Raw genomic sequence first — 47,895 nt, 5'->3', positions numbered from 1 at the left:
TTAACCCGGGGGGCGCGCCCCAACCCCAAACCATTCTGCGCCACAACCCGGGGGGGGGGCCCCCCCCGCGCGGGTTGGTCAAAATATAAAAAAACACGGGCCCCCCCCGGGGGGGGGCCCCCTTTCTGTTCGAATAGAAGGATTCTAGAACAGGCCTTCGATCTGGCCCATCTCGTTGAGGAAGATCTTTTCCGAGGACGGCGCCCTCGGTAGGCCGGGCATGGTCATGACCTCGCCGCAGATGATGACGACGAAGCCCGCACCTGCCGAAAGCCTGACCTCGCGCACCGGCACCGTGTGGCCGGTCGGCGCGCCGCGCAGGTTCGGGTCGGTCGAGAACGAGTACTGCGTCTTGGCCATGCACACCGGCAGGTGGCCGTAGCCGGCGTCTTCCCAGGCCTTGAGCTGGTCGCGCACCGACTTGTCGGCGATCGCTTCCGAGCCGCGATAGATACGCTGGACGATGGTGTTGATCTTCTCGAACAGCGGCATCGCATCGGGATAGAGCGGCGCGAACTGCGAAGCACCGGATTCGGCCAGTGCCACCACCTTGTTGGCGAGATCCTCGATGCCGGCCGAGCCGTGCGCCCAGTGCTTGCACAGGATCGCCTCTTCGCCCATCGAGGCGACATAGTCCTTCATCGCCTGGATCTCGGCGTCGGTGTCGGAGTAGAAGTGGTTGATCGCGACCACCGCCGGCACGCCGAACTGGCGGATATTCTCGATGTGCCGGCCGAGGTTGGCGCAGCCCTTCTTCACCGCCTCGACGTTTTCCTTGCCGAGGTCTTCCTTCTTGACGCCGCCATTCATTTTCATGGCGCGCACGGTGGCGACAATGACGGCCGCCGCCGGCTTGAGGCCTGCCTTGCGGCACTTGATGTCGAAGAACTTTTCAGCACCGAGGTCGGCGCCGAAGCCGGCTTCGGTGACGACGTAGTCGGCGAGCTTGAGCGCCGTCGTGGTGGCGACGACCGAGTTGCAGCCATGCGCGATGTTGGCGAACGGGCCGCCATGCACGAAGGCCGGGTTGTTCTCCAGCGTCTGCACCAGGTTAGGCTGCATGGCGTCCTTGAGCAACACGGCCATGGCGCCGTCGGCCTTGAGGTCGCGGGCATAGACGGCCGACTTGTCGCGGCGATAGGCGACGATGATGTCGCCGAGGCGCTTTTCCAGGTCCTTCAGGTCGGTCGACAGGCACAGGATAGCCATCACTTCCGAAGCAACGGTGATGTCGAAGCCGCCCTCGCGCGGGAAACCGTTGGCGACGCCGCCGAGCGAGCAGATGATCTCGCGCAGCGCCCGATCGTTCATGTCCATGACGCGGCGCCAGACGACGCGGCGGGTGTCGATGCCGAGCTCATTGCCCCAGTAGATGTGGTTGTCGATCAGTGCGGAAAGCAGATTGTGCGCCGTGGTGATGGCATGGAAGTCGCCGGTGAAGTGAAGGTTCATGTCCTCCATCGGCACGACCTGCGCGTAGCCGCCGCCGGCAGCGCCGCCCTTGACGCCGAAATTCGGGCCTAGCGAGGCCTCGCGGATGCAGACGATCGCCTTCTTGCCGATGCGGTTCAGGCCGTCGCCAAGGCCAACCGTAGTCGTGGTCTTGCCTTCGCCGGCCGGCGTCGGGTTGATGGCGGTTACGAGGATCAGCTTGCCGTCCTTGTTGCCCTTCACCGACTTGATGAATTCGGCTGATATCTTGGCCTTGTCGTGGCCGTAGGGCAGCAGGTGTTCGGTCGGAATGCCGATCTTCTGGCCGATCTCCTGGATCTGCTTTTTCCTGGCGCCGCGCGCGATCTCGATGTCGGACTTCACTTCGGCCATGACGGCTTTCCTCTGGATTGAACGGTGGAGGGGACGGGTTTGATCTTACTGGCAAGCAGGTTGGAACCGGGCGCGGGCATGTTCTAACCCTGTCGCTGCCGCGGCGTCAACTTGTATGCAACTATGTTTCCTCTAGAGAAAATCCTCTGCGGGCCGGCCGACCTGGCGTCGGTTTTTCCTGGCTCCGTTTCCGCGCCGTATAGAAGCCAGAGGATGCGTCGTTCCGCCGTCTCAAAACAGCCGCACAATGCACGGAATGCGACAGAGGCGACGGCGCAAATTCGCCATCGCCTGGTCCCTAATGGAACAGCGTTACTGCGTCAGCACGTTGCTGATTTCGACCATGTTGGAGCGCACCCTGAGCACATAGAAGCCCATCGTCGTCAGGTGCGTCGGCAGCAGCCATCCATCCTCGCGGCCATTGGCGATGATGAAGGGCTGGATGCGCAGCGCCGAGACGAACTGCGCGTCCATCGTGTCCCACAGGCTCTGCAGATGCTTTTCCTTGATGACGTCCTCGAAGTCGGCCTGGGCGCCCTTCATCAGGCCGTAATAGGCGTAGAGTTGGCCGTAGGCGAACCAGTAACGATCGTCAGCGCGGAAATCGAACCAGCCATTGTTGTGGTTTTCCGCGCGTTCCTTGAGGATGGCCGAGGTCGAGCCGATGTCGGATGCGATGCGGTCGATATATTGCTTCAGATTGTCGGCGCGAGCATCGAAGGTCGCCTGGCAGGTGGCAAGTCGTGCGTTGAAGGAGCGCAGCTTGCGCACCGCGTCGCGGTAGTAGCTCGGCGTCGGCGTCTTCGGGCCGAACGGGCTCACCCCGAAATACCAGGTGTATTCGTCGAATTGCAGATTGCCGCGAGCATCCTGCAGATCAGCATCAATCTGCGATGTGGTACGGACCCGGCCGAGATTGTCGGCGAGTTCGGTCGCCGTGCGCCGCACCGCCTGATTGATGCCGCGCTGGAAGGAGGCCTTGTTGTCCATCCACGGCGTGTGGTCCCAGTCGATACCGAACAGGCCCAGCTTGTAGAGGATCATCGACGAGATCCAGGCATTCTGGTTCACGTTGAAGTCGGTCAGGTCAGCGGCGATCTGGGCAATGCCGGAGTTGCCGCAGGTCTTGGCGGTGTCGGTTCCGGCACCGGCGGCGACCTGTTCACCGGCGGAGACGTTGCGCTTCTCGAATGTGTAGGTGCTGGGATAATTGGGGTTGAAGTTGGTCCACCACTGGGTGGCGTAGAAGAAGTTTGCATAGAGGCCGATCAGCACCAGCAGAGCGAGGCCGACCACGGCCTTGAGGATCCAGCCGCGCTGCGTGTACCAGCGTCCGGCCCACAGGAACGGCCACAGGACGACACCGATCAGGAGGCCGATGCCGCGGCCGATCCACTGGAAAATACGGGTGAAGAAATTCACGATCGGATCGAGCATGGCTGTGTCACCCCCTCAAAGCATGATGCCAAAAAGTTGCAGACTTTTTGGATAACATCATACGCCAAAACAAGAAGTTAGAACGAAATAACGGTTCATTTCGTTCTAGTCAGTCAGGCCGTAGAGGCGTGTGCGAAACGCCACCTTGTCCTTCAAATATGTGGTTTTGAGAACGTCCACAACATGCGATCGCCAGGCGTCGCTGAAGCCGTCATAGTCCTTGTAGAAGCCGTCCTTGTTGAAGATGTAGCGCGAGACGAAGTCCGACGGCACGAAATCCGAGATCAGCCGGTTGGTCAGCCAGGCGTCGGGGTGGTCTGGCTTGGCGCGGATCACCAGGAAACGCTGCTGCGGGAAGACATCCTCGATCTTCAGGTGGCCGAGCTGGGCGATCTCGCGCTTGGCGGCGTTGAGGAAGGGAAAATTGCCGTCCCTGGTGATCAGGTCGGCATGGCTCTGGATCCAGGTCTGCAGCCAGACCTTGTCGACATTGGTCAAATTGCGGTTCGGCTCGGCGTCGCGGATCAGCGCGCGCACCACCATCTCGGCCCGGTGCTCGAGATAGCCCGAGGCCTCGACCCAGGAGGCACGCGGCAGCTCGATGCGGCCGGTGGTGGCGAGGAACTTGAACACCTTGTCGGCGTCGTTGATCGAGAGATAGCTGACCTGCCACGGCCGCGAGCGGCGAAAACCGGGGGCGGCCGGATCGCTGATCACCGTCGTCACATCCGGATCGACGAACACGTAGAGCCCGCCGAAATGCCTGGTCCAGTAGGCGTTATGTCGGAAGATCACCTGGTCGGGTACCAGCGCGTTCTCGCGGATGTCGCCGCAGATCTTGGCGAGCTCGACCATGCGGGTCAGCATGGCGTTGTCGCGCCAGGCATCTGGCTCCTGCTTCAGCCGGTCCACGAGCTTGCCGAGTTCGGCTGCCTTGCCCAGCACATCCTCAGCCGACAGCACCTTGAATTCGACCTGGCTGATCGACAGCAAATCCTCGATGTCGTTGACCTTGGGAATGGAATCCTCGATCTCGCCGTAGATGACGTCTTTGATCGTCAGCGCATCGATGGCGCGCCGGTTCCTGGACATGAACTCGAACATGAGTTGCGAGGTGTTGGAGAAGGCGGTGTGCACCACCGGCAGGTCGATCTGCGACGGCGTCAGGATGATGAAACGGCGGTTGACCTCGTTGGGATCGAGATAGTCATAATCGTCACATTCCTCGGCCACTTCGGGCGAGAAGCCGGTGCGGTCGATCTGGAAGCTCTTCAGTTTCGTCGGCTTCAAGCCGAATGCGGCCAGCGCCTTGTTGTAGCGCTGGATCAGGTGCGGCTCGTCGACCGTCAGCAGCCGGCCATAGATTAGCTCGTTGTCGCGCAAGAGATCGGGTTTCTTGGCGGGGCTCATCTTCCCTTCTCCCCGTTTACGGGGAGAAGGTGCCCGAAGGGCGGATGAGGGGCGGCGCAGACGCTCATCATCTTTCCTCCGACGTTGAAGCTGGCAAAAACTTCACATCGACAGCAATCATTTTCCGATCGAGTCGACCATCCAGCGCAGCAACAATCGTATCCAGCACGCTCTTACGGCTCGTCAAAACATCAGCGTGCCAAACCCTCAACACCGACCAGCCGTTCCTGTTCATCGTCTCATCCCTGTATCGATCGTGGGGCCGATTTGCATGCTGACTTCCATCGACTTCCACTACCAGATTAGCCTCACGGCAGGCGAAGTCTGCGAAATATGGGCCGACCGGGAGCTGACGGATAAACTTGTGGCCATTCAGCCGCCTTCCACGCATTTCGTGCCACAGCCATTCCTCGGCATCATTCTCGACTTTCCGAAGCTGCCGGGCGGGCTTGCTACCTTTGGCTCATTACTGCCTCGCACAGCGCTGCCCCTCATCCGCCCTTCGGGCACCTTCTCCCCGTGAACGGGGAGAAGGAAGAGGTGCCAGGCTCACGCATTCCATAGCCCCTTTTTCTTCATCTCCTCCATCTCGCGCGCGGCTCGCTCGCGCAAGCGGGCGTCGCGCAGCAGTTTTTGCACGGCGGAGTCGTCGGACTTGTCGGAATAGCGGAACTCCGAGTCGGCATAGCGGTTGATCTCCTGCATGACCATGTCCATCGAGAACGGCCCGCGCAGTTCCTCGATCATCGCTTTCTTCTCGTCGTAGCCCTTGTGCATGAAGACCTCCGGCTTCTCGAACCAGTCGTCGGGAAGCTCGATGTCCATGGCGCGCATCTTGATAGCGTCGGTGACGTTCTTGATGGCGCGGCCGGTGAAGCGGGGCTCGGCATCCTTGATCAGGTGCAGATAGGTGCCGATGTCGGCCATCGATTTCGGTGCGCCGTTCTCCTTCATGTAGCGCTCGTAGACCTTCATCAGCCCGTCTTCTTGCGGCCTCTCGTGCTCCTCATAGGCTTCGGTCACGGCGCGCTGGATTTCCTGCGCGGCGTAGAGATCGTGGTCGCCGAGCGGGATCTTGTGGTTTTTTCCCGCCAGCAGGACAAAAATGTCGATGTAGTCGTTGCGGCTCTGCGGCCCGTCGACCAGCCAGCGGGCGCCGGCGCGCTGGCGCAGCGCGTCGTCGACATTTTCGGGATAGTTGGAGAACATGCCGAACGAGCAGTTGCCGCGCACCACGGTCGCGGCACCGGCGAAGGCATCCATCAAGACGCCGGTGATTTCCTGCTGGCCGGCCGAGGCGCGGTCGTCTGAGCGGCGCGCCGCCACCTGGTCGATGTCGTCGATGGTCCCGAATCCGATGACGCGCGGGTTCAGCACATTGTTGATGAACTGGCGGCAGTTCTGGCCTGATTTGCCCTGATAGGACGAGATCTGGTCGACGCCGAAATTCTCGTAGGCGAAGGGATAGCCGGCGACCTGGCAATAGCCGTTGACGAGGCCGGCGATCATCTGGATCAGCGTCGTCTTGCCGGTGCCGGGGGCGCCGTCGCCAATGAAGGTGAACAGGAAGCCGCCGAGTTCGACGAACGGATTGAGTTCGCGCTCGAAGTCGTAGGCCATCAGCATCTTGGCGAGCTTGACCGACTGGTATTTGGCGATGTGGTTGCCGACGACCTCTTCCGGCTTCTTGAATGTCATCACCAGCGGTTTTGAACGCTTGCCCGGCGCGACGTCGAAACCATCGAGGGTGAAATCGTCGGCATCGATACGGATATGCGCGTTCTCGAACGGGCCGATGCCGTCGAAGCGGCCCTTGCGGGCCAGAAGCCCGTCGATGGCGACGCGGGCGAAGGCGCGCGCCCTTGTCATCAGGTCGGCGTCGTCGGACGATCCCGAGATCGCCTTGTCGAGGCCTGCCAGGATCGACTTCACCGCATCCTGCGGCGTATCGAACAGGAAGTCCGGTTCGGGACTGTCGTTGGGCGCCTCGCCGTCGCTGTCGATCAGCTGGAATAGGTAGGAGGCGAGGCTGAAGGCCGAAATGTAAGCCGAGGCCGACAGAAGCTTCTTGAAGGTGGACGCCTCGTCGCCCTCGAGCGGCGCGCGGGTGTTCTTGGCCTGCAGACTTTCAAGGTCCGAGCCCTCGGCAAAGACGTCCGATATTGCCAGCGCGATCGCCGTGCCGCGCCGGGCGCGAAACAGGAGCGTGTGCTGCGGGATGGTCAGCAGCTGGTCGTCGGGATGAACGGCGCCGACGGTCTTGGCCAGCTCGACCTCGCGCGTGCGGCGCACCGAACCGACCGAGACGGTCGAAACGAAGCGGCGATTGGTGCCGGCAAGTGCTGTGCCGGAGGAGCTAGACGGGTCCTCCAGCACGACGACACGGGTGATGAAGCTCTGCGCGGTAGCGCGGTGCTTCTCGATGGCGGCTTCCGGGATGGTGGTCAGGCCGGTATCCATGAAGGGTGCTCCGTGGTGTGACGGTCAGACGTCTGAGATGACCTGTCCGTTCGACAGAATGTGAACCTTGTAGCCGGCAAAGATCTTCTGCGCCTCGCCGGCGGCGTAGAGCGCCTGATAGGCCTCGTGCGGGATCAGCGCATGGTTTTCGTAGCTCGACACGCCCTGGCGCGCGGCTTCCAGATCGTCGGTATTGATGAAGAATTCCTGCGTCGTCTTCTCGCTGGAAAACAGCCCCTTGCGGCCGGGTTTCTCGGCCTTGGAATAGACTTCCTGGATGGTCCAGGTCAAAAGCCAGGCATTTTCCGGCTTGCGCACCTTGGCCAGGACTTCGGTCACCGTCGAATTGTTGTCGGTGATGCCAGCCGAATAGAACGGGCCGAGCACGACGCGGCGCAGCTGCTTGGGATGCAGCTGCTCGAAATCCTTGTCGAGATTGACCGCGATGGTCGCCGGCGACAGCGTGTAGGCGGAGTTCTTCTCGGTGAAATCGTCGAAACGGTGGGCAAGCTCGGGATTGAGCAGGCCATCGACCGGCAGAGGAATGTCGATCGTCTCGTTCAGCTTGCCGTTTCTGTCGACGAGCTGGCGGATCATCGTTTCGGACGAATCCTCCACCGTCACCATGTAGACCAGAGGCAGGTTGGCGCTGCCGTCGAACGTCGCCCAGTGGACGAGATAATAGGGCCGCCCCGTCTTCGGATTGACCGAGACCTTGGCCGTTTGCGCCAGGGTGAACGGGCCGAACGTGTTCTCGCTTTTCACGTCCTCGAGATAAAGCCGCTCGGCTATCGACTTCTGCAGCGCCGCGGGGAATTCCTTGTGGCGCAGGATGAAGTCGGCCATTTCCTCGCGCAACTCGCCGGCGAGCGGAATGTTGGCAAGCCGCGCGTCGGCCTGGCGTCGGTCGTTTTCCAGTTCGAGCAGGTTCTGGAACACCGGAAATCCGCTTTCGGCGCGCGAAATGCGGAATGTGTCCATGAAGCCCAGCCGGTTGCGCCAGCAGGAAAACGACTTGTCGAGCCTGGCGATGTGTTCGGCGACGATCTTGGCGACGATGCCGTGCCGGTAGAGCGGCGAGCGATCGTCGCGCATGAACACTTCAAGGCCGCTGAGCGCGGCCGTGATGGCGGAAAAATACCGTGCCGCCGCTTCGTTTTCGGGGGTCATGCCTGGTCGCTCGCGGGCAGTGCTGTCACCCTTAAGACTGCACGTAGTTAGCCGAATTGTGCTTCTTCAGCACCTCGTCGAAGCGGCGGGCGAAGGCATCGTCGGCCAGCTTCTTGCGGCGCTGGATATCGGCGGTGGCGACCATGTTCTTCTCGTGCATCTCAAGCAGGTCACCGATGTGCTTTTGCGAAGCAGCACCGATACCGGCCATGGTTTCCTCGGCGGTGTTGTCGACCTGGCTGCCCAGCGTGTTGATCTTGTGGGCGACGTCCTGCTGGGCGGCGGTCTTCAGCGAATCTTCCAGCGCCTTGTAGAGCACGATGCGCTGCTCGGTATCGATGGTCAGCTTGTTGATCAGCGTCGATTGCGCGGCGATCTGGTTGTTGAGCGAATCGACGAAGGTCTGGAACATCGAGGTGTAACGCTCGAGCGTCTGGCTCTCGGCCAGCAGTTCCTGCTCCTTGGCCTGCTTTTCGTTGTATTCCGTCGCCAGCTTGGAGCGTTCGCCTTCGAGCTGCGTGCGGTCCTTCTGGCTGGTCGAAGCGGCGATCTTGTTTTCGATGTCGAGCAGCATCGGGTTGAGCTCCTCGATGCGCTTCTGCACGGCTTCGAGGTTGGTCATGGTGGTCTTGCGGCGCTCGATCACCTGCGACAGGCTGGTTTCCGAGGTCTTGTAGCGTTGGTCGAGAACCTCTTTCTGCGCCTTCAATATGCCGACGATGGTGTCGGATTTGACCAGCAGTTCCTGCAGATTGCCGGCCAGCGACATGTTGCGGACGCGGTCGGTGCGCATGCGCTGCTTGCTCTGGCTGGAGAAGATGCCAATGAATTTTTCCCAGCCGGTGTAGTTCTTCATGCTCTCGAACTCGGCGCCGAAGACGTTGGTGGCGTCCTCCAGCCCGATGATCAGGTCGGCAATGTTGCCTTCCATCACCTTCTGCTGCTTCAGCACATCCTCGATGCGGGCGTTCTCGAGGTCGAAATTGGCGTCGCCGATCTTCTTGTCTGATGTGGCAAGCGTATCAAGCATGGTGCCGGATTGCTCGATCTTGGAGCGCATGTCCTGCACGACCTGCTTGGTCTTGGCAATTTCGGCGTCGAAATTCTGCAATGTCGCCATTGGGGCCTCCCGCTTCGGCATGACGTCGCTGGTCGCGAACAGCGGCGAATATATGTGGGGCATCAGGGGATTGAAAGACGTGAAGACAAGGGCGGCGTGAAAACAAAAAAATTCGTCAGGGTCTTGAAAGCCAGTGAAGGCTTGGGCTTAGCGTGATTAGCTTGCCGACCAGCCATAGTTCAGCTGTCATTGAACTTTCATGCGGCAAGGCGAAGGCGCACGGATGCCTTTGTATTGGGCAAACCACCGAAGCAATCGCGGCCGCGATATGCGACGAGAAAGCCGGTTTTACAGAGCTGGCGAACAGCGGATCAGGGCTTGGGATCGGCCTTCAGATAGGCGATGACATTGGCGATGTCGTCGTCCTTGGTCAGGCCGGCAAACGCCATCTTGTTGCCGGGCACTTTCAGCTTGGGTGCCCTGAGATACTCGGCGATATTGGCTTCATCCCAGACCAGGCCGGCGGCGCCGGCACTCTTCATCGCCTCGGAATAGCGGCCAAGATAACTCTCGGCGCTACCGGCGGTGCGGCCAACGACGCCCAACAGATGCGGACCGACCTTGTCGCGGTCGGTGGCTGCTTCATGGCAGGCCATGCACCGGTTAAAGGCCTTCTTGCCCAGGGTCGGGTCGCCGCCGGCATGGGCCACAAGCGAGCTGGCGAGGAGAAGGATGCTGGCGGACGAAGCGGCTCTTAACATGCTGCCCCCGGAGAGTTCTGGCTGGCGGCCTTATAGTACCGAGGCTTTAACAAACGCTGCATCGCGGCGGGATTGCGGAAGACAGGCCCGCGGGTCAGGCCTGTTGTGCCAGATCGCGGCGCAGGAAATCATTCAGCCGCTCGACCGCCTGGGTCGTCGACAGCGGGTTACGCAGGATTCCGATTTCGAGGTCCGGCAGCACCGGAAGCCCTTCATTACCGCCAACGATGCGCAGCGATGGCGGAACGCTGCGCATCGCAAGGCCAGCCACCGCGAGCCCGGCCTGGACGACGGCGATCAGGCCAAGCAGAGAGGCGCTTGAATAGGTACAGCGATAGAAGCGGTCGGCATCGCCAAGCGCCTGCAGGACATTCATCCTGGCGGCGCAGCCCGGTTCGAACAAGGCGACCGGAAGCGGGTCGGCCTCCCAGGCGACATGGTTGGGCGAGGCGACCCAGACGAAGCGTTCCAGCCGGATCACCTCAAGCGGCTGCTCCGGCAAGCGGGTGATGATCGCCAGATCCAGCCGCCCCTCCGCCAGCGTCTTCACCAGCGCGGTCGACTGTTCGCAGATCAACTCCACCGTCACCAGGGGATGCTCCGCCGCGAAGCGTGAGAGCACGGGCGGTAGGAGGAAGGCGGCATAGTCGTCGGGCACCCCCAAGCGGACGCTGCCTGTCTCCTTGGGCCGGGTGACGCTTGCCCAGGCTTCATCCGACAGTTTCAGCAACCGGCGCGCATAGATCAGGAAATCCTCGCCGATCGCATTGGGAGTGACGGTTCTGGGACCACGCACCAGAAGCTGGTTGCCGACCATCTCCTCCAGCCGCTGCATCTGCATGCTGACCGCCGACTGGCTGCGGCCGACCCGAGGTGCTGCATTGGAAAGGCTGCCGCTCTCGACGACGGCGACAAAGGTTTTCAGCAGGTTGAGATCGAGTGGCGCGGCCATGGTGCTATCAGCATATCGAATAGATCATTCCAAATCTATTCGCTTGTTTGAAGGCCGTGCCGGTGACCAGATGGTTGGGAGTACCGGCTGGACGAAACACCCATGGCAGACGCATCGACAGCCCGCTTTCCGGCCGCCAGCCTCGCTCTGGCAATGGTGATTGCCGGCACGGTCGGCGCCTTCGCCACGGAATCGGGGCTGCATCCCGTCACCGTCGTCTTCTGGCGATGTGTGTTCGGCGCGATCTTCCTTCTCATATGGTGCCTGTTGCGCGGCTACCTGCCGGATCGGACGCTGTTGCCGTCCCGGCTTGCCCTTGCAGCACTTGCCGGCGTGTGCATGGTGCTGAGCTGGACGGCCTTCTTCGCAGGCTTCGCCATGACGTCGATCGCCACGACGACGATTATCTACCATATCCAACCGTTCTTCGTGGTCCTGATCGGCGTGGTTTTCCTAAGGGAACGCATCTCGCCCGACCAACTGCTGTGGATGCTCGCTGCCTTTCTCGGCGTCGTGCTGGCCAGCGGCCTCGTTTTCGCGCACGGTCATGCCGATGCCAACTGGGTGCCGGGCATTGCGCTGACGCTGGGCGGCGCACTGCTCTATGCCGTTACAACGATCCTAGCCAAAGGCCTGGGCCAGCAGCGCGCCGAAATCACGGTACTCTGCCAAACACTGGTGGGGGTCGTCATGCTCGCCCCGTTCGCCGGCATCGGCCAACATATTGCGCCTGCATCATGGGGCTGGCTGCTCGGCATCGGCGTGCTGCACACTGGCATCGCCTATTTGTTGATGAATTCGGCCTTCCCACGGCTGACGACACCGGTGATCGGCGTCATCACCTTCATCTACCCGGTCGTCGCCATTATCGTCGACTGGGCTATCTACGGGCATCCGCTCGGACCGGCGCAGGCAGCCGGCATGGCACTGATTGCGCTGGCAACGCTTGGTGTGCGGCTTGGCTGGCGGTTTCCAAGACGGCGTGTCTCGACCGTGTGAGCCCGAAGCAATTCCCGGGAAAGCACATAGCGCTTCCCCTGGAATTGCTCCAATAACCAAGAGACAGAGTCAGCCTTTGATAAAGCCGATGAAATCGTCTGGCGTGGCGCGGCCCATCTCTTCCTCCCAGTGGCGGCGGCAGAGCGAGACATAGACATCCTTGCCGATTGCCACCTGCTCGCCCTGGCGCGCCACCTTGCCATCGGGGCCGAGGCGCACGACCATCGTCGCCTTGCGGCCGCATCGGCAGATGGTGCGCACTTCGCGCAAATCGTCGGCGATGGCCAGCAGCGCGCGCGAGCCGGAAAACAGCTTGCCCTGGAAATCGGTACGCAGGCCGTAGCACATGACCGGGATGTTCAACCGGTCGGCGATGCGGGCGAGCTGCCAGACCTGCTCCTCCTCGAGGAACTGCGCCTCGTCGACGAAGACGCAATGCACTGACGTATGCGCGTGATGCTCGGTGACGCGGGCGAACAGATCGTCGCCATCGCGGAACATCTCGGCTTCCGTCTCCAGGCCGATGCGCGACGAGATCAGGCCGGTGTCGCCCTTGCGGTAGTGGCCGGCGACGAACAGCATCGTGCCCATGCCGCGCTCGCGATAATTGTAAGAGGCCTGCAAGAGCATCGTCGTCTTGCCGGCGTTCATCGTCGCATAGTGGAAGTACAGCTTGGCCATGCCGCTCTTTTAAGCCGACTTGGCCTGACACGGGGAGGGGTGGTCGCCCGCATTCCCCTGAAAAAGCCGGCCCGTCTTCGAAAAAACCGTCCGGCATGACAAAAGCGCCTGATGTGTCGCTGATTGGCCAGCCCGCGCCGTTGATCGTGATTGTCTTAATGCTTGAAACCACACCAAAATGGTGTTTGGCTGACGAAACAAGGCGGGCATAGAAACCGTAGCTACGCTTCGCCAAGAATAACAATGGGAGACTGTCTATGTCGCGTATGAACTCTTTCGTCGCCGGCCTCGGCCTGGCGGCTTTTTTGTCCACCAGCGCTGCCTTTGCCGGCGATCCGGCGAGCTGCAAGGCGGTGCGCCTTTCCGATGTCGGCTGGACCGACATCCAGGCGACGACCGGCATCGCCTCCGTGCTGCTGACCGCGCTCGGCTATGAGCCGCAGACGATCCAGCTGTCGGTGCCCGTGACCATGGCGTCGCTGAAGAACAAGGATCTCGACGTGTTCCTCGGCAACTGGATGCCGTCGATGACCAACGACATCAAGGACTATACCGCCGATGGCTCGGTCGAGACGATCAGCACCAACCTGACCGGCGCCGGCTACGGCATCGTCGTGCCGACCTATGTCGCTGACGCCGGCGTGAAATCGCTGACCGATATCGGCAAGTTCAAGGACAAGTTCAACGGCAAGATCTATGGCATCGAGGCCGGCAATGACGGCAACCGCATCATCCTCGACATGATCAAGAACCCGAAAGACAACCTCGAAGGCTTCGAGCTGGTCGAATCCTCGGAGGCCGGGATGCTGACGCAGGCCGAGCAGTCGATGAAGAGCAATGAATGGATCGCCTTCCTCGGCTGGACGCCGCATCCGGTGATGGGTGCCATGAAGATCACCTATCTCGATGGCATGGGCGACAGCGGCTTCGGCGCCGCCACTGTCCATACCAATGTGCGCAAGGGTTACACCACCGAGTGCCCGAATGCCGGCAAGTTCATCGCCAACCTGAAGTTCAATCTCGATATGGAAGGCGAGATAATGGACGCGATCCTCAAGGGCGCTGACGCCAATACGGCTGCGACCGACTGGCTCAAGAAGCATCCGGACGCGGTTGCTCCGTGGATTGCCGGCGTGACCACTTTCGATGGCGGCGACGCCGCTGCAGCCGTGAAGACTGCGCTCGGAAGCTGAGCAGGTCTTGCGTTCGGCGTGACCGATCAAGAAGGGCAGTCACTGTAGAAAGGGCTGCCCTTTTTCATATCCTGTGACAAGATGACCGTCCGGCAAGGACGGCGACTGCCAAAGAGGGGCAAGATGGATCCGATTTCAAAATTCTTTGTCAGTTATAAAATCCCCATAGGCGAGTGGGGCAAAGCGTTCTTCACCTTCCTTACCGACAATTTCAACACCTTCTTCCGCGGCCTCTCCGGCGGCTTGAATTTCCTGCTCGATGGAGTGGTCGACACGCTGCTGTTGGTACCGCCGGTCCTTCTCATCGCGCTGATTGCACTGCTTGCCTATTATCTGCAGCGATCGAGAGGCTTGGCGGTGGCTGTCTTTCTCGGGTTGCTGTTCATCCTCAACCAGAACCTCTGGAAGCAGACGGTAGAGACACTGGTGCTGGTGGTTGCCGCCGCCGCCGCCTCGATGGCCATCGGTGTGCCACTCGGTATCTGGGCGGCGCACAAGCCGAAGGTCTATCGCGTCATGCTGCCGGTGCTCGATTTGATGCAGACGCTGCCGACCTTCGTCTACCTGATCCCGGTGCTGACGCTGTTCGGCCTCGGCAATGCGCCCGGCCTCATCGTCACCATCATCTTCGTCATCCCGACCGCGGTTCGTCTCACGCATCTCGGCGTCGTCTCGGTGCCGAAGTCGATCGTCGAGGCCGGCGAGGCGTTCGGCGCCACCAAGAGCCAGTTGCTGTGGAAGGTGGAGCTGCCCTCGGCGCTGCCCACCATCATGGCCGGTCTGACGCAATCGATCATGCTGTCGCTGTCGATGGTGGTGTTTGCCGCACTGATCGGCGCCGGCGGCCTCGGCACCGAAATCAACCGGGCACTGGGTTCGCGCAAGATCGACCTCGGGCTTGAGGCGGGCCTCGCCATCGTCGTTTTGGCCATCGTGCTCGACCGGATGACCCGCATCGCCGTTGGAGGCAATAAATGACCGTCGCCGTCGATTTCCGGAACGTCGATATCGTCTTCGGCGCCGACCAGGCCGGATCGCTGAAGATGATCGACGCCGGAGCCAGCCGCGCCGAGATCCTCGAAAAGACCGGCAATGTACTGGGTTGCGCCGGCGCCAGCCTGACGGTGAACGAGGGCGAGATCTCCGTCCTGATGGGCCTCTCCGGTTCGGGCAAGTCGACATTGCTTCGGGCGGTCAACCGGCTCAACGTGGTGTCGCGCGGCCAAGTGCTGGTCAAGGATGGCGACAAAACCGTCGACGTCGTCACCTGCGACGAGGCGACCCTGCGGCGCCTGCGCCAGAAACAGGTGGCGATGGTGTTCCAGCAGTTCGGCCTTTTGCCCTGGCGCACGGTGGAGGAGAATGTCGGTCTCGGCCTCGAACTCGCCGGCGTACCGGAAGCCGAGCGCAAGGAGCGCGTGCAACGCCAGCTCAAGCTGGTCAATCTCGACCAGTGGTCGAAGAAATACGCGCATGAGCTGTCGGGCGGCATGCAGCAGCGCGTCGGCCTGGCGCGGGCCTTCGCCACCGAGGCGCCGATCCTGCTGATGGACGAGCCGTTCTCGGCGCTCGACCCGCTGATCCGCACCAAGCTGCAGGACGAATTGCTGCAGCTGCAGGCCGAATTGAAGAAGACCATCATCTTCGTCAGCCACGACCTCGAGGAGGCGCTGAAGATTGGCTCCCACATCACCATCATGGAGGGTGGTCGCATCGTGCAAACCGGCGCGCCGGAGGACATCGTGCTGCGGCCTGCCAACGACTATGTCCGCGACTTCATCGCCAATGTGAACCCGCTGTCGGTGCTGACCGCCTGGAACGTGATGCGCGACCGTCGCGATCTGGAGCACGGCAAGGACGGCTGGGTGTGGCTCGACCGCCGCAAGACGACGCGCTTCAAGATCGATGATCACGGGCTTGTGGCGGCGGCCGAACGCGATGGCAAGCCGGCGGTCTGGGTGTCGTGCGCCGACGTCGAAGGCCAATCCGAGGAAGCCGCGCAAGTGTTCTGGGCCAATCCGGGCACCTCGCTAAAAACCGTGATGCTGGCCATGCACCGTTCACAGACCGCTCCCGTGGCGCTGTTCGACGACCAGTCGCGCTTCGTCGGCGCCATCGGTATCCGCGATGTCCTGAGCGCGGTGCTGAGAAGGTAGGTTCTTCCGAACTCAATATTGACGAGGCGGCGACCAATCGCGCCTCTTTTTTAAGCCGCCAGCGGCAGGCGCAGTTGGGTCAGCAGGCCACCGCCCGGGTTGTTGGACAGGCGGATCTCGCCGCCGGCGGCACGCGCGATGTTGCGGGCAATGGTCAGGCCGAGGCCCAGACCGCCGGTCTGGCGGTTGCGCGATTGTTCAAGGCGCACGAACGAGCCGAACACGGCGTCGATCTGCGCCTGCGGTATGCCCGGCCCTTCGTCGCGGATGGTGAGCAGGATCATGTCTTCCGACCGGCGCAGCGAAAGATGCGCCTTCTTGCCGTAGGTGACCGCGTTCTGCACCAGATTGGTGACACAGCGCTTGAGCGCGACCGGCCGCGCCATGCAGATCAGTCCGCGCGAACGGGTCTCGTCGTCGAACGACACGTCGTCATAGCCGTCGGCGATCGATTCCACGAGCGACCAGAAATCGATGCGTTCGTTCTTTTCCTCGGTCACTTCGAAGGTGGCGAAGTCGATCACCGAGCTGGCGATGCCCTCGACGTCGGCGAGGTCGTGCGCCAGCGCCTCGCGGACCGCCGATTTGCGCAACAGCTCCAGGCGCAGGCGCATCCTGGTCATCGGCGTGCGCAGATCATGCGCCAGTGCCGCCGCCAGATGTTCGCGGTCTTCGACATATTCGCGCAACCTTGCCTGCATGGCGTTGATCGCCTTGGCGGCGGCTCGCACTTCGCGGCTGCCGCTCTCAGCGATCGGTGGGCTCTTCAGATCCTTGCCGATCCGGTTCACGGCGGTCTCCATCATCCGGTAGGGCGCCGTCAGCCGACGCAGCGACCAGATCGACATGATCACCACCAGCCCTGCGATCAGCGAATAGAGCGGCAGGCTGTCGAAGCTCAGGATCGGGCCGACGGGCGTGATCGGCTCGGTGAAATTCAGCCATTGGCCGTCGGCGAAGCGCAGCGAGGCCGTCAGCTTGTCGCTCTGGGCGAAGTCGGCGGCCAATACCAGAAGGTCGCGTTCGACCTGGCCGATGTCGGGTCCCGGCGCCGTGCCGTCCGCGTCATCGGCCTCGCGCGTCGCCGGATCGCGGCGTACGCGTGCATCGGTGATGCCGAATTTCGACAGCCTGCCGACGAGGATATCTTCGAGTTCGGCCAGTTCGTCGTCACCGGCGATCGACGAAGTGACCGCCGGCGTGTCCGAAACGGTGAGCGCGTAGGTGGAATTGAACAGGCCGGTCGCCGTCGCCTTGCGCTCGTCCGGACTGGCGTCATGCATGAGCTGCACCAGCGAGAAGGCACGGTCGTTGAGCCGGTAGAGGTCGACGACGTCGTTGGCCGCCGCGCGGTCGCGCGATACGATGTAAAGGGTCGCGACTTGGCTGATCAGCAGGCCGGCAATGACGATCAGCAGCACCCAGACAGGCAAGGTCTGCGGCAGGAAACGCCTCATTCGGAGGTCGTCTCGGGCAGGAACTGGTAGCCGCCGCTGCGTACGGTCAGGATCAGCTTGGGCGTCTTCGGGTCGTCCTCCATCTTGCGTCGCAACCGGCTGACCAGGATGTCGATGCTGCGGTCGAAGGAATAGTCGCTGTCGCCGCCTGACAGCTCGATGAGCTGGTCGCGGGTCAGCACGCGCTGCGCGCTCTTGACGAAGGTCTGCAGCAGGTTGAATTCGGCCATGGTCAGCTCGACCCTGACATCGTCGGGTGCGATCAGCCGGCGCCGAGCACAGTCCATCGTCCAGCCGGCGAAGCGGTAGATCTGCTTGGTAGAAGCGCGCTTGGGCTCGGCGGCGCCATTGCGCCTGAGCACGGCGCGGATGCGCGCCAAAAGCTCGCGCGGGTCGAAGGGTTTGGGCACATAATCGTCGGCGCCCATTTCCAGGCCGACGACGCGGTCGGTCGTCTCGGTGACGGCGGTCAGCATGATGATCGGCGTCGAATACTGGGCCCGCAGGTCGCGGCACAGCTCCAGCCCGCTCTTGCCGGGCAGCATCACGTCAAGGACGATGAGGTCCACCTGGACGCGCCGCAGGATGGTCTCCATCTCGACGCCGTCGGCGGCAACCGAGGTGTGCAGGCCCCGCTTCTGGAAGAATTCCTGCAGCAGATCGCGGATACCCTTGTCGTCGTCGACGATCAGTATGTGTGCGTCGGATTTCACAGCAGCCCTGTCATTGTTGCCAAGCCCTTCTGTCTTTGATTGCCAAGCCCTTCTGTCGCAACCCACACGATAGAATTCAGGCCATATGTTGGCCAGTGGCTATGATGGGTTCACACCGGCTTTCTCAGACACAATCCAGAAACAAAATTCTACAGTTCAGAAAAACTCCTGAAAAATTTCAAGGGCATAACTGGTCTCGTGGCGGTCAGGTCATCGGCTGCGACGCTAGTCTCCGGGTTTACGGATAAACCGATGCCAAGGTTGTCGATCAGTTTGTTGGGTGCGTTGCTGGGCTTCTGCCTGGTCACTGCCGCTGTCGGACAATCGGACGCAAAGGTGACGCTCACAACCCGGAGCGAACGGTGCGCCAATCTCAGCCACCAATTTGATGAAGCCCTCGAAACCCACGCCACGGCAACGCAGGTCACCGCGGCAAAGGCACTTCAGAGAAAGGGCAACCGGTACTGCGCCGCCAAGAAACAGGCGCAGGGCATCCGGATGCTCGCCAATGCTTTGAAGCTGCTTGGAGTGACGCCGAACGACCCGGTTCAGTAACACTCAGAAACTTGACCCGCATAAAAAGGAAACGAAGCCATGAAAAAGTCCATCCTCTCCGCCACCGGTCTCGCCGTCGCTCTGGCTTTCGCGATGCCGGCTCTCGGCAACGCCGCCGCCACCACGACCGCTGCTCCGGCTGCTTCGACGACCACCGCTCCGGCGACTGCCGCTCCGGCCAAGGCTGCTCCGAAGAAGGTCGTCAAGAAGACCGTCAAGAAGCACAAGAAGGCTGCCGAGAAGGCCGTCAAGAAGGACGCCCCGAAGACGTAATCAGGTCCGGCATAAAATGCCGGCTGTTGGCCAAGGACGCTCCAGCTGGTTTCGGCTGGAGCGGCCTTCTTCCTGTCCGAGCCACCGAAGCCCTGACGAAGTCTGGCACCGGCAGCTTCCGCCTCGACTGACACTTAACCCGTTTGCAACGCCGGCCGTGTAGGACAATCCGCATGAAGAAGCGGCTTTCGTCCATTTTGCGCTCGATGGTGATCGGCGGCCTGGTTGCCACCGGCGTCGCCAGGGTGCTGATCCTGTTCACCGCCAGCCCGGTGCCCGATCCGGCCACCGGACGCACCGAGCCTTCGCTGTTCGCGCCGGCGATTTCCACCAACTGGGACTACATCACGCCGGCACAGACCTGGCTGCTGATCGTGCTGACAGGCGCGACGTTGATCTGCGTCGCCGCGTGGCCGATCACGGTCTGGCTGGAACGCCGGGCGGATGCGGGTGGAAACCGCTTTCACCCCGATATCCGGCCCGCCACGACCGCGCGGCAGATTCCCAGCCGTCGCATGTTCGGCCGCCAGGGCCGTTGAACGGCAACCGACACTTTCCCACATGATTGTGAATGGCCGCGTCGGCGGACACTGGTTTTCGCGCGTCGACCAAAATGGACGACCGCTTTCGCTGGTGCCAGAATGGCGGCAGGGTTGCTACGCCAGAGCAATTCACCGTTTCGTGGAAACGGCGAACCGTTCTGATCCCGGGCGGAAAACCGTTTTACACTTTTCCTGGAATTGCTCTAACTGTCGGTTCCAATGCCTGAAATCACCACAAAACCGCGCGTCCAGGTCAAGCCGCAGGTCGAACGGCCAAAGCTCTACAAGGTCATCCTCATCAATGACGATTTCACGCCGCGCGAATTCGTCGTGACGGTGCTGAAGGCTGAGTTCAAACTCAGCGAAGACCAGGCGCATCGGGTGATGATCACCGCGCATCGTCGCGGCGTCTGCGTCGTCGCCGTGTTCACCAGGGATGTCGCCGAGACCAAGGCGACGCGCGCCACCGATGCCGGCAAGGCCAAGGGCTATCCGCTGATGTTCACGACGGAGCCGGAGGAGTAGCTCTACCGTCCTTCGCGGTACCACATCGAACCCATTGCCAGAAGCAGCAGGCCGAGGCCGAGGAAGCCGCCGAACAGCGGCACGCGCGAGACGGCCTTGAGCACGCTGTCGTCCGTGGTGCGCAGTCCGATCCAGTCGTTGCCGGATGCAGCACCAGCCGAGCGCACAGGCACGATGGAAGGCAGCGTCACGTCGCTGCCAAGGGCTGTGGACGACGCCAGCCGGCGCACGCTGCCGCCGGTGGCTTCAGCCGGCGCCTTCAGCCGGCTTTCGGTGGAAATGACGTCGGCGAATTCCGGGGCGTTGACCGGCCCGACATGGGCGAGCGCGGTGAGGTCGCCATTGGCGACCTGATAGAGGCCGATCTCGCTGGTCTCGACGCTGCCTAGGAAAACGCCGGGCTCGGATTTCTCGAGCTTGACGGTCAAGGTCTTGCCGGACGGGGTGATGATCTGCGCGGGGCCGGGATCGTCGGCCATCGTCTGGCGGCGGATTTCCAGCACCATGCCGCGGCCGTCGGCGGTCAGCCGCTCTTCCTCGAGCTCAGGCTCCTTCATCAGCCAGTGGGCGATGCGCCGGTAGAGCTGGACATGCGGGCCGCCGCCCTCGAAGCCGCGCGCCCACAGCCAGCCCTGATCGGACAGCAGCATGCCGACGCGGCCTTCGCCCTTGCGGTCGAGCAACAGCAGCGGCCGGTTGTCGGCGCCCTTCATCACCACTGCGCCTTCGGGATTCTGCACGCCGATGGTGCGGAACCAGCGGCTCCAGTGCGGCGGCTCGGTGGCAGAGCCATCCAGCCCACGCGTCACCGGGTGGCGCTGGCCGAGTTCGGTGAGGCGCGGATAGAAGGCCTTGTCGACCACCTCGCCGGTCGGCATCGCCGGCAGGGCGGACATCAGCGGCGTGCGCGCGATCGAGCTTTCGCCGGCATATTCGGGGCCGGCCGCGATCAGCAGCGCGCCGCCCTTTTCGACATATTCGGAGATGTAGTCGTAATAGAGGATCGGCAGCACGTCGCGGTGCTGGTAGCGGTCGAAAATGATGAGGTCGAAATCCTTGATCTTCTCGACGAACAGCTCGCGGGTCGGGAAGGCGATCAGCGACAATTCGTTGATCGGCGTGCCGTCCTGCTTTTCCGGCGGCCGCAGGATGGTGAAATGGACGAGATCGACCGAGGCGTCGGATTTCAGCAGGTTGCGCCAGGTGCGTTCGCCGGCATGCGGCTCGCCGGAGACGAGCAGCACGCGCAAGTTCTCGCGAATGCCGTCGATGAGCGCGATGGCGCGGTTGTTGGTGTCGGTCAGTTCGCCCGGTTCGCGATCGATGGCGAGTTCGACGATGTTGCGCCCGGCACCCGGAATGGTCACCTGCAGCGGCATCGCCTGGCCAACGGTGGCGTGCTCGACCGCGACCTGTTCGCCATTGACCGAGACGCGCACATCGACCGGGCCGGTCTCGTTTTCGGTCGAGATGACGCGGTAGGTCATGTCGAGCGGCTTGCCGACAAGACCGAAGCGCGGCGCGTTCTCGAAACGTATGCGGCGATCCTTCTCGTGATCGTTGCCGGTTATCAGCGCATGCAGCGGAGCGTTGAAATCGGGCGCTCCCGGGGGGGCGTCATGGACCTCGCCATCTGTGATCATGATGGCGCCGCCGATGCGTGACGGCGGCACGTCGCGGAAGGCGCCTTCAAGCGCGCCGAACAGCCGTGTCTCGGTGCGCTCCTCGGCGGCTTCGGATTTGCCGGCCTCGACGACGCGCACGTCGAACTGCTTGAAGCGGCCAAGCCGCTGCTGCAGCCCGGCCAACGCCTCGTCGGTCTGCTTGGTGCGGTCGCCGATATCCTGGCTCTGGCTGCGGTCGACGACGAGGGCGACAACACTTTTCAGCGGCTCGCGCTCCTCGTTGAGGAACACCGGGTTGAACAAAGCGGCGGCGAGCGCCAGAAGGGCGATGAAGCGGAAGACCGAACCGCGCTGGCGAAACCACAGGCCGACCAGCGCAAGCAGCGCCAGCGGCACCAGCGCCAAGGCCAGCAGTGGCCAGGAGATCAGCGGTTCGAAGGAGATCGACCAATTCATTCCTTACCCTCCCGTTTGTGGGGAGGGTTTATCCGCGACCGGAGGGCACCAAACAAACTCATTCTACTGCCCCAGCCGTTCGAGCAGTATGGGCACGTGCACCTGGTCGGATTTGTAGTTGCCGGTCAGCATGTACATCATGATGTTGACGCCGGCGCGCAGCGCGTAGATGCGCTGCATCGGGTCTGCCGGCACGGTTGGCAGCATCGCATCGCCGTTCTGGTCGACCGCCCAGGCGCCAGCGAAATCATTGGCGGTGATCATGATCGGCGAGACGCCATCGCCGGTACGCACCGGCCGGTTCTCGGCGTTGCTGGCGTCGAGCGAGGCCTCGACCCAGAGCGGGCTGCCGGCGAAGAGGCCGGGGAATTCGGGCAGGATGAAGAAGGATTTGGTCAGCACGTGGTCGGACGGTACCGGTTCCAGCGGCGGCACGTTGAGATTGCCGAGGATGTCGCGCAGCCGCTCCGTCGCCGGGCTGGTTGAATCGGCGCCGATGCCGTTGGCGAACTGGTCGCGGGTGTCGAACAGCACCGTGCCGCCTTGCTGCATATAGGCGTCGACGCGGGCGATCGCTGCCTGGCTGGGCATCGGTGCGGCCGGATCGATCGGCCAGTAGATCAGCGGATAGAACGACAACTCGTCCCTCGAAATGTCGACGCCGGCCGGCTCGCCCGGTTCCAGTGCCGTCTTCTCGACCAGAAAGCGCGTCAGGCCCTCGAGCCCGGCGCGGCTGATCGAATCGTCGCCCGGCACGCCGGTCAGTACATAGGCGATGCGGGTCTTCGAAATCGCCTCGATGGCAATTTCGTCACCCGGCTTGGCGTCGTCGGCGCGGGCAAGGTCGGCATGACCGAACGAGCTACCCAGCGCAATCAGGACGACGGCGGTGGCTGTCACGGCACCGGCGCGGCGCGGCCGGCGTGAAAACAGGCCCCCCATCCAGAACACCGCCAGCGTATCAAGCAGCATCAGCACCAGGGCGGCCGCGACCAGCGTGCCTTTCAAATTGCGCGATTCGTCAAAGGCATACTGGATCGAGGTGACCGGAACAGTGATTTGAGGGCGCGCCAGGGGCGCCAACTTGCTGTCGGCTTCCAGCAGATTGTGGGCAAATACACCCGTCTCGGAACCATAGAGACCAGGCGGGTTTTCAAAAGTCACCGGCAGCGCGCCAGCGCCCGGTACAAGCGGCCGTGCATCCGGCGTCGGCGGCACCAGCGAGCCGTCGGCTGCAATCATGCGATAGGGCGCCAGCGACGCCGCGGCGGCTTCGGCATTGGCGATGGCCGCGCCCTGGTTGCGCGACAGCTGCACGATGCGGCGCAGCATCTCGACGAAGCTGCCAGAGATCGGCAGGTTCGACCAGGTTGCCTCGGGGGTGACGTGGAACAGCACCAGCGTGCCCTTGCCTTTCTTCAGTCCGGTGACCAGCGGCGTGCCGTCGGCAAGGGCCGCCCAGGTGCGCTCGACGATATCGGGTGTCGGCTCGGCCAGCACCTGCCTGGTGACGGTGACCTCGGTCGGCGGCGCCAGATCGGCGAACGGGCCGGCCTTGGGGAATTCGGTGACAGGCTGCGGCGACGTCCATGACAGCGCGCCGCCGAGCGAACGCTCGCCGGTGCGAAGGCGGACGGGCAGCAAATCGTCGTCATCGCCCGCGGTGGCCAGCCGCGAACCGGCGAAACGCACCAGCGTGCCGCCATTGTCGACCCAATCGACAAGCCTCTGCCGAACCTGTCCGGGAATGGTGCCGATATCGGCCATGACGATCATCGCGGGCTTCTGGTCGAGGATTTGCGGGATGGCGTCGGCAAGATCGGCGCTGGAGGGTTCGACCAGATCGGCGAAGGGCTGCAGCGCCCGCCTGATGTAGTAGAGCGGCGACAAAAGCGGCTGTGCCTGGTCAGCCTCGGCCTGCGACAATAGGCCGACGCGCCGCCGCTTGGAGCTTTCGTCGAGGACGCGGACCGCACCGGCCTGCCGCTCGCCGTCGAGCGCGATGGAAGCGAAGTCGTTGCGCAGCTCGAACGGCACCGCCATGGTGCCGGTGGCGGTGGTTTCGCCAGGCGAAAAGGTCAGCGTCGCATCGGCGATGCGGCGGCCCTTGTCATCGAAGGCGCCGGCGGTGACCTGCGCCGGGGCAGGGTCGCCCGGCGCGCGGATGGCGGTCAGTGCAAATCCGTCGACCTGGTTGTCGGCGGCGGTCAGGCCGGTCAGCGACAGCCTGTCCGCGGTTGCCCAGACGACACGCGCGGCATTTTTCGACAGAAGCGTGTTGAAGGCGGCTTCATCGCCTTTTGCCGCCAGGCCGTCGGCAAGCACGGCGACACTGGCCCCGGGCAAGGTCTCCAGCACGCCGGCGACGCGGGCATAGATGGCGGGCCGGTCGGTCGGGATCGGCCGCGGCTTGGCGGCGCGCAGCCGGTCAAGGGCGGTGGCGGCATCGAACGGGCCGATCTCGGCATTGGCCTTTTCGGCGGTGAAGGCGATGACGACCGGCACGCCGTTGGAGCCGGCGTCGTTGATCAGCCGCTCGGCGGTGGCGACGCGTTTGCCCCAATCGGCGGCACTTGCCCAGTCATTGTCGATAACCAGGGCAAGGGCGGCTCCCTCGGCCGGCAGCTTTTCGCGCGGGTTGAAGACCGGGTCGGCCAATGCCGCGACGATGAGGGCCGCCATCAAGAGCCTGAGCAGCGTCAGCCACCACGGGCTCTGCTGCGGCGTCTCCTCGCGCTTCAGCACGCGCGCCAGGATCTTCAGCGGCGGGAAGATTTCGGTCTGCGGCTTGGGCGGCGTCAGCCTGAGCAGCCACCAGATCACCGGCAGTGCCAGCAGGCCCCACAGCACCATGGGGGCGCCAAAGGAAAGCGGCAGCCAACTCATGCGACAGCCTTTCTTGGCCGATCGCCACCGGCGATCGTGCCGGCATGACTGCCGGCGGTCGGCCTGGCCGAGGGGCCATCAGCGGTCATCGCCATGTGCAGCCGCACCAGCGCGTCGGAGGCGAGCCGATCGGTGTGGTTGACGGTAAAGCTCCAGCCAAGCCGTTTGCACCAGGCCGCCAGTTCGTGGCGGCGGGCGGCGTAGAGCAGGCGATACTCATCGCCGAGCATTTCGGCGCGGCCGGCGGTCAGCTTGTCGCCGGTCTCGGGATCGGTGAATTCGGTGCGGCCGGCATAGGGGAAGGTCTCCTCGGCCGGGTCGGCGACCTCGATCAGGTGGGCACGCACGCCGTGGCGGGCCAGCACGTCGAGCCAGGCCATCGTCTCTTCGACCGGATCGAGGAAGTCGCTGACGATGAAGATGTCGCAGAAGCGCCTGATGTCGGACAGGTCGGGTTTTGCCGGCAAATCGCCGGCATGCATCAACTGGGCGGCGATGCGTTCGGCGCCGTTGCGGGCGGTGAACGGGTCGGTGAGGCCCGGCCAGGCGATGCGCTCGCCGCTGCGCGACAACAGTTCGGCCATGGCCAGCGCCAGCACCAGCGCGCGCGATTGCTTGGAAACGCTGGCACCGGTCGATTTGTAGAGCATCGACGGCGAGGGGTCGGCCCACAGCCAGACCGTATGGGCGGCTTCCCATTCGCGGTCGCGCACATAGGTGTGGTCGTCGCGGGCCGAGCGGCGCCAGTCGATGCGCGAGGAATCACCCTCGACATAGGGCCGGAACTGCCAGAAATTTTCACCGATGCCGCGCTTGCGGCGGCCATGCCAGCCGGCGATCACGGTGTTGACGATGCGGCGCGCCTCGACCAGCAGGTCTGGCACAAGCGAGGCCCGCAACCGGCCACGGGCGAGCGCGTCGCGCGTCGCTGCCGGAGCCTGGACCTCGCCGATGCGCGGCATCAAATTCCTTTCACGAGTTTCGCTACCACGTCACGCACGCCGGTGCCTTCGGCGCGGGCGGCGAAGGTCAGCGCCATACGATGCTGCAGCACCGGCTCGGCCAGCGCACGGACGTCGTCAACCGAGGGCGCCAGCCGTCCGTCGTAAAGCGCGCGCGCCCTTGTGCACAGCATCAGCGCCTGGCTGGCGCGCGGGCCGGGACCCCAGGCGACGTTCTTGTCGGTCTCGGCATTGCCTTGGCCGGGACGCGCCGAGCGCACCAGCGTCAGGATCGCCTCGACGACGCTTTCAGGCACCGGCATGCGGCGGATCAGCGTCTGGATCTCCTTCAGCCGCACCGGCTGCAGGACGTTCTGGGCTTTCGCGTCCTCGATGCCGGTGGTTTCCAGAAGGATGCGGCGCTCTGCCTCGATTTCGGGATAGAGGATATCCACCTGCATCAGGAAGCGGTCAAGCTGGGCCTCGGGCAACGGATAGGTGCCTTCCTGCTCCAGCGGGTTTTGGGTTGCCAGCACGTGGAAGGGCGCCGGCAGGTCATGGCGGGCGCCGGCAATGGTGACGTGGTATTCCTGCATGGCCTGCAGCAGCGCCGACTGGGTACGCGGCGACGCGCGGTTGATCTCGTCGGCCATCAGCAACTGGGCGAAGATCGGCCCGGAAATGAAGCGGAAGGAGCGTTTGCCGGTCTCGTCCTGCTCCATCACTTCGGAGCCGAGAATATCGGACGGCATCAGGTCCGGCGTGAACTGGATGCGACGCGAATCGAGGCCGAGCACGATGCCAAGTGTTTCGACCAGTTTGGTCTTGGCGAGGCCCGGCACGCCGACCAAAAGCGCATGGCCACCGGCCAGCAGCGCCACCAGAGTACGCTCGACGACGCTTTCCTGTCCGAAGATGACCCGGCCGACCCCGTCGCGGATCCGGGAGATGTCGGCAAGCGCCTTTTCGGCCTCGGCGATCATGTCCTTTTCGCTGATAGGGCTTTCCTTGACCATCACGCTCATGCCGCATCGATCCTTGTGGTTGGAATACCATGGCTGGAACAACGGCTGCACCATACCATAAGTTGCCGCGATTCGGCCTCGCGTGGCGCCTATGTCGAAACTTAAATCACAGACTTAGGCTGACAAGCGCAACAACAGTGACTATTTCGTGACCATGACGGGACCCTTGGGACATCGTGAAGAAAGCCTGACGGATGCCACCGAGGCGCGTGGCCTCGAGGCGCTCATCTCGCGCGCCGCCCGTGCCGGCAAGGGCGCGGCACCCGTCGAACGCTGGAATCCCGACTTCTGCGGCGATCTGGACATGGAGATCAAGTCCGACGGCACCTGGTTCTATCTGGGCACGCCGATCGGGCGCATGCCGCTGGTGCAGCTTTTCTCCTCGGTGCTGCGCAAGGACGCCGATGGCAGGACCTATCTGGTGACACCGGTGGAAAAGGTCGGCATCCGCGTTGCCGATGCGCCGTTCATCGCGGTCGAAATGGACGTTTCGGGTAGCGGCGAAGCGCAGACCATCACCTTCCGCACCAATGTCGGCGATGTCGTCGAGGCGGGGCCGGAACGGCCGTTGCGGTTTGTCGACGAGAACGAGACCGGCGGATTGAAGCCCTATGTGCTGGTGCGTGGCCGCCTGGAAGCGCTGGTGGCGCGGCCGGTGATGTATGAACTGGTCGGGCATGGCGAGGAGGTCGAGATCGGCGGCAAGACGATGTTCGCGGTGCGCTCCAAGGGCGCCGTGTTCCCGATCATGCCGGCGGACCAGTTGAAGCGGCTGAGTGCGTGATGGACCAGGTGACGCCGGCGCCGTTTTCATCCGCGGATTTTCGCGCGCGTTTTGCCGTGCAGCCCGATGCGCATGCCGGCGACGATTATGGCGATCATCGCTTCAACCCCGGCCATCCGCGCCTCAACCAGGGCAAGGCGCTGCGCAATGCCGCGGTGCTGATCCCGGTGGTCGATCATGAGGGCGATGCGACGGTTCTCCTGACCAAGCGGGCTGAAAAGCTGCGCAGCCATTCGGGGCAGGTGGCATTTCCCGGCGGTACCATCGATCCGACCGATCCGAGCCCTGAGGCGGCGGCGCTGCGCGAGACTTCCGAGGAGATCGGGCTTGGCCGAGACCGCATCGAGATCATTGGCCGCATGCCCGACTATGTGGCCGGCAGCGGCTACCGCATCGCGCCGGTGCTGGGCATCGTGCTGCCCGGTTTCCAACTGACGCTCAACGCCGACGAGGTCGACGCCGCTTTCGAAGTGCCGCTGCGCTTCCTGATGGATCCGGCCAACCACAAGCGCGACAGCCGCATGTGGAACGATCTCGAATGGTTCTTCTACGACATGCCTTACGGCGACCGGCGCATCTGGGGCGTCACCGCCGGCATCATCCGTACCCTCTATGAAAGGCTCTATGCGTGAGTGTCTCGATCGCGGACAGGGCCGACTGGCTCGGCGACAAGCATCTGCAGCGCCTGCTGTTCGCACTGGCCGAAGGCGGTGAAGAGGCGCGAGTCGCCGGCGGCGCGGTGCGCAACACGCTGATGGGCCAGCCCGTCGCCGACATCGACATCGCCACCACCTGCCTGCCGGAGGAAACCCTCCGCCGCGCCGAAGCGGAAGGGTTCAAGGCGGTGCCAACCGGCATCGAACATGGGACAATCACCGTGGTTGCCGGCGGAAAACCTTATGAAATCACCACCTTGCGCGCCGATATCGAGACCGACGGGCGACGCGCGAAAGTGTCGTTCGGGCGCGACTGGAAGCTTGACGCCGAGCGGCGCGACTTCACCATCAATGCGCTCTATGCCGAGGCTGACGGCAGGGTTGTCGACCTGGTCGGCGGCATTGCCGACATCGAGGCACGCCGGCTGCGCTTCATCGGCGACCCGGAAGCGCGTATCCGCGAGGATTATCTGCGCATCCTGCGCTTCTTCCGCTTCTTCGCCTGGTACGGCGATGGACGGCCGGACGCCGAAGGGCTGAAAGCCTGCGCCCGGCTTAAGGAAGGGCTGTCCCAGCTTTCGGCCGAGCGCATCTGGTCGGAACTGAAGAAGCTCTTGTCGGCGCCCGATCCGTCACGGGCGCTGCTCTGGATGCGGCAGGCAGGCGTCTTGACCGCAGCGCTGCCGGAAAGCGAGAAATGGGGCATCGATGCCATCCATGGGTTGGCCAAGGCCGGGAAGGATCTGGGCTGGGCACCCGACCCGCTGCTCAGACTGGAAGCGATCGTGCCGCCCGATGCCGCTCGCATGAAGACGCTCGCCGAGCGGCTCAAATTCTCGACAGCCGAAGCGGATCGCCTGCGCCACTGGGCGCTTGCCACCGCCGTCGAACCGAAGACGACCGAGGGCGAACTGGCGAAAAGGCTCTATCGCGGCGACCGGAACGGGTTTGTCGACCGGCTGCGGCTGTCGCTTGCGGCAGCCAGGGTGCGCGCCGTCGAGGACAATGAGGCGCTGCTCGAAGCCGGTGGCTTTTCGCGCCTGCTTGCCTTCGCCGTCAAATGGGAAAAGCCGTTGTTTCCGCTGAAAGGTGCCGATCTCACGGCGCTCGGCGCAACTCCAGGACCGAAACTCGGCGAAATCCTCAGGAATCTCGAGGCGGAATGGGTCGAAGCCGGGTTTACCCCTGATCGCGACGCGCTCCTCAAGCGCGCCGCCGAAGCTTTGAACGCCGGGTAGATCAGGCCGCGTCGCGGCTCTTTTCGATGCGCGAGCGGATCGCCTCGATCATCGTCTCGCGGATAACCGTTTCGCCATGCGTCTCGCGCATGTGCTCGACGGCACGGCGCATCACCTCGGCCTCCTCGTCGGCACGCGTGTGCCAGTCACAGCCGGGCACGAGTGACCCGCAGTGAAATTCCTTCATCAGGTTTCTCCTTTTCCTCCGTGAAGCCTGGTCGAGGCTTCGGTACTTTTTTGGCTCATGGTCCAGTTCCAGGGTTTAATCCGCGGACCGCGAGCGGGTGAGAAGCATAACACAGATGGGACGGCATTGGTTGCGGTCAACGGCAAAAAGGCGGAGCAGCGCTGCTCCGCCCTCTTAACACTATCCCGAAACAGGACCGGACATCGTCTCATCCTGCTCTGGCGGGCAAGCCATCATTTTGCGGCCTTGACGGCCTCGGCGACCTTGTTCTTGCCCTTCATATCCCATGAGACACGGACTTTTTCACCGACCGTCAGGCCAGGATCCTTGAAGGTCTTGGGAAGCGTAAAAGACGATCCATCATCGAGGACCAGGCTCATGGCCGTCGTGTCAAAGGTCTTGATCGTCCCGGTGGTGTGCTTGACGGCGGCGAATGCCACTGAACCGGAAGCGAGAAGGGCAGCGGCGGCAGCCGAAACAATGATCTTGCGCATTGCGAAGTACTCCTGGAAGTAGGGCATCCCTCTCAATGAGGTGCCCCGCGTCGTCTGGGCCGTCCGGTCGCGTCGAGTCGCGGCTCGCTTTGTCTGACGCAATTCCGGTCGGAAAGCCGTTTCGCACTTTCCTGGAATTGCGCGCAGGCGAACCGCCGGCGCTTCCCGACCCGGCCCCACAAATAGGCCAGTCTTTTCAACGGCCTATTAGACGAAAAAGAAATTTTGCGCCGCACCGTGTGCCACATTCCATGCCTATTTCAAGCGAATGGGACATCAATGCGACTCACGCAAGGCTCACCATTTTGTTACGGCCAGCGGACCTCGGGCGGCAGGCTGGAGAGAATGGACGCGACATTGCCGCCGGTCTTCAGTCCGAAGATGGTGCCGCGATCGTGAAGCAGATTGAATTCGACATAGCGGCCGCGTCGGATGAGCTGTTCGTCACGGTCGCCATCGGTCCAGTTCTCGTTGAAGTTGGCGCGCACGAGGTGACCGTAGACGACGAGAAAGGAGCGGCCGACATCCCGGACGAAGTTGAAATCGGCATTCCAGCCGCCTTTGTCCTCGCCCGAATGCAGCCAGTCGAAAAAGATGCCGCCGGTGCCGCGCGGCTCGTTGCGGTGCGACAGATAGAAGTACTCGTCGCACCAGGCCTTGAATTTCGGGTAATCGGCGACCGCGGCATTCTTCTCGCAAGCGAATTGCATGGCGCGGTGGAAGGCGAGGGTATCAGGGTCGTCCTGGGTGCGGCGGCGATCGAGCACCGGTGTCAGATCGGCGCCGCCGCCGAACCATTGGCTGGAAGTGACCACCATGCGCGTGTTCATGTGCACGGCCGGAACGTTGGGATTCCACGGGTGCGCGATCAGCGAAATGCCGGATGCCCAGAAGCGTGGGTCTTCCTCGGCACCGGGCATCTGCTTCCTGAATTCGGGCGAGAACTCGCCATGGACGGTCGAAGTGTGGACGCCGACCTTTTCGAAGACGCGGCCGTGCATCATCGACATGGTGCCGCCGCCGCCGCGCCCCTCGTCACGTTCCCATGGCGTCTTCTCGAAGCGGCCGGGCGACCACGAGGCCAGCGGCCCGCCAAGGTCCTGCTCGATCTGCTCGAAGGTGGCGCAGATGCGTTCGCGCAGGGCCTCGAACCACAGCCGTGCCTTCATCTTCTTTTGTTCGATGTCGGCGGGCAGGCCTGCCGGTATTTCTGGTCGTTCCAAGTGCCGTCTCCGGTTGGGGCGGCGAGTCCCACAAATGACTCGTCTTTTGCCGGCGCGATCCCTAATCTCTTAAGGGCAAGGGTCAAGTCACTTTGGTTTTGCGCATGATCCTTTCCGAAACTCGATACCGATTTCGGGTCATGCGCCAGGTGCAAGGAGTTGTTTCGTGCGCACCCCGGCAAGACCGCCGCTGGGTGGCCTGAAGAAAAGGCTCGATCAAAGCCGGGCCGAGCGCGTGCGTATGCCGCGCGATGGTTTCCTGCGCGAGACCTTCGTGCTGCCGCGCTCCGATGCGCGGCTCAAGGCCAAGGAATGGTTCGAGCGCTTTCCCAAGCAGGCCTACTGGACCGAGATCGAAAGCTGGTTCGAGCGGCCGGGCGACCTCATCGAGTTCACCATCAGGCGGTTGCCAGCGGCTGACTAGGATGTCCTCGAGAGAGGCGGAGCAACCAGCCTCCTTGCCCCTGTCCCCTCGCGCGCCAGCCGGTCGCCCTTGTTGCGCAGCGGGCATTTGTCGATCGACATGCAGCCACAGCCGATGCAGTCGGTCAGCCCGTCGCGCAGTTTCTTCAACTGGGCGATCTTGTGATCGAGCCCGTCGCGCCAGGCGGTCGACAAAACGTTCCAGTCATCGCGCGTTGGCGTGCGGCCTTCTGGCAGCGAGGCCAGGGCTTCACCGATCTCGGCCAGCGAGATGCCGACCTCCTGCGCGACCTTGATGATCGCCACACGTCGCAGCACGTCGCGGCCGTAGCGGCGCTGGTTGCCCGACGTGCGGTGGCTGCGGATCAGGCCGCGGGCCTCGTAGAAATGCAATGCCGATACCGCCACCCCGCTGCGCATGGCGACCTGGCCGACTGTTAATTCCGTAACAGCAGCCATTTCGCACTTTCCGCTTGACCTCAAGTTAAGTTGAGCTTGTAGCGAAGAAATATCGTTTGGGCAAATGCAGGAGAAGGCGATGTGCGCCTGGGTGAGAATAAGTGGAGAAAGCTCTGTCGTCGTCGACGATAGGGGTGATGTTGTCGATGGGTTGTGGATTCTATCCGAGTTGCCGGATGGCTTCGCCCGCCGCCATGGCGACGGAAAGCGCGACGTTGATGCTGCGCGCCGTACCCTGCATCGGGATGGTCAGCCGCGCATCCGCCGCCTGGTGGACAGGGTCCGGCACGCCTGCGGATTCCCGGCCGAACAGGAGTATGTCGCCTTCGGCGAAGATGAAGCTGGTGTAGGCCGTCGTGGCTTTGGTCGACAGCAGCACCAGCCGGCGCGAACCAGCCTTGCGCCATTCCTCGAAGGCGTGCCAGTCGACATGCCGGGTCAGGGCGGCCATTTCGAGGTAGTCCATGCCGGCGCGCTTGAGCGCTTTGTCGGAGAGCGGAAATCCGGCCGGTTCGATGATGTCGACGCCGAGTCCGAGGCACGCGGCGAAGCGCAGGATTGTTCCGGTGTTGCCGGCAATGTCAGGCTGGTAGAGCGCGATGCGGAGACGACAGCTCATTTCCGCGTCCTTCTAATAAGTGGCGGATCGGCCACAGCGGCCTGGCGGTTTTGGAAATTGCTGGACCTGCGGGTGGCTATTTTCTGCGAAGTCGGGTATACAACCAGCATTGTCAACCCGAACCGATGGAGGGGTAATTCATGATGACCATGCACATCCAGCGCCCCTCTCGTGGGCTTACCTGCCTGCCGGCGGTTTCGGTACGACGATTCTCCTGACTCTCTAAGACTTGATCGCACCGATTCCCGCCGAAACGATTTTTCGGCTCCCGAAGGAATCCTGCGATGTTTTTCAAAAAGTCAAAAGGGCTGAACGCCCCATCTGAAGCTGTCCGGACCGATGATCGTCGTCATGTCCAGACCGACGCAATGCGTGCCTCCGGCCGAATGCCGGCGGACGATATTGCTTCGCCTTTTTATCTCGATTTTCACACGGAGGACGGACCGATGTTCGATCCCTACAGAATACCTGGCTCGAGGAGCCTGCATATCCATCGACTGCCGACCTGGGCGCTGCTGATCGGCGACACCTATTCGTCGGCGGTGCACGCCGAGGTTCGCCGCCGGCCGCATCGCGGCATGCTGCCGGATGTCGATTTTTCGCGCGCGGTTCCCGATCTGAGCCGGCCTTCGCTGGTGCGCCGGATCATCCGGCTGATCCGGCCGGGCGCGAAAAACCGGGCTGGCGGCACCGTGTCGTCAGGATCGTCTGGCGCAGCTGTCGGCGAAAAGCCCGCGAGCCCCTATATTGTGCGAAGCAGGGCCGACGGTCCGGGTGATTCCAGACCGTCGGCCCTTGACGCCATGGGTTCCGGGGATTTCGTACGCTCACGTGCCGCGTAAGCGGCAAACACATTTCACAGGCATAACCTATGTTGTTGTTTAGCTGGTTTGAAAAAAGGCTCGATCCGTTCCCCGCAGCGGAACCGGTCGAGCCGCCCAAGACGCTGGTTGCCTTCTGCCTGCATTATACGCGCGGCGCATGGCCCTATATCCTTTTCGACGCGGTGCTGGTGACGGCCATCGCGATCGCGGAAGTATGGATGTTCGGCTTCCTCGGCCGCATCGTCGACTGGCTGTCGGGACAGAATCGCGAAACCTTCCTGCAGACGGAAGCCTGGAAGCTCGCCGGCATGGCCTTCATCGTGCTGTTCGCGCTGCCGGGCACGGTATGGCTGCATTCGTTTCTCAACCAGCAGACGCTGATGGGCAATTATCCCATGCGCATCCGCTGGCAGGTGCACCGCTATCTGCTCAAGCAGTCGATGAGTTTCTACCAGGACGAGTTCGCCGGCCGCATCGCGACAAAGCTGATGCAGACGGCTCTCGCCGTGCGGGAATGCGTCATCAAGGTGATCGACGTCCTGAACTACGTTATCGTCTATTTCCTCGGCATGCTGCTCATCGTCGGCTCGGCCGACTGGCGGCTGGCCGCGCCGCTCGGCTTCTGGCTGGTCGGCTATATCCTTTTGCTGCGATTTTTCATTCCCCGGCTGGGCAAGGTCGGCGAGGAGCAGGCCAATGCGCGCTCGATCATGACGGGCCGGGTCGTTGACAGCTACTCCAACATCCAGACGGTCAAGCTGTTCAGCCATGCACGCCGCGAAGCGTCATTCGCCAAAGACGGCATGTCCGGCTTTCTCGAAACGGTCTACCGGTCGATGCGGCTGGTGACAGTGCTTTTCGGCTCGCTCTACATACTGAACGCGCTGCTCTTGTTCTCGGTGACCGCGATGGCGCTGTGGCTGTGGCTGGGGCAAGCCGTGACGATCGGCGCGGTCGCCGTGGTCATCGGCCTTGTGCTCAGGATGTGGGGCATGTCGCAATGGATCATGTGGGAAATGTCGGGCCTGTTCGAAAACATCGGCACGGTGCAGGACGGCATCGCCTCGATCTCGCTGCCGCGCCTTGTCGAGGACAGGCCGGACGCGAAGGAGATCAGCGTTTCCAGGGGTGAGATCCGCTTCGAGGACATTCGCTTCCACTACGGCAAGCAGAAGGGTGTGATCGAAGGCTTGTCGCTGGCGGTGAAGCCGGGCGAAAAGGTCGGCATCGTCGGCCGTTCCGGCGCCGGCAAGTCGACGCTGGTCAACCTGTTGCTGCGCTTCTATGACCTCGAAGCCGGCCGGATTCTGATCGATGGCCAGGAGATCGCCGGTGTGAAGCAGGATTCGCTGCGTGCGCAGATCGGCATGGTCACGCAGGACACCTCGCTGCTGCATCGTTCGGTGCGCGAGAACATCCTCTATGGCCGGCCCGATGCCTCGGAAGAGCTGCTTGTCGAGGCGGCGCGGCGCGCCGAGGCGCTGGACTTCATATCAGGGCTTTCGGATGCCGGCGGCCGCAAGGGCTTCGATGCCCATGTCGGCGACCGCGGCGTCAAATTGTCCGGTGGCCAGCGGCAACGCGTCGCCATTGCGCGCGTTATGTTGAAGGACGCACCTATACTTATCCTTGACGAAGCGACCTCGGCGCTTGATTCCGAAGCCGAGGCGGCGATCCAGGAGAATCTCTACAGGCTCATGCAAGGCAAAACCGTCATCGCCATAGCGCACCGGCTCTCGACCATCGCGGCGATGGACAGGCTGGTGGTGATGGACAAGGGTCGTGTCATCGAGGAAGGTTCGCACGAGGAACTCGTCGCCCGCGGCGGGCTCTACGCGCAGCTCTGGCAGCGCCAGTCGGGCGGGTTCCTGCTTGAGGACGGTCCCGCCGACCCCGCCAACGATGCACTTGCAAAGGGGCAAGCCGCAGAATGATGGCCGCCGCATGATGACAGCCGTCTATCGCTGGTTCGAGAACTGGGTCTATCCGTTCAGGGAGCCAGCGAATCTTCGGCCACCGACCAGCGTCGGCGGTTTCCTCTGGCACTATGTCGGCCAGGCGAAGTTCGCCTTCTTCGCCATGCTGGTCATCGGCGGCATCGCGCCGCTGGTCGAGGCCGGCCTGTTCTACTTCGTCGGGCGGCTGGTCGATATTCTCGACCAGCTTCCCGCCGAGCGCAGCTGGCACGCACTGTGGGCCGCCGCCGGCCCTGAACTGGTTTTCATGGCCGTGGTGGTGCTGGTCATCCGCACCGTCGTCGTTGGCCTTTCTGCCCTGGTCGACGAACAGACGATCACACCGGGCTTCTACAATCTGGTGCGCTGGCAGGCGCACCGGCATGTCTCGCGCCAGTCCTACGCCTTCTTCCAGAACGATTTCGCCGGCCGCATCGCGACAAAGGTCTGGCAGGCGGGGCAAGCCACCGGCGACCTGATGGAAAGCTTCATCGAGGTCGTCTGGTTCATGATCGTCTACACGGTGACGACGCTGGCGCTGGTCGCAGGCCTCGATCTCAGGCTGGCGGTGCTGGTGGTGATCTGGATTTCCGCTTTCGCTTGGCTGGCCAAGCTCTACTTGCCGGCAATCCGCAAGCATGCCGAGGAAACCGCCGAGGCCGGCTCGATGATCACCGGTCGCATCGTCGATTCCTATTCCAACGTGCAGACGCTGAAACTGTTCTCGGCCGACGGCGACGACCGCTACATCAGGAACGGTTTCGACATCTACCTCGACGCATTGCGCCCGTTCACCCGCCGGCTGACCGGCGTGCGCATGGCGCTGACGACGCTGTCGGGCATCATGATCACGGCAATCGGCTGCTTTGCCGTCTATCTCTGGGTCGAGGGCTCGATCACCGTCGGCGCGGTCGCCTTCACCCTGTCGCTGGTGCTGCGGCTCAACATGCTGCTCGGCCGGCTGATGATGCAGCTCAACAGCATCTTGCGAAACCTCGGCGTGCTGGAGAACTCCAAGGCGCTGATTTCGCAGCCGCTCGGCCTCACCGACGCGCCCGACGCCAAGGAACTCGTGGTGGCAGGCGGGCGTATCGAGGTGAACAACGTCGAGTTCCATTACGGCAAGGGGTTCGGCGTGCTGAACGGCATCGACCTTGTCGTCAAGCCGGGCGAGAAGGTCGGGCTGGTCGGGCCGTCCGGGGCCGGCAAGACGACGCTCGCGAACCTGATCCTGCGGCTCTACGATCTGGAGAGCGGGTCGATCACCATCGATGGCCAGGATGTCGCCAAAGTCACGCAGAATTCGCTGCGCGCCAATATCGGCGTCGTCAGCCAGGACACGGCGCTGTTCCACCGTTCGCTGCGCGACAACATCAAGCTCGGCATGCCTGACGCGACCGACGCGGAGGTGATCGCTGCGGCGAAAAAGGCCGAGGCGCACGAGTTCATCCTGACCTTGCGCGACAACAGGGACCGCGCCGGCTACGAGGCCTTTGTCGGCGAGCGCGGCGTCAAATTGTCGGGCGGCCAGCGCCAGCGCGTGGCGATCGCCCGCGTCTTCCTCAAGGATGCGCCGATCCTGATTCTCGACGAAGCGACCTCGGCGCTCGATTCCGACATCGAGGCGGCGATCCAGGAAAATCTGACGCGGCTGATGGAAAACAAGACGGTCATCGCCATCGCCCACCGGCTGTCGACGATCGCGGCACTCGACCGACTGGTGGTGCTCGACGGCGGCCGCATCGTCGAACAGGGCACGCATGACGAGTTGGTATCTCTCGATGGGCTCTATGCGCGGCTGTGGAAGCGGCAGTCCGGCGGTTTTCTCTATCACGAGGACAGCGTGCTCGAAGAGACACGCCCGGCGGAGTAGCTCCATGGGTGGATCAACAGGCGCCATCTCAGAGGTCGGCTACGTGCTCAAGCGGCTCCGACCGACCATGCCGGCCTTCGACACGCTGAAGGAAGAGAGCCGGCTGGAAGGCTACTGGATGCTGGTGCGCCTGGCGGATGGCTGGGCAAGTGGCCGCAACAAGTTCCTGAAACGCGGCGAGGCGCTGTACGGAGCCTGGGATGGAAGGGAACTCGCCGGCGTGTGCGGGTTGAACATCGATCCCTATTTCGAGGCCAGGGACCACGGCCGGGTCCGGCACCTGTTCGTCAGTGCGCGTCACCGTCGCGCCGGCCTTGGCCGGATGCTGATCGAAACCGTTATCGACAGGGCACGTCACCATTTCGCCGCGCTGAACACCCGCGCGCCGCAAGAGGCTTTTGGTTTTTACGCACGGCTTGGATTTACGCACGTGGAAGGCGAAGAATTCGTCACTCACCGCATGGTTTTCGCGAAAGGAGACTGAAATGTCCTTGCGTCCGCCATCTCATCTTGCCGGCGGCTCGGCCGCTGAAGCCGCCTTCGACGCGCTCGGCCATGAAATATTGGCGGAAAAGGCGGCAGCACTTGGCCGCGCCGGCCAGCGGGTAGAGGAAACGCTGGCCAGGCTGCGCGACAATGCCGACGAGCAACTGCGCCCCCGGCTGCTCAAGGATGCCGCCGAGGCGGTGCATGGCTATTTCATCCAGCGCGAGCTGTGCGGCTTGCGCAAGCACGATGCCGTCATTCGTGAATACAACATCCCGAAAGCGGTGCTGGCCAGGCTCGGCGCGAAATAGGGGTCACTCAAGCCATTCGGTGATGAAGCTGCCGTTTTCATGGATGTCGGTCGTTTCCAGCGGGCCTGGGCCGAGATTAGTGAATTTGTGCGGCGTGTTGGGCGGCACGATCAGGATCTGGCCGGCGGATGCCTCGATCTCCTGGTCGCCGACAGTGAACAGGCCGGTGCCCTGGCGGATGATGAAGATCTCCGCGTAGGGATGCGTGTGCAGGCGGGGGCCGCCGCCGACGCCAGGCAAATAGTTGAAGATCAGGCAGGAGTTGGAGCCGTAGGCGCCACATTGCAATTCGCCCTTCCAATGGTCGGAGCGAACAGACCAGGTGTCGCGGTCTATGACGTGTGCCATGATGGCAAGGATAGACCCGGCTGGCGCCTTGTGTCGAGCCGAACAGGGGCGTCGGATTTGCGGTTGTTTCCCGGTTGTTTAGCGATGTTTGGCGGCTATCCGGCGTCGCGTTGAGCGGTGGCGGATTTTGTCCCCGCGACAATCTGCCCTTGTGCCTTCACCCGTCTGGACAAAAACGGGCTTCACGCATAAACCGAAGTCCAAATGCCGGAGGAATTCGCAAGCCTGTTCGCCATGCGCTGTCGGGTTGGCGTAATTGAGCGGGGAACAAGGCTCAGCCACCGGCACGGAAGAGGCGAAAGGATCAGGCACCCGTGAGCGCAACCGACACCCAGGATCCCAACCGTCGTGATTTTCTCTACGTCGCCACCGGCATGGCCGCAGTGGTCGGCGCGGGTGCCTTCGCGTGGCCGTTCATCGACCAGATGCGCCCCGATGCCTCGACGCTGGCGCTCGCTTCCGTCGAAGTCGACGTCGCCTCGCTGACGCCGGGCATGTCGCTGATCGTCAAATGGCGCGGCAAGCCGGTCGTGGTCCGCAACCGCACCGAACAGGAAATGAAGGACGGCGAGGCCGTCAAGCTGGCCGATCTCAAGGACCCGATCGCCCGCAACGCCAATCTGCCGGCCGATGCACCGGCGACCGACGCCAACCGCACCACACCCGGCAAGGAAGCCTGGATGGTGATGGTTCAGGTCTGCACCCATCTCGGCTGCATTCCGCTCGGCCAGGAAGGCGATTTCGGCGGCTGGTTCTGCCCATGCCACGGCTCGGTCTACGACACGGCCGGACGCATCCGCCAAGGCCCGGCGCCTGAGAACATGGCGGTGCCGGTATTCAAGTTCATTTCCGATACCAAGATCCTTATCGGTTGAGGCAGGGGACATTTCGATGAGCGAGGGACACTCGACCTATACGCCCAAAACCGGTCTCGGACGCTGGTTCGACGCCCGCATGCCGCTGCCGCGGCTGGTCTATGACAGCTTCGTCGCCTATCCGGTGCCGCGCAACCTCAACTACGCTTGGACGTTTGGCGGCATCCTGTCGATCATGCTGGTGGCGCAGATGCTGACCGGCATCGTGCTGGCCATGCACTACACGGCCGACACCAATCTCGCCTTCGGCTCGGTCGAGAAGATCATGCGCGACGTGAATTCGGGGTGGCTGCTGCGCTACATGCATTCGAACGGCGCCTCGTTCTTCTTCGTCGCCGTCTACATCCACATCTTCCGTGGCCTCTATTACGGCTCCTACAAGGCGCCGCGCGAGCTGCTGTGGATCCTCGGCTGCATCATCTATCTCCTGATGATGGCGACCGGCTTCATGGGCTACGTGCTGCCATGGGGCCAGATGAGCTTCTGGGGTGCCACCGTCATCACGGGTTTCTTCAGCGCCATTCCGCTGGTCGGCGACTGGATCCAGCAGCTGCTGCTCGGCGGCTTTGCCGTCGACAACCCGACGCTGAACCGCTTCTTTGCGCTGCACTATCTGTTGCCGTTCATGATTGCCGGCGTCGTCGTTTTGCACATCTGGGCGCTGCATGTCGTGGGCCAGTCGAATCCGACGGGTATCGAGGTCAAGTCGAAGACCGACACTGTCGCCTTCACCCCCTACGCGACCATCAAGGACGCGTTCGGCATGATCGTGTTCCTGTTCTTCTTCGCCTATTTCGTCTTCTACCTGCCGAACTATCTCGGCCATCCCGACAACTACATCGTCGCCAACCCGCTGAAGACGCCGGCCCACATCGTGCCCGAATGGTACTTCCTCCCGTTCTACGCGATCCTGCGCGCCATCACCTTCAATGTCGGGCCGATCAACTCCAAGCTCGGCGGCGTGCTGTGCATGTTCGGCGCCATCGTCATGTTGTTCCTGGTGCCGTGGCTCGACACTTCGAAGGTACGCTCTGCCGTTTACCGGCCCTGGTACAAGCTGTTCTTCTGGCTGTTCGTGGCCGATGCCATCCTGCTTGGCTGGCTGGGCTCGCAGCCGGCCGAAGGCAGCTATGTGTTCATGGCGCAGATGGCGACATTGTTCTACTTCGCCTTCTTCCTGATCGCGCTGCCGGTGCTCGGCCTGATCGAGACGCCGCGACGGCTGCCGAACTCGATCACCGAGGCGGTCCTCGAGAAGAACAAGGGCGGCAGCGGACATCCGGCGGGCGCTACGGCGGCGCCGGAAACCAAAGGCTGAGCGGGTAGAGAATCTAAGGGGATTTGGCATGAAAAAGATTCTCACCTCGCTGGCGCTGGTCGGCCTCGTGGCCGTCGGCATCGGGTCGGCGGGCACTTGGGCGATCGCCGCCGAAGAGGCGCACAACGCCGCCGCGCCGACGCATTTCCCGATCGACGAGCCGAAGGAAATGGACTGGAGTTTCACCGGCCCGTTCGGTACCTATGACAAGGCGCAGCTGCAGCGCGGCCTCAAGGTCTACAAGGAAGTCTGCTCGGCCTGCCATTCGATGAACATGGTGGCGTTCCGCACGCTGTCGGACCTCGGCTATTCCGATGCGCAGATCAAGACGCTGTCGGCCGAGTACACGATCCATGACGGTCCCAACGATGCCGGCGACATGTTCGACCGTCCCGGCAAGCCGTCCGACCACTTCCCGCCACCGTTCGCAAACGACGAAGCGGCCGCCGCTTCCAATGGTGGTGCTGCTCCGCCCGACATGTCGCTGCTGGCCAAGGCGCGCGGCGTCGAGCGCGGTTTTCCGCAATTCGTCTTCGACATCTTCACTCAGTATGACGCGGGCGGGCCCGACTATATCCACTCGCTGCTGACAGGCTATAACGAGACACCGCCTGCCGGCATGGTTATCCCGGAAGGCACCCACTACAACCCTTATTTCATGTCGGGCGTGTCGCTGAAGATGCCCAACCCGCTGTCCGACGGCCAGGTGACCTATGATGACGGCGCGCCGCAGACAGTCGACCAGTACTCCCGCGACGTTTCCGCCTTCCTGATGTGGGCGGCCGAGCCGCATATGGAAGACCGCAAGAAGACCGGTTTTCGCGTGCTGGTGTTCCTGCTTCTGTTCGGCGCTCTGGTCTATCTCACCAAGCGCAAGGTGTGGGAAGGCGTGGCGCATTGAGCCACACAATCAAGTGATCGCGAAGGGCGCCGAGAGGCGCCCTTTTGCATTTCCGGAGGCTGGTCATGTCACATGGCCGTCACCGCATCCGGCGATCCTGTGCTGCTCTCATCAAAGGATCGCATTCATGAAAAGATACGCATCGCTCGCGGCAGGCCTGTTGCTGCTCATCGTGGGCTCGGCCGCGCAAGCGGAAGACGCCCAGCCCTTCATCACCAACAAGGATGTCGACCTGACGATGATCCTGCCGCCGCCGCCGGCAAACGATTCGGCACAAACCAAGGCCGAACTCGGCGAGGTGCTGACTTTGCAGGTCACGCGCACCCCGGAGATGGTCGCCAGCGCGGTGGCCGATGCCGAGGAGAATGTCTGGCGCTTTGCCGACGTGATGGGGCCGAAATTCAACAAGGAAACGCTGCCGAAATTCAGCGCCTTCTTCGATCGCGTGGTGGCTACCGAAGGCGCTGTCGTCGATCCCGCCAAGGATGTCTGGAAGCGCCCGCGCCCGCATCAGCTCAGCGATCTCGTCAAGCCTGCGGTCAAGCTGTCGAGCTCCGGTTCCTGGCCTTCCGGACACGCCACCGTCGGCACGATGATGGGCATCATTCTGTCCGACATGGTTCCGGAAAAGCGCGCCGAGATCATGGCACGCGCGAGCAAATACGCTCACAACCGCGTGGTTGGCGGCATCCATTTTGCGTCCGATGTCGAGATGGGCAGGATTTCCGGCAGCGTCATTGCCGCAGTCCTGCTCAACCGGGACGACTTCAAGGCTGAATATGAAGTGGCCAGGGCCGAGCTTCGTTCCGATCTCGGCATGTAATCCTCGTCAGCCGGATTTAGACGGGAAGGGGCGCTTAAGGCGCTCCTTTCTTGTCTGCGCCATTGCTTAGGCGGAAGTTCGGCAATTAGTCCGTTGGCATGGCGGCATGAGGTTGATATTCGACGCATCGAACGGTGGCGAGAAGCTCGTCCCGCCATGGCTTTTGGATTTCGATGATGCGGCTCAGCGACTGTCACAACTTTTCCGATTTCCGGCTGATGGCACAGCAGCGGCTGCCCGGGCCGATCTTCAATTACATTGACGGCGCGGCTGACGATGAGGTCACCTACCGCCGCAACGCCGCAAGCTTCGAGACCTGTGACCTGGTTCCCAACGTGCTGCGCGGAGTGAGCGAGGTCGACATGTCGGTGACGGTCATGGGCCAGAAGCTGGCGATGCCGTTCTATTGCTCGCCGACCGCCTTGCAGCGCCTGTTCCACCATCAGGGCGAGCGCGCGGTCGCCAAGGCCGCAGCCAAGTATGGCACCATGTTCGGCGTCTCGTCGCTTGGCACCGTCAGCCTCGAGGAGGCGCGCAGCATCAGCAGCAGTCCGCAGGTCTACCAGTTCTATTTCCATCGGGACCGCGGTCTTAACCGGGCGATGATGCAGCGGGCAAAGCAGGTCGGCGTCGAGGTGATGATGCTGACCGTCGACAGCATCACCGGAGGAAATCGCGAGCGCGACAAACGCACCGGCTTTGCCATTCCCTTCAAGCTCAACCTTGCCGGTATGGCGCAGTTCGCGCTCAAGCCGGCCTGGGCGATCAATTATTTCACGCATGAGGGGTTCAAGCTGCCGCAGCTCGACGAGCATGTCGACATGGGCGGCGGCACGATGTCGATCAGCCGCTACTTCACCGAGATGCTAGACCCGTCGATGACGTGGGACGATGTCGCTGAGATGGTCAAGCTTTGGTCGGGTCCGTTCTGTCTCAAGGGCGTTATGTCGGTAGAGGACGCAAGACGCGCCGTCGACATCGGCTGCAGCGGCATCGTGCTGTCGAACCATGGCGGGCGGCAGCTGGATGGCTCGCGGGCGGCGTTCGACCAGCTTGCCGAGATCGTCGATGCCGTTGGCGACAGGATCGATGTCATCATGGATGGCGGCGTGCAGCGCGGCACCCATGTGCTGAAAGCGCTATCGCTCGGTGCCAAGGCCGTCGGCGTCGGACGCTACTATCTGTTCCCGCTCGCGGCGGCGGGCCAGCCCGGCGTCGAACGGGCGCTTGAGCAGATGCGGGTCGAGATCGAACGCGGCATGAAGCTGATGGGCTGCAGTTCGATCGAACAATTGTCGCGCAAGAACCTCCGTTTCAGGTAATCTCGACCCATGAAATCCTCCCTCGAAGACACATTGCTCGCCGCGATCCGTACCATTCCGGACTATCCCAAGCCCGGCATCCTGTTTCGCGACATCACCACGCTGCTCGGCAATGCGCGCGCCTTCCGCCGCGCCATCGACGAACTGGTACATCCCTACGCCGGCCAGAAGATCGATAAGATCGCCGGCATCGAGGCACGCGGGTTCATCCTTGGCGGCGCCGTCGCCCATCAGCTCTCGGCCGGCTTCGTGCCGATCCGCAAGAAAGGCAAGCTGCCCTACGAGACGGTGCGCGTCGCCTATAGCCTGGAATATGGGCTGGACGAGATGGAGATGCACAAGGACGGCGTTGCTCCGGGCGAGAAGGTGATCCTTGTCGACGATCTGATCGCCACCGGCGGCACCGCGGAGGCGGCGGTCAAACTTCTGCGCCAGATCGGCGCCGATATCCTCGCCGCCTGTTTCGTCATCGACCTGCCGGACCTCGGCGGCCGCGCCAAGCTCGAAGCCCTCGGTGTGCCGGTCAGAACGCTGATAGGGTTCGAGGGGCATTAGGTTTCTCCCTCGCCCCGTTTACGGGGAGAGGGAAGCGAAGCGAGCAACGCGAGCGGAGCAGGGTGAGGGGTAAGTACGACCGTCGAGTTTAAGACACCAACGCTGGCGCCGCCCCTCATCCGCCCTTCGGGCACCTTCTCCCCGTAAACGGGGCGAAGGAAAAAGCTACTCCACCTTCACCAGCACGGCGCTTTCGAACTCGAGCACCTTGTCGCCGGTGGGATCGAAAGCTTCCGAACGCAGCGCCAGCAGCCGCCAGCCGGGGCGTGAGGCGATTGGGCGGTGCGACAGCGCGGTGCGCGTGAAGGTGATGGTTTGCCCGGCATAGACCGGCTTCAGCCATTTCAGGTTCTTGAAGCCGGGCGAGGGGCCGAATTCCGGCACCGGACCGGGACCGCTCCACGCAGCGATCTCGGCGTCCATGCGGTTTTCCAGATTGAGTTTCATCCAGGTCGCGGCCGTGTGCCAGCCAGACGCGCAGAGGCCGCCAAGAACGCTTTTCTTCGCGGCCTCCTCGTCGATATGGAAGATTTGCGGGTCGTACTTGCGGGCGAAGGCCTTGATCGCCTCGGGCTCGAATGTGTGCGAGCCGAGCGTGACGGTGGTGCCGATACGGAAGAACTCGTCCAGTGTCATGCTTGGCTCCCCGCGGCATCGCGCGTGAGGAACATGACGGAGTTCTCGAGCTCGAAGACGCTTTCGCCACGCTGGTTGAACAGCTCGCTGCGCATGGTGACGAAGCCGAGTTGCGGCTTCGATTTCGACAGGCGCTTGGCAACAACCATCAGGGTGCCGGTCAGTTGGTCGCCGGCCAGGACCGGTTTCTTCCATTTGACCTGATCGACTCCGGGCGCGCCCTGGCAGGTCGAGTCCAGCAGGAACGCATCGCAGAGCATGCGCATGAACATGGCGCAGGTGTGCCAGCCCGACGCTGCCAGCCCCCCGAGGATGCTGGCCTTGCCGGCCTCCTCGTCGAGATGCATCGGCTGCGGGTCAAATTCTCCGGCAAATTCGACGATCTCGGCGGCACTCACGAGCTTCGAGCCGAGGTCGATCGATTCGCCCTCGATGAAGTCCTCATAGGCCCATGCTTTTATCTCTGCAGTCATGGTCTGGAATCCGGCTTGTCGACCCACGATCCCCAGGATCGGGGTTTCCGGATGCAGGCCGGCGTTCATTTGGTCAAGCGATTTCTACTGCGCCAGCCTGTGGCAGGACCGACAACGCCACTCAGAGCCAGCCGCGGCGGCGGAAGTACCAGAAGGGCAGGATCGCCGACAGCACCATCATGGCGATGGCGAAGGGATAGCCAAGTTGCCATTTCAACTCGGGGATGATGTCGAAATTCATGCCGTAGACCGAGGCGACCAAAGTCGGCGGCAGGAAAATGACGGCGGCGACCGAGAAGATCTTGATGATGGCGTTCTGCTCGATCGAGATCATGCCGAGCGTGGCGTCCAGCAGGAAGGAGATCTTCTGCGACAGGAAGGTGGCGTGGTCGGCGAGCGACAGCACGTCGCGAGACAGCGTCTTGATGCGCGCCTTGGTGTCCTTGCTCATCTTGGTGCGGGTCGAGGCATGGGCGAAGAAGCCTGCCAGGCGCTGCAGCGAGATCAGGCTGTCGCGGATCGAGGAGGCGATGTCCTCCTTGCGGCCGATGGCTTTCAGCAACTCCTGGAAATCACGGTTGCGCTTGGAAACCTTGGTCGACCGCGCCTCGAAGATATCGCGCGAGATCGCCTCGATGTCGCGGCCGGCGCGTTCCAGAATGTCGGCAAGACGGTCGACGATCGCCTCCAGCAAGCCGATCAGAATGGTGTCGCCGCTGGTGCAGCCGGTCGCCACCTTTTCGGCGCGCTGCGGAAAGGTCTTGAAAGCTTTCGGTTCGTGGTAGCGCACCGTGATCAGTCTTGTGCCGGCGAGCACGAAGGTAACCGGGGACATCAAGGGATCGTCGATTTCGGTCTGGGCGGGCAGGGTGGCGGTCATGAAATAGGCGCCGTCCTCGACATAGAGGCGGCTCGAAATCTCAATCTCCTCCATCTCCTCGCGCGTCGGAATGGCAACGCCGAGCCAGCTCTCGATCGTCGCTTCCTCTTCCTTTGTCGGGTTGAACAGGTCCGCCCAGACGATGGTCTCGCTGTTTGCCAGGAGATCGTCGACGACGCGCAGGCGGTCATTGTCCACGACGAAGGCCTTGATCATCGCCTGATATCCCTTGCTGGGGCCAAAGGGTGCGTTCGGATTGACGCGTCGTGTTGGATTGCACGGGTTCTCGACGTCAGCGCCGACCGTGCGTCTGCCGCTTAGACCTGTGACGTGACAAAATCAAGACAACCGGCTGTAGGGCGGATGGCCGCCGTCGCCTTGGAAGCATGTATCGAGGAACTTCGCCGACAGCTTGCCGGGATGTTCTCGAGCGCTTCAGGCATCAGGTGTTGAACTTGAACAACAGCACATCGCCGTCCTGGACGACATATTCCTTGCCTTCGTCGCGCGCCTTGCCGGCTTCCTTGGCCGCCACTTCGCCGCCCAGTGTGACGAAGTCGTTGTAGGAGATGGTCTGGGCGCGGATGAAGCCGCGCTCGAAATCGGTGTGGATGACACCGGCGGCCTGTGGCGCCTTGTCGCCCCTATGAATGGTCCAGGCGCGCGTCTCCTTCGGCCCGGCGGTGAAATAGGTGATGAGGTGCAGCAAATCGTAGCCGGCGCGGATGACCTTGTTGAGGCCTGGCTCGTCGAGGCCGAGCGAGGACAGGAATTCCATCTCTTCCTCGTCCGAGAGCTGCGCGACCTCGGCTTCGATCGCCGCCGAGATCACCACTGTGCCGGCGCCCTGGGCGGTGGCCATCTTTTCCACGGCCCTGGTGTGTTCGTTGCCGGTGGCGGCGTCGGCCTCCGCGACATTGCAGACATAGAGCACGGGATGCGAGGTCAGAAGGTTCAGGCCCTGCAGGATGCGCAAATCTTCGGCCGAAATACCCTTGAGCAGGATGCGGGTCGGCTTGCCGGCCTGCAGCAGTTCGAGCGCTGCCTCCATCAACGGCAGCACGGTCGTCGCTTCCTTGTCCTTGCTGCCGGCGCGCTTGCGGATCTGCACGATGCGGCGCTCTAGGCTGT

At 62.8% G+C, this 47,895-nt stretch carries 49 protein-coding genes (1 of these 49 running past the window's edge); 23 read left to right on the top strand and 26 right to left on the bottom strand.

What is annotated here, in order from left to right:
* Nucleotides 1–144: 144 nt before the first annotated feature.
* From AC0L2U_RS05795 to AC0L2U_RS05755, 9 genes are all read right to left on the bottom strand, one after another.
* Nucleotides 145–1,824: a formate--tetrahydrofolate ligase gene (locus tag AC0L2U_RS05795; RefSeq protein WP_127321325.1), complete on the bottom strand. Its 1,680-nt coding sequence runs from the start codon at nucleotides 1,822–1,824 to the stop codon at nucleotides 145–147.
* Nucleotides 1,825–2,136: 312 nt separating this feature from the next.
* Entirely contained in the window at nucleotides 2,137–3,261 is a 1,125-nt protein-coding gene (locus tag AC0L2U_RS05790; RefSeq protein WP_127809509.1) for a DUF2333 family protein, read from the bottom strand.
* A gap of 105 nt (nucleotides 3,262–3,366) precedes the next feature.
* The gene (locus AC0L2U_RS05785) at nucleotides 3,367–4,671 is read right to left on the bottom strand and encodes a DUF6638 family protein (protein ID WP_127809510.1); all 1,305 of its coding nucleotides are present in this window, start codon (nucleotides 4,669–4,671) and stop codon (nucleotides 3,367–3,369) included.
* Nucleotides 4,672–4,738: 67 nt separating this feature from the next.
* A complete protein-coding gene (locus AC0L2U_RS05780) occupies nucleotides 4,739–5,074 on the bottom strand; it encodes an endonuclease domain-containing protein (protein WP_473601698.1) in 336 nt (111 codons plus the stop codon).
* 146 nt (nucleotides 5,075–5,220) lie between these two features.
* Nucleotides 5,221–7,131 carry an AAA family ATPase gene (locus tag AC0L2U_RS05775; protein ID WP_292655562.1) on the bottom strand — a complete coding sequence of 637 codons (1,911 nt, stop codon included), beginning with the start codon at nucleotides 7,129–7,131 and terminating at the stop codon, nucleotides 5,221–5,223.
* A 24-nt stretch (nucleotides 7,132–7,155) separates the two neighbouring features.
* Nucleotides 7,156–8,301 carry a hypothetical protein gene (locus AC0L2U_RS05770; RefSeq protein ID WP_128289525.1) on the bottom strand — a complete coding sequence of 382 codons (1,146 nt, stop codon included), beginning with the start codon at nucleotides 8,299–8,301 and terminating at the stop codon, nucleotides 7,156–7,158.
* 31 nt (nucleotides 8,302–8,332) lie between these two features.
* Nucleotides 8,333–9,421, bottom strand: coding sequence for a hypothetical protein (locus tag AC0L2U_RS05765; RefSeq protein ID WP_127266549.1), 1,089 nt, complete (start codon nucleotides 9,419–9,421; stop codon nucleotides 8,333–8,335).
* Nucleotides 9,422–9,732: 311 nt separating this feature from the next.
* Nucleotides 9,733–10,122, bottom strand: coding sequence for a c-type cytochrome (locus tag AC0L2U_RS05760; RefSeq protein WP_127320774.1), 390 nt, complete (start codon nucleotides 10,120–10,122; stop codon nucleotides 9,733–9,735).
* Between the two features lie 94 nt (nucleotides 10,123–10,216).
* Nucleotides 10,217–11,074 carry a LysR substrate-binding domain-containing protein gene (locus AC0L2U_RS05755; RefSeq protein WP_473601553.1) on the bottom strand — a complete coding sequence of 286 codons (858 nt, stop codon included), beginning with the start codon at nucleotides 11,072–11,074 and terminating at the stop codon, nucleotides 10,217–10,219.
* 102 nt (nucleotides 11,075–11,176) lie between these two features.
* On the opposite strand from AC0L2U_RS05755, the gene AC0L2U_RS05750 reads away from it, so the two are divergent.
* On the top strand, nucleotides 11,177–12,073 hold the full coding sequence (locus AC0L2U_RS05750; protein ID WP_473601551.1) for a DMT family transporter: 897 nt from the start codon (nucleotides 11,177–11,179) through the stop codon (nucleotides 12,071–12,073).
* 69 nt (nucleotides 12,074–12,142) lie between these two features.
* Here AC0L2U_RS05750 and AC0L2U_RS05745 read toward each other — a convergent pair whose 3' ends face one another.
* Entirely contained in the window at nucleotides 12,143–12,754 is a 612-nt protein-coding gene (locus tag AC0L2U_RS05745) for a thymidine kinase (protein ID WP_127266553.1), read from the bottom strand.
* A gap of 257 nt (nucleotides 12,755–13,011) precedes the next feature.
* Here AC0L2U_RS05745 and AC0L2U_RS05740 point away from each other — a divergent pair, with 257 nt between their 5' ends.
* From AC0L2U_RS05740 to choV, 3 genes are all read left to right on the top strand, one after another.
* On the top strand, nucleotides 13,012–13,947 hold the full coding sequence (locus tag AC0L2U_RS05740; RefSeq protein WP_127266554.1) for a choline ABC transporter substrate-binding protein: 936 nt from the start codon (nucleotides 13,012–13,014) through the stop codon (nucleotides 13,945–13,947).
* A gap of 123 nt (nucleotides 13,948–14,070) precedes the next feature.
* Nucleotides 14,071–14,925 (top strand): choline ABC transporter permease subunit, encoded by an 855-nt coding sequence (gene choW / locus AC0L2U_RS05735; RefSeq protein WP_473601549.1) that lies wholly within the window; start codon nucleotides 14,071–14,073, stop codon nucleotides 14,923–14,925.
* The gene (gene choV / locus AC0L2U_RS05730; RefSeq protein WP_024504539.1) at nucleotides 14,922–16,103 is read left to right on the top strand and encodes a choline ABC transporter ATP-binding protein; all 1,182 of its coding nucleotides are present in this window, start codon (nucleotides 14,922–14,924) and stop codon (nucleotides 16,101–16,103) included. Before choW ends, choV begins: the two co-directional genes overlap by 4 nt.
* Before the next feature lie 50 nt (nucleotides 16,104–16,153).
* Here the strand turns inward: choV and AC0L2U_RS05725 are convergent, their stop codons facing one another.
* Nucleotides 16,154–17,560, bottom strand: coding sequence for an ATP-binding protein (locus AC0L2U_RS05725; RefSeq protein WP_473601548.1), 1,407 nt, complete (start codon nucleotides 17,558–17,560; stop codon nucleotides 16,154–16,156).
* On the bottom strand, nucleotides 17,557–18,273 hold the full coding sequence (locus AC0L2U_RS05720) for a response regulator (protein ID WP_127397492.1): 717 nt from the start codon (nucleotides 18,271–18,273) through the stop codon (nucleotides 17,557–17,559). The genes AC0L2U_RS05725 and AC0L2U_RS05720 overlap by 4 nt, the downstream gene beginning before the upstream one ends.
* Nucleotides 18,274–18,525: 252 nt before the next feature.
* On the opposite strand from AC0L2U_RS05720, the gene AC0L2U_RS05715 reads away from it, so the two are divergent.
* The 4 genes from AC0L2U_RS05715 to clpS all read left to right on the top strand — a co-directional run bounded on the left by AC0L2U_RS05715 (nucleotide 18,526) and on the right by clpS (nucleotide 20,168).
* On the top strand, nucleotides 18,526–18,828 hold the full coding sequence (locus tag AC0L2U_RS05715; RefSeq protein WP_127266560.1) for a hypothetical protein: 303 nt from the start codon (nucleotides 18,526–18,528) through the stop codon (nucleotides 18,826–18,828).
* A 39-nt stretch (nucleotides 18,829–18,867) separates the two neighbouring features.
* Entirely contained in the window at nucleotides 18,868–19,101 is a 234-nt protein-coding gene (locus AC0L2U_RS05710) for a hypothetical protein (RefSeq protein ID WP_013529962.1), read from the top strand.
* Nucleotides 19,102–19,274: 173 nt separating this feature from the next.
* Nucleotides 19,275–19,640 carry a hypothetical protein gene (locus AC0L2U_RS05705; RefSeq protein WP_127266561.1) on the top strand — a complete coding sequence of 122 codons (366 nt, stop codon included), beginning with the start codon at nucleotides 19,275–19,277 and terminating at the stop codon, nucleotides 19,638–19,640.
* Between the two features lie 222 nt (nucleotides 19,641–19,862).
* Nucleotides 19,863–20,168, top strand: coding sequence for an ATP-dependent Clp protease adapter ClpS (gene clpS, locus AC0L2U_RS05700; RefSeq protein ID WP_127399452.1), 306 nt, complete (start codon nucleotides 19,863–19,865; stop codon nucleotides 20,166–20,168).
* Nucleotides 20,169–20,170: 2 nt separating this feature from the next.
* Here clpS and AC0L2U_RS05695 read toward each other — a convergent pair whose 3' ends face one another.
* The 4 genes from AC0L2U_RS05695 to AC0L2U_RS05680 all read right to left on the bottom strand — a co-directional run bounded on the left by AC0L2U_RS05695 (nucleotide 20,171) and on the right by AC0L2U_RS05680 (nucleotide 27,101).
* Nucleotides 20,171–22,249, bottom strand: coding sequence for a hypothetical protein (locus tag AC0L2U_RS05695; protein WP_128289916.1), 2,079 nt, complete (start codon nucleotides 22,247–22,249; stop codon nucleotides 20,171–20,173).
* 63 nt (nucleotides 22,250–22,312) lie between these two features.
* Nucleotides 22,313–25,135: a DUF4159 domain-containing protein gene (locus AC0L2U_RS05690; protein WP_473601545.1), complete on the bottom strand. Its 2,823-nt coding sequence runs from the start codon at nucleotides 25,133–25,135 to the stop codon at nucleotides 22,313–22,315.
* On the bottom strand, nucleotides 25,132–26,097 hold the full coding sequence (locus tag AC0L2U_RS05685) for a DUF58 domain-containing protein (RefSeq protein WP_473601544.1): 966 nt from the start codon (nucleotides 26,095–26,097) through the stop codon (nucleotides 25,132–25,134). Before AC0L2U_RS05685 ends, AC0L2U_RS05690 begins: the two co-directional genes overlap by 4 nt.
* Complete coding sequence (locus AC0L2U_RS05680; RefSeq protein WP_127271985.1) at nucleotides 26,097–27,101, bottom strand: AAA family ATPase; 1,005 nt, start codon at nucleotides 27,099–27,101, stop codon at nucleotides 26,097–26,099. The genes AC0L2U_RS05685 and AC0L2U_RS05680 overlap by 1 nt, the downstream gene beginning before the upstream one ends.
* Nucleotides 27,102–27,255: 154 nt before the next feature.
* Here AC0L2U_RS05680 and AC0L2U_RS05675 point away from each other — a divergent pair, with 154 nt between their 5' ends.
* Genes AC0L2U_RS05675 through AC0L2U_RS05665 form a run of 3 tightly spaced genes read left to right on the top strand, consistent with a single transcriptional unit; the run spans nucleotide 27,256 to nucleotide 29,779 of the window.
* Complete coding sequence (locus tag AC0L2U_RS05675; protein ID WP_127326869.1) at nucleotides 27,256–27,885, top strand: DUF1285 domain-containing protein; 630 nt, start codon at nucleotides 27,256–27,258, stop codon at nucleotides 27,883–27,885.
* A complete protein-coding gene (locus tag AC0L2U_RS05670) occupies nucleotides 27,885–28,517 on the top strand; it encodes a CoA pyrophosphatase (protein ID WP_127809523.1) in 633 nt (210 codons plus the stop codon). Before AC0L2U_RS05675 ends, AC0L2U_RS05670 begins: the two co-directional genes overlap by 1 nt.
* Nucleotides 28,514–29,779 carry a CCA tRNA nucleotidyltransferase gene (locus AC0L2U_RS05665; protein ID WP_473601543.1) on the top strand — a complete coding sequence of 422 codons (1,266 nt, stop codon included), beginning with the start codon at nucleotides 28,514–28,516 and terminating at the stop codon, nucleotides 29,777–29,779. The genes AC0L2U_RS05670 and AC0L2U_RS05665 overlap by 4 nt, the downstream gene beginning before the upstream one ends.
* 1 nt (nucleotide 29,780) lies before the next feature.
* Here the strand turns inward: AC0L2U_RS05665 and AC0L2U_RS05660 are convergent, their stop codons facing one another.
* From AC0L2U_RS05660 to hemF, 3 genes are all read right to left on the bottom strand, one after another.
* Entirely contained in the window at nucleotides 29,781–29,966 is a 186-nt protein-coding gene (locus AC0L2U_RS05660) for a DUF1059 domain-containing protein (protein ID WP_127269428.1), read from the bottom strand.
* Between the two features lie 233 nt (nucleotides 29,967–30,199).
* Nucleotides 30,200–30,460, bottom strand: a complete 261-nt coding sequence (locus tag AC0L2U_RS05655; RefSeq protein ID WP_127396775.1) for a DUF1344 domain-containing protein — start codon at nucleotides 30,458–30,460, stop codon at nucleotides 30,200–30,202.
* A 308-nt stretch (nucleotides 30,461–30,768) separates the two neighbouring features.
* Nucleotides 30,769–31,683 (bottom strand): oxygen-dependent coproporphyrinogen oxidase, encoded by a 915-nt coding sequence (gene hemF / locus AC0L2U_RS05650; protein ID WP_473563532.1) that lies wholly within the window; start codon nucleotides 31,681–31,683, stop codon nucleotides 30,769–30,771.
* Between the two features lie 166 nt (nucleotides 31,684–31,849).
* Here hemF and AC0L2U_RS05645 point away from each other — a divergent pair, with 166 nt between their 5' ends.
* The gene (locus AC0L2U_RS05645; RefSeq protein ID WP_473601542.1) at nucleotides 31,850–32,107 is read left to right on the top strand and encodes a hypothetical protein; all 258 of its coding nucleotides are present in this window, start codon (nucleotides 31,850–31,852) and stop codon (nucleotides 32,105–32,107) included.
* Here AC0L2U_RS05645 and soxR read toward each other — a convergent pair.
* Nucleotides 32,104–32,565 carry a redox-sensitive transcriptional activator SoxR gene (gene soxR / locus AC0L2U_RS05640; protein ID WP_473563530.1) on the bottom strand — a complete coding sequence of 154 codons (462 nt, stop codon included), beginning with the start codon at nucleotides 32,563–32,565 and terminating at the stop codon, nucleotides 32,104–32,106. The genes AC0L2U_RS05645 and soxR overlap by 4 nt on opposite strands.
* Nucleotides 32,566–32,725: 160 nt before the next feature.
* The gene (locus tag AC0L2U_RS05635; RefSeq protein WP_473563528.1) at nucleotides 32,726–33,184 is read right to left on the bottom strand and encodes a tRNA (cytidine(34)-2'-O)-methyltransferase; all 459 of its coding nucleotides are present in this window, start codon (nucleotides 33,182–33,184) and stop codon (nucleotides 32,726–32,728) included.
* A 446-nt stretch (nucleotides 33,185–33,630) separates the two neighbouring features.
* Between AC0L2U_RS05635 and AC0L2U_RS05630 the strand changes: the two genes are divergently transcribed.
* From AC0L2U_RS05630 to AC0L2U_RS05610, 5 genes are read left to right on the top strand one after another with little or no spacing between them, the layout of a single operon-like run.
* The gene (locus tag AC0L2U_RS05630; RefSeq protein ID WP_473601541.1) at nucleotides 33,631–34,026 is read left to right on the top strand and encodes a hypothetical protein; all 396 of its coding nucleotides are present in this window, start codon (nucleotides 33,631–33,633) and stop codon (nucleotides 34,024–34,026) included.
* Nucleotides 34,027–34,055: 29 nt separating this feature from the next.
* Complete coding sequence (locus AC0L2U_RS05625; protein WP_128288932.1) at nucleotides 34,056–35,942, top strand: ABC transporter ATP-binding protein; 1,887 nt, start codon at nucleotides 34,056–34,058, stop codon at nucleotides 35,940–35,942.
* A gap of 10 nt (nucleotides 35,943–35,952) precedes the next feature.
* Nucleotides 35,953–37,836, top strand: a complete 1,884-nt coding sequence (locus AC0L2U_RS05620; protein ID WP_128288933.1) for an ABC transporter ATP-binding protein — start codon at nucleotides 35,953–35,955, stop codon at nucleotides 37,834–37,836.
* A gap of 4 nt (nucleotides 37,837–37,840) precedes the next feature.
* Nucleotides 37,841–38,320: a GNAT family N-acetyltransferase gene (locus AC0L2U_RS05615; RefSeq protein WP_128288934.1), complete on the top strand. Its 480-nt coding sequence runs from the start codon at nucleotides 37,841–37,843 to the stop codon at nucleotides 38,318–38,320.
* Between the two features lies 1 nt (nucleotide 38,321).
* Nucleotides 38,322–38,633, top strand: a complete 312-nt coding sequence (locus AC0L2U_RS05610) for a DUF6665 family protein (RefSeq protein WP_127326788.1) — start codon at nucleotides 38,322–38,324, stop codon at nucleotides 38,631–38,633.
* A 3-nt stretch (nucleotides 38,634–38,636) separates the two neighbouring features.
* Here AC0L2U_RS05610 and AC0L2U_RS05605 read toward each other — a convergent pair whose 3' ends face one another.
* Entirely contained in the window at nucleotides 38,637–38,981 is a 345-nt protein-coding gene (locus AC0L2U_RS05605) for a cupin domain-containing protein (protein ID WP_127270961.1), read from the bottom strand.
* 314 nt (nucleotides 38,982–39,295) lie between these two features.
* Here AC0L2U_RS05605 and petA point away from each other — a divergent pair, with 314 nt between their 5' ends.
* The 6 genes from petA to AC0L2U_RS05575 all read left to right on the top strand — a co-directional run bounded on the left by petA (nucleotide 39,296) and on the right by AC0L2U_RS05575 (nucleotide 44,775).
* A complete protein-coding gene (gene petA, locus AC0L2U_RS05600; RefSeq protein ID WP_127270959.1) occupies nucleotides 39,296–39,856 on the top strand; it encodes a ubiquinol-cytochrome c reductase iron-sulfur subunit in 561 nt (186 codons plus the stop codon).
* A 16-nt stretch (nucleotides 39,857–39,872) separates the two neighbouring features.
* Nucleotides 39,873–41,174: a cytochrome b gene (locus AC0L2U_RS05595; RefSeq protein WP_127326789.1), complete on the top strand. Its 1,302-nt coding sequence runs from the start codon at nucleotides 39,873–39,875 to the stop codon at nucleotides 41,172–41,174.
* Between the two features lie 28 nt (nucleotides 41,175–41,202).
* Nucleotides 41,203–42,075: a cytochrome c1 gene (locus AC0L2U_RS05590; RefSeq protein WP_127396067.1), complete on the top strand. Its 873-nt coding sequence runs from the start codon at nucleotides 41,203–41,205 to the stop codon at nucleotides 42,073–42,075.
* A 127-nt stretch (nucleotides 42,076–42,202) separates the two neighbouring features.
* Nucleotides 42,203–42,898, top strand: a complete 696-nt coding sequence (locus AC0L2U_RS05585; protein ID WP_127396068.1) for an acid phosphatase — start codon at nucleotides 42,203–42,205, stop codon at nucleotides 42,896–42,898.
* Between the two features lie 176 nt (nucleotides 42,899–43,074).
* Nucleotides 43,075–44,220, top strand: a complete 1,146-nt coding sequence (locus tag AC0L2U_RS05580) for an alpha-hydroxy acid oxidase (protein ID WP_164873953.1) — start codon at nucleotides 43,075–43,077, stop codon at nucleotides 44,218–44,220.
* 9 nt (nucleotides 44,221–44,229) lie between these two features.
* Complete coding sequence (locus AC0L2U_RS05575; RefSeq protein WP_013529989.1) at nucleotides 44,230–44,775, top strand: adenine phosphoribosyltransferase; 546 nt, start codon at nucleotides 44,230–44,232, stop codon at nucleotides 44,773–44,775.
* 165 nt (nucleotides 44,776–44,940) lie between these two features.
* Here the strand turns inward: AC0L2U_RS05575 and AC0L2U_RS05570 are convergent, their stop codons facing one another.
* The 4 genes from AC0L2U_RS05570 to ychF all read right to left on the bottom strand — a co-directional run.
* A complete protein-coding gene (locus tag AC0L2U_RS05570; RefSeq protein ID WP_127396070.1) occupies nucleotides 44,941–45,411 on the bottom strand; it encodes a MaoC family dehydratase in 471 nt (156 codons plus the stop codon).
* On the bottom strand, nucleotides 45,408–45,884 hold the full coding sequence (locus AC0L2U_RS05565) for a MaoC family dehydratase (protein ID WP_292702249.1): 477 nt from the start codon (nucleotides 45,882–45,884) through the stop codon (nucleotides 45,408–45,410). Before AC0L2U_RS05565 ends, AC0L2U_RS05570 begins: the two co-directional genes overlap by 4 nt.
* A gap of 121 nt (nucleotides 45,885–46,005) precedes the next feature.
* On the bottom strand, nucleotides 46,006–46,980 hold the full coding sequence (gene corA / locus AC0L2U_RS05560) for a magnesium/cobalt transporter CorA (protein WP_127396071.1): 975 nt from the start codon (nucleotides 46,978–46,980) through the stop codon (nucleotides 46,006–46,008).
* Nucleotides 46,981–47,206: 226 nt separating this feature from the next.
* A protein-coding gene (gene ychF / locus AC0L2U_RS05555) for a redox-regulated ATPase YchF (RefSeq protein ID WP_128288935.1) crosses the window boundary here: on the bottom strand, nucleotides 47,207–47,895 show its 3' portion. 415 nt of this gene lie beyond the right edge of the window; only the last 689 of its 1,104 coding nucleotides appear in the window; the start codon falls outside the window, past its right edge; it ends in the stop codon at nucleotides 47,207–47,209.

The organism is Mesorhizobium sp. WSM4808 (genome assembly GCF_055811675.1).
The sequence above is the reverse complement of the archived record's forward strand: the minus strand, read 5'-3'. Positions and strand labels throughout refer to the sequence as shown.

Bases quoted from the DNA above. Each gene is read 5' to 3' on its own strand.
- AC0L2U_RS05795 (WP_127321325.1), bottom strand. From the start codon at position 1,824: ATGGCCGAAGTGAAGTCCGACATCGAGATCGCGCGCGGCGCCAGGAAA.
- AC0L2U_RS05790 (WP_127809509.1), bottom strand. From the start codon at position 3,261: ATGCTCGATCCGATCGTGAATTTCTTCACCCGTATTTTCCAGTGGATC.
- AC0L2U_RS05785 (WP_127809510.1), bottom strand. From the start codon at position 4,671: ATGAGCCCCGCCAAGAAACCCGATCTCTTGCGCGACAACGAGCTAATC.
- AC0L2U_RS05775 (WP_292655562.1), bottom strand. From the start codon at position 7,131: ATGGATACCGGCCTGACCACCATCCCGGAAGCCGCCATCGAGAAGCAC.
- AC0L2U_RS05770 (WP_128289525.1), bottom strand. From the start codon at position 8,301: ATGACCCCCGAAAACGAAGCGGCGGCACGGTATTTTTCCGCCATCACG.
- AC0L2U_RS05765 (WP_127266549.1), bottom strand. From the start codon at position 9,421: ATGGCGACATTGCAGAATTTCGACGCCGAAATTGCCAAGACCAAGCAG.
- AC0L2U_RS05760 (WP_127320774.1), bottom strand. From the start codon at position 10,122: ATGTTAAGAGCCGCTTCGTCCGCCAGCATCCTTCTCCTCGCCAGCTCG.
- AC0L2U_RS05755 (WP_473601553.1), bottom strand. From the start codon at position 11,074: ATGGCCGCGCCACTCGATCTCAACCTGCTGAAAACCTTTGTCGCCGTC.
- AC0L2U_RS05750 (WP_473601551.1), top strand. From the start codon at position 11,177: ATGGCAGACGCATCGACAGCCCGCTTTCCGGCCGCCAGCCTCGCTCTG.
- AC0L2U_RS05745 (WP_127266553.1), bottom strand. From the start codon at position 12,754: ATGGCCAAGCTGTACTTCCACTATGCGACGATGAACGCCGGCAAGACG.
- AC0L2U_RS05740 (WP_127266554.1), top strand. From the start codon at position 13,012: ATGTCGCGTATGAACTCTTTCGTCGCCGGCCTCGGCCTGGCGGCTTTT.
- choW (WP_473601549.1), top strand. From the start codon at position 14,071: ATGGATCCGATTTCAAAATTCTTTGTCAGTTATAAAATCCCCATAGGC.
- choV (WP_024504539.1), top strand. From the start codon at position 14,922: ATGACCGTCGCCGTCGATTTCCGGAACGTCGATATCGTCTTCGGCGCC.
- AC0L2U_RS05725 (WP_473601548.1), bottom strand. From the start codon at position 17,560: ATGAGGCGTTTCCTGCCGCAGACCTTGCCTGTCTGGGTGCTGCTGATC.
- AC0L2U_RS05715 (WP_127266560.1), top strand. From the start codon at position 18,526: ATGCCAAGGTTGTCGATCAGTTTGTTGGGTGCGTTGCTGGGCTTCTGC.
- AC0L2U_RS05710 (WP_013529962.1), top strand. From the start codon at position 18,868: ATGAAAAAGTCCATCCTCTCCGCCACCGGTCTCGCCGTCGCTCTGGCT.
- AC0L2U_RS05705 (WP_127266561.1), top strand. From the start codon at position 19,275: ATGAAGAAGCGGCTTTCGTCCATTTTGCGCTCGATGGTGATCGGCGGC.
- clpS (WP_127399452.1), top strand. From the start codon at position 19,863: ATGCCTGAAATCACCACAAAACCGCGCGTCCAGGTCAAGCCGCAGGTC.
- AC0L2U_RS05695 (WP_128289916.1), bottom strand. From the start codon at position 22,249: ATGAATTGGTCGATCTCCTTCGAACCGCTGATCTCCTGGCCACTGCTG.
- AC0L2U_RS05690 (WP_473601545.1), bottom strand. From the start codon at position 25,135: ATGAGTTGGCTGCCGCTTTCCTTTGGCGCCCCCATGGTGCTGTGGGGC.
- AC0L2U_RS05685 (WP_473601544.1), bottom strand. From the start codon at position 26,097: ATGCCGCGCATCGGCGAGGTCCAGGCTCCGGCAGCGACGCGCGACGCG.
- AC0L2U_RS05680 (WP_127271985.1), bottom strand. From the start codon at position 27,101: ATGAGCGTGATGGTCAAGGAAAGCCCTATCAGCGAAAAGGACATGATC.
- AC0L2U_RS05675 (WP_127326869.1), top strand. From the start codon at position 27,256: ATGACGGGACCCTTGGGACATCGTGAAGAAAGCCTGACGGATGCCACC.
- AC0L2U_RS05670 (WP_127809523.1), top strand. From the start codon at position 27,885: ATGGACCAGGTGACGCCGGCGCCGTTTTCATCCGCGGATTTTCGCGCG.
- AC0L2U_RS05660 (WP_127269428.1), bottom strand. From the start codon at position 29,966: ATGAAGGAATTTCACTGCGGGTCACTCGTGCCCGGCTGTGACTGGCAC.
- AC0L2U_RS05655 (WP_127396775.1), bottom strand. From the start codon at position 30,460: ATGCGCAAGATCATTGTTTCGGCTGCCGCCGCTGCCCTTCTCGCTTCC.
- soxR (WP_473563530.1), bottom strand. From the start codon at position 32,565: ATGGCTGCTGTTACGGAATTAACAGTCGGCCAGGTCGCCATGCGCAGC.
- AC0L2U_RS05635 (WP_473563528.1), bottom strand. From the start codon at position 33,184: ATGAGCTGTCGTCTCCGCATCGCGCTCTACCAGCCTGACATTGCCGGC.
- AC0L2U_RS05630 (WP_473601541.1), top strand. From the start codon at position 33,631: ATGTTCGATCCCTACAGAATACCTGGCTCGAGGAGCCTGCATATCCAT.
- AC0L2U_RS05625 (WP_128288932.1), top strand. From the start codon at position 34,056: ATGTTGTTGTTTAGCTGGTTTGAAAAAAGGCTCGATCCGTTCCCCGCA.
- AC0L2U_RS05620 (WP_128288933.1), top strand. From the start codon at position 35,953: ATGATGACAGCCGTCTATCGCTGGTTCGAGAACTGGGTCTATCCGTTC.
- AC0L2U_RS05615 (WP_128288934.1), top strand. From the start codon at position 37,841: ATGGGTGGATCAACAGGCGCCATCTCAGAGGTCGGCTACGTGCTCAAG.
- AC0L2U_RS05610 (WP_127326788.1), top strand. From the start codon at position 38,322: ATGTCCTTGCGTCCGCCATCTCATCTTGCCGGCGGCTCGGCCGCTGAA.
- AC0L2U_RS05605 (WP_127270961.1), bottom strand. From the start codon at position 38,981: ATGGCACACGTCATAGACCGCGACACCTGGTCTGTTCGCTCCGACCAT.
- AC0L2U_RS05595 (WP_127326789.1), top strand. From the start codon at position 39,873: ATGAGCGAGGGACACTCGACCTATACGCCCAAAACCGGTCTCGGACGC.
- AC0L2U_RS05590 (WP_127396067.1), top strand. From the start codon at position 41,203: ATGAAAAAGATTCTCACCTCGCTGGCGCTGGTCGGCCTCGTGGCCGTC.
- AC0L2U_RS05585 (WP_127396068.1), top strand. From the start codon at position 42,203: ATGAAAAGATACGCATCGCTCGCGGCAGGCCTGTTGCTGCTCATCGTG.
- AC0L2U_RS05580 (WP_164873953.1), top strand. From the start codon at position 43,075: ATGCGGCTCAGCGACTGTCACAACTTTTCCGATTTCCGGCTGATGGCA.
- AC0L2U_RS05575 (WP_013529989.1), top strand. From the start codon at position 44,230: ATGAAATCCTCCCTCGAAGACACATTGCTCGCCGCGATCCGTACCATT.
- AC0L2U_RS05570 (WP_127396070.1), bottom strand. From the start codon at position 45,411: ATGACACTGGACGAGTTCTTCCGTATCGGCACCACCGTCACGCTCGGC.
- AC0L2U_RS05565 (WP_292702249.1), bottom strand. From the start codon at position 45,884: ATGACTGCAGAGATAAAAGCATGGGCCTATGAGGACTTCATCGAGGGC.
- corA (WP_127396071.1), bottom strand. From the start codon at position 46,980: ATGATCAAGGCCTTCGTCGTGGACAATGACCGCCTGCGCGTCGTCGAC.